This is a genomic window from Streptomyces sp. NBC_00210 (assembly GCF_045160975.1).
Lineage (GTDB): Bacteria > Actinomycetota > Actinomycetes > Streptomycetales > Streptomycetaceae > Streptomyces.
Genome location: NZ_CP108120.1, coordinates 5,629,985 through 5,687,655, shown reverse-complemented (window position 1 = coordinate 5,687,655; position 57,671 = coordinate 5,629,985). Strand labels below are relative to the sequence as shown.

The window sequence follows — 57,671 nt, the reverse complement described above, 5'->3', positions numbered from 1 at the left end:
GGAGTCGGTGCCGGAAGCGTCGATCCACTACACGGCCGCCCGCGTCGCCGCCGTACGGGCGCGGCTGCGGCGACGCGCCGCGCACGACCCTCTCATCGACGACCTGTCAGCTGCTGCGGCGCAGGTGGACGCCCTGAAAGACTTCGGTCTGGACGCGGTGCGCCGCGAGCAGTTGTCCACAGAGGTACTCGGCACGGCCCTGGACTGGGTACTCTCCGGTAGTCCCGGAGCCCCGCCGTCCGTGCCAAACGCACCGCACGCACCACACGCACCGCATCCGGGCAGCGCGCAGACCGTGCTGCTCGGCAGTGAACTGGACGAGCGCGGCCTGCGCTTCGGGCTGGAACGCTCCTACCGGGTGCTCGCCCGGCTCGCCCAGCGCGGCGAGGAGCGGATAGAGCTGGTGGAGCGGGCGAACCGCTTCCGCCCCCGGACGTGGGTGTGATTGATGGCGTCGCAGATGCATCGGCCGGCCGCCGGGTCGACATGCCCCAGCTGCACGGAACCGCTGGAGACGGGTGACCTCTTCTGCGGTGCGTGCGGGTACAACCTCGCCGCAGCGCCCGCGCCGCAGCCCGACCGTCCCACCATGGCCATCGCCACGCCGGTCGCCTGGCCGACGGCGAGTGGGACGGACAGCTCCGGCATTCCCGCGCCGGTACAACGGCCCGGCGATCTGCCCGGGACGGACTCGGGCGGCGGCCCGCTGCCCGCCTCGGCCGTACGGTACGACGACCCGCCCGGCGACTCACCACAAGCCTCGCCCGGAGTCTCGCCCGACGCCTCGCCGCAGGCCTCGCCCAGCGCCTCGAACTCCGGCGGGGACTTCGAGCTCGCCGCCCCCGACCCGGGCAGCGCCGTCGCCGCCGACCCGCGCGCCGTGGACCCCGTCACGCCCCTCTCCGGCGTGAAGGTGTGCGTGGCCTGCCGCGCCGGCCATGTCGACACAGACGGCTACTGCGAGAACTGCGGCCACGCCCAGCCCCGCGAGCGCGATCACATGGAGCAGGAGCTCGGCTCTGTCGCCGCGGTCAGCGACCGCGGCCTGCGCCACCACCGCAACGAAGACTCGTTCGCGGTCTCCTCCACGGCCCTGCCCGACGGCTCGCCCGCCGTGGTCGCGATCGTCTGCGACGGTGTGTCGTCGGCAACCCGCCCCGACGATGCCTCAGCGGCCGCCGCGAGCGCCGCCAACGAGCTGCTGCTCGAGACGCTGCCGCGTGGCACCCACCCCCAGCAGGCCATGCACGAGGCGATCGTCGCCGCTTCCGAGGCGGTCAACTCCCTTGCCGCGGATCCCGGCCAGGGCGAGGCGATGGAGCACGATCCGCACCGCCATCAGAACGCGCCCGCGTGCACGATCGTCGGCGCGGTGGCCGCAGGCGGTCTGCTGGTGATCGGCTGGGTCGGTGACAGCCGCGCCTACTGGGTGCCCGACGACCGCAGCGGCCGGCCCGTCCGGCTCACGGAGGACGACTCCTGGGCCGCCCAGATGGTGTCGGCAGGCCTGATGAGCGAGGCGGAGGCATACGCCGACGAGCGCGCCCATGCGATCACGGGCTGGCTCGGGGCCGATGCGTACGAACTGGAGCCGCACACGGCGTCGTTCAAGCCGGACCGCTCCGGTGTGGTCGTCGTCTGTACGGACGGCCTGTGGAACTACGCGGAGGGCGCCGAGGACATGGCCCGGACGATCCCGGACGACGCCGCGGACCGGCCACTGCACAGCGCACAGGTTCTGGTCGGCCACGCGCTCGACGGCGGGGGCCACGACAACGTAACAGTGGCTGTCCTGCCGTTCACCGTGCCGCTGCAAGGGGCAGGATCGGCCTACAACAAGGCTTGAGCCCCTATTTGTCCGCCTCTTCCGACCGCCTCTTCCGTCCGCCGAAACGGTCCGCCACGCTCGCGCCCGCGGACGCCCGTGTCATTTCAAGCTGACCAACTCTGCCCGAGTGGAGCCTCAAGGAGCCGATCCGATGGCCAATTTCTCCAAGTCCCAGGTGCCGCAGTTCTCCGTCGAGGTGTATCAGAACGAATATCTGCCCGAGGGCGGCCGCGAGGTGAACGCGATCGTCACCGTCACCTCCACCGGAGGCGGCACCAGCGGCCGGGTTCCGCGCACCGGGGCAGCTGCTTCCCCCTCCGCCATACCGGCCCAGTCGCCGGGCGCCGCCGTGGTGATCATGGTCGACTGTTCCGGCTCGATGGACTATCCCCCGACCAAGATGCGCAATGCGCGCGATGCCACGTCCGCGGCCATCGACACCCTGCGCGACGGCACTGCATTCGCCGTGGTCGCCGGTACGCATGTGGCGAGCGAGGTCTATCCGGGAGGCGGCCGGCTCGCGGTCGCCGATGCGGGGACCCGCGCCCAGGCCAAGGACGCCCTGCGGCGGCTCACCGCGGGCGGCGGCACCGCGATCGGCACCTGGCTGCGACTGTCCGACCGGCTGCTCGCCACCTCCGACGGGGCGATCCGGCACGGGATCCTGCTCACCGACGGCCGTAACGAGCACGAGTCGCCGGAGGATCTGCAGGCCTCCCTGGAGGCCAGCGCGGGCCGCTTCACCTGCGACGCCCGCGGGGTCGGCACCGACTGGGAGGTCAAGGAGGTCACCGGCATCGCCTCCGCGCTCCTCGGCACCGCCGACATCGTCGCGAACCCGGCCGAGCTGGCCGCGGACTTCACCGGCATGATGGAGAACGCGATGGGCAAGGAGGTCGCGGACGTTGCGCTGCGGCTGTGGACGCCGGTCGGCGTAGAGATCCAGTTCGTGAAGCAAGTGGCGCCGACGGTCGAGGACTTGACCGGACGGCGCACCGAGGCCGGGCCGCGGTCCGGGGACTATCCGACCGGTTCCTGGGGCGACGAGTCCCGCGACTACCACGTATGCGTCAAGGTGCCGGAGGCCGGGATCGGCCGGGAGATGCTGGCGGCCCGAGTGTCGCTGATCGTTCCGGCCGCGGACGGTGGTACTCCGCAAGTGCTGTCACAGGGGCTGGTACGCGCGGTGTGGACGGATGACATGGTGGCGTCCACCTCGATCAACCCCCAGGTCGCGCACTACACAGGCCAGGCCGAACTGGCACAAGTCATCCAACAGGGGCTGGATGCCCGCAAGTCGGGCGACATCGACGGCGCGACGGCGAAGCTGGGCCGCGCGGTGCAGCTCGCGGCGGACTCGGGGAACGAAGACACTGCGAAACTGCTTTCGAAGGTGGTGGACGTGGTCGATGCGGCGACGGGTACTGTGCGACTGAAGGCGAAGGTCGCGGAGGCTGACGAGATGACCCTCGAAACGCGTTCCACCAAGACGGTTCGCGTGAAGAAGTAGCCTGCCGAACGCCTGGCATTACCCAGAAACACCGATGTGAAACGGCCCTCGGGCCGGACGAGGAGAGGGGGAAGCGCCGACATGCCGACCTGCCCGAACGGACACCAGTCGGGTTCCGACGACTGGTGCGAGGTCTGTGGCCACCGCATGGCCGCTCCTGGCGCTCCCGCGGGTGCCGTTCCGCCGCCGCCTCCCCCGCCGCCGGCCTACGGCTACCCCGGCCCCGGCGACCCGAACGCCACCGCCCAGGCCGAGCTCTGTCCGCAGTGCCGCACCCCGCGCGAGGCCATGGCCCCGTTCTGCGAGGAGTGCCGGTACAACTTCCTCACGCACACGGCCACGTCGTACACCCCGCTGGCGCCGCCCCAGCAGCCGGTCGGTGGGCTGAACCTACCGCCGGGCTTCCAGTCCCAGCCGACACCCGGACCGCCGCCGCCTCCTGCTCCACGGCAGCACGATCCGTACGAGTATCAGAGCTCGCGGCCCTCACAGATGAACAGGCCCGCCGAGCCGCTGACGAACGAGCCGTCGGCGCCGCAGCAGCAGTCCTTCCAGCAGCCGGGTCCGCCGCCTCCGCCGTCCTTCCAGCAGCCGCCGGGGCAGCCCGGACCGCCTGCGCCGCCCGGGTATCAGCAGTCGGCCCCGCCCGCGCCGCCGCAGCCGCAGCAGACAGGCGGCGGGGACGACTGGATGCTGTCGCCGCCCTCGCACACGCAGGCGCCGCAGCAGCCCCAGGCACCGCAGGCTCCTCAGCCGCCGCAGCCGTTCCAGCAGCAGCCGTATCAACAGCAGCCGCCCCCGTACGCGCAACAGCCCGGCCCCCCGCAGAACCACCAGTCCCAGCAGGGCCAGCAGGGCCAGCAGCCGCCGTACCAGCAGGCCGGCCGGGGTGAGGCTCCCGCGGGCTGGACGGCCGTGATCGGGCCCGACCGCGAGTACTTCATGGCGATGATGCAGCGCAGCGGCCCGGACGCCAGCGGCCTCAACCTGCCTGCGTACTCTCCCGAGCAGCACCTCCCGCTCGTCGGCAACCAGATCTCCATCGGCCGCCGCAGGCACTCCACCGGCGAGTCCCCGGACATCGACCTGTCCGTCCCGCCGGAGGACCCGGGCGTCTCGCACCAGCACGCGGTGCTGGTGCAGCAGCCCGACGGCTCCTGGGCCGTCGTCGACCAGAACTCCACCAACGGCACCACGCTCAACGGCGCCGAGGATCCGATCCAGCCGTATGTCCCGATCCCGCTGAACGCCGGCGACCGGGTGCACGTCGGAGCCTGGACGACGATCACGATCCACCGCGGCTGACCGCGGCCGGTCAGGCGGCCTCCGACACGGGCCGTCGGCACGGGGCCTCCAACACGGGCATCTAACTGGACGGATGCCCGAGCGGCCAGGCGTAAGGCCCCTCGGGTTCGTCCAGCCAGGCCCATTGGTGGTGGCCCCTGACGGTGACCCCGAAGCGGTCCCGCTGCGGCCGCCGCTCACGCTCCCACAGCGAGAGCGCCTCGTGCGGATCGAGGCTGCCCGCGGTCAGCGTCAGCAGGAAGCGGAAGAGGTCGTTCTCGATTGCGCGCCTCGGCAGCCCGCCGATGTGCCCCTCCCGTACGGCCTCACCGCCGCGCAGCGGCACAAAGTACGCCGAGGTCCGCAGAAAGCATCCCTCCGCGGTCCGGCCGCGGCTGTCGTCGCGCACCCGCAGCGCGATCAGCCCGGTGGACAGCGGGGCCAGGATCCGGGCCCCCGGCCGGCACTGCGGCAGCCAGTCGAAGGGCACGGACGGCAGCGTGCAGGTCGCGATGATGCGGTCGAAGGGTGCGCGTGCCGGGCAGCCACGTGCGCCGTCCCCGGTGATCACGGAAGGGTGGTGGCCCGCGGCCGCCAGATGCGTGCGCGCCGACTCGGTGATCTCCGGGTCCACGTCGACGGTCGTCACCAGCTCATCGCCGAGCCGGTGCGCGAGCAGTGCGGCGTTGTAGCCGGTGCCCGCGCCGATCTCCAGGACCGCGTGCCCGTCCCGCACCTCCAGCTCTTCGAGCATCCGGGCCATCAGCGAGGGCTGGCTGCTGGACGAGATCAGCCGGCCGTCGCGCACCCGGGTGGCGAGCGGCCCGTCCATGTACGCCTCGCTCAGCCACCGGGCACGGCGCCGCGGATCGGGGTCCTCACACCACAGACGCTCGTACGCACCGGCTCGGCTCACGAAGTAGTACGGCACGAACAGATGCCGCGGCACCTCCTCGAACGCCTCCCGCCAGGCCGGATCGCTCAGCCCGCCCTCGGCCACAATCGTCTGCACAAGCGAGCGCCGCGCCTCGGCGGCGGGCTCGGCGAACCGCTCCAGCTCCGTACTCATGCATCCACTGTCCTGCGGGGCCGCCGTCGAGGCGAGCACCCGGGAGGGGGGTGGGTCCTAGGGCCTCGGTCCTCGGCCGGTCCGTCTGAGACGATGTACGTGTGCTGCATTCCCCGGGGGGACAACCCCCGGACCCCCGGCCGACACACCTCGGGGCTGACCAGAGACACATTGCGAGGCTTATTCACGTGAACGAGATTCCGCGCGGCACGCTTCAGCAGCAGACCTTCTTCGAGCAGGTCGGCGGCGAGGAGACCTTCCGGCGCCTCGTCCACCGCTTCTACCAGGGCGTCGCCGACGACCCGCTGCTGCGGCCGATGTACCCGGAGCAGGATCTGGGCCCGGCCGAGGAGCGGCTCGTGCTGTTCCTGATGCAGTACTGGGGCGGCCCGCGCCACTACAGCGACCATCGCGGCCACCCCCGGCTGCGGATGCGCCACGCGCCGTTCACCGTCGACCGGGCCGCGCACGACGCCTGGCTGAAGCACATGCGTACGGCCGTCGACGAGCTGGGACTCTCTGCGGAGCACGAGAAGCAGCTGTGGGACTACCTCACCTACGCCGCCGCCTCGATGGTGAACACCGCCGACTGAACACGGCCGACTGAACGCGGCTGGCTCAGCCCTGTGCCGGCGGAGGTCAACCGTGCCGGGTGGGGGTGACGCTCAGGCCGCCAAGACCATTGGTGCGTACGGCGATCGATCCGAAGGGCGTACGCAGTCTGAGCCATGCGCCCGTGGACAGCAGGGCGACCGGAACATCCGGGCGCAGAAAACCGAGCGACTGCGCGGCGTGCACCGCACGCAGCGGCAGCCCGGTGGTGCCGACTGTGCGCGACCAGATCTCGCGCCCGATCCGGTCCCGCTCGCCGCGGGTGCGGCGCTCTGCGGGCAACTGCTCGTCGCGGGTGCGGAATTCGGCGACAGCGGCGGCGACAGCGCCACGCATCGCGGTCACTTCAGGGAGCCCCGGAAGCTCCCGCCAGCCGCCGCGCGGCGGCAGCAGTCCGGCCCACGGCGGCCCGGTGACCGGAGCGGGCACGGTGAACTCCGCGCCTTCCAGGGACTCGAGCAGCTCACCCGCGGAGACGGTGACATCCAGCTCGACGGGGTCGCCGAGCCGTGCCGTACGGATCGCGAGCACCTCGAAGGAGGGCGGGCGCCCGAAAACGGCGAGCGCGCCACCGCCGGCCTGGAGCCGGACGGCGGCGGCGCGGTCGTAGTGGATCAACCGGGCGAGGAAGGCGGCGAGATCCTCCGCCTCCCTCGCATCGGCGAAGTGCAGACTCTGCACGGGCACGCTCATGCGGCGAGGGCACCCTCGTCGGCGTCGTCCAGGTACTTCTGGAGGAAGGACTTCTCCTCCGCGCTGATCCGGCGCGGACGTTCGGCGGAGAGGTCGTAGGGCACGACGACGGTCGAGGCCCGCACATAGACCTGCGAGGGGCCCTCGGCGTCCTTGACCTCGTACGCGATGGTCAGCGAAGCCGCGCCAATCTTCGTCACCCACGACTCGATGATCACCGGCTCGTGCCGGTGGACAAGCGGCCGCTTGTACTCGATCTCGTGCCGGGCCACAACGGACCCGCCCGAGAAGGACGGAGAGCCGTCCCCGGGCGCCAGCCGGAACATGAAGTCGATCCGCGCCTCTTCCAGGTAGCGCAGGAAGACGACGTTGTTGACATGCCCGAAGGCGTCCATGTCCGACCAGCGGAGCGGGCAGCGGTAGATATGACGGGCCATTGGTGAACCTCAGCCCCGGGTGAGCTTCTTGTAGGTGGCACGGTGCGGACGGGCCGCGTCCGGGCCGAGTCGCTCGACCTTGTTCTTCTCGTACGACTCGAAGTTGCCCTCGAACCAGAACCACTTGGAGTCGCCCTCGTACGCCAGGATGTGCGTGGCGACGCGGTCGAGGAACCAGCGGTCGTGGGAGACGACCACGGCCGCACCGGGGAACTCGAGCAGGGCGTTCTCCAGGGAGGAGAGCGTCTCGACGTCGAGGTCGTTGGTGGGCTCGTCGAGGAGCAGCAGGTTGCCGCCCTGCTTCAGGGTGAGCGCCAGGTTGAGGCGGTTGCGCTCACCGCCGGACAGGACGCCGGCCGGCTTCTGCTGGTCCGGGCCCTTGAAGCCGAACGCCGACACATAGGCGCGGGACGGCATCTCGACCTGGCCGACGTTGATGTAGTCGAGCTCGTCGGAGACGACGGCCCACAGGGTCTTCTTGGGGTCGATGTTGGCGCGGCTCTGGTCGACGTACGAGATCTTGACGGTCTCGCCGACCTTGATCGCACCGGAGTCGGGCTGCTCCAGGCCCTGGATCATCTTGAACAGCGTGGTCTTGCCGGCGCCGTTCGGACCGATCACACCGACGATTCCGTTCCGCGGCAGCGAGAAGGAGAGCTCGTCGATGAGGACCTTGTCGCCGAAGGCCTTGGAGAGGTTCTCGACCTCGACGACGACACTGCCCAGCCGGGGGCCCGGCGGGATCTGGATCTCCTCGAAGTCCAGCTTCCGCATCTTGTCGGCCTCGGCGGCCATCTCCTCGTAACGGGCGAGACGGGCCTTGGACTTGGCCTGCCGCCCCTTCGCGTTGGAGCGGACCCACTCGAGCTCTTCCTTCAGACGCTTCTGGCGCTTCGCGTCCTTGGCGCCCTCTACCTTGAGGCGGGAGGACTTGTTCTCCAGGTAGGTGGAGTAGTTGCCCTCGTAGGGGTGGGCGCGGCCGCGGTCGAGCTCGAGGATCCACTCGGCGACGTTGTCCAGGAAGTACCGGTCGTGGGTGATGGCGACGACGGTGCCGGGGTACTTGGCGAGGTGCGCCTCCAGCCACTGGACGGACTCGGCGTCCAGGTGGTTGGTGGGCTCGTCGAGGAGCAGCAGGTCGGGGGCCTCGAGCAGCAGCTTGCACAGGGCCACACGGCGCTTCTCACCACCGGAGAGGTTGGTGACGGGCCAGTCACCGGGCGGGCAGCCCAGCGCGTCCATGGCCTGCTCCAGCTGGGCGTCGAGGTCCCAGGCGTTGGAGTGGTCGAGGTCCTCCTGGAGCTTGCCCATCTCCTCCATCAGCGCGTCGGTGTACTCGGTCGCCATCTGCTCGGCGATCTCGTTGAACCGGTCCAGCTTGCCCTTGACCTCGCGGACGCCGTCCTCGACGTTCTCCAGGACGGTCTTGGACTCGTCGAGCGGCGGCTCCTGCAACAGGATGCCGACGGTGTACCCGGGCGAGAGGAACGCGTCGCCGTTGGAGGGCTGCTCCAGACCGGCCATGATCTTCAGCACGGTGGACTTACCGGCGCCGTTGGGGCCGACCACACCGATCTTCGCACCGGGCAGGAAGCTCAGCGTCACGTCATCGAGGATGACCTTGTCGCCGTGCGCCTTGCGCGTCTTGCGCATCGTGTAGATGTACTCAGCCAAGAGAAACCGTCCGGCATGAAGTGGGTGGGCAGATACACCCCATCTTGCCGTACGTCCATCCCCCGATGGAAACCGGCACTTTCGGCGACCCTGATCTGGCCTGGAACCGGCTGCCCCTTGGCACGCGCGAGCCCTCACCTCGGAAGAGGGCCGACGATCAGTCCTGATTCAGTAACACAGGGGAGTCAGTCGCATACATAGGGCACTCGCCCGCTCCCTCTTCCGCTAGAACCGAACCCATGACCACAGCAACAGACCGCGCGCTGATCATCTCCAGTGTCACGGCCAATGCCCTCTCGGCGGCGACCATCCTCGCCGGCGCCTTCACCGATCTGCCGGACGCTGCGCAGCCGTTGGCCATCACCGTCGCGGGCGCAGCGAGTTGTGGACTCGTTTGGAAGTTCCTCACGACCAGCCGAGCCGACTTGGCTCGTAAGTTGATGCTCGGCGCAACCGCTGTGATCACTGCACTCTGCGTCGCTCTCTTCTGGCCTGGACGCTCACTACTTGGTGGCACCGATGCAAAGCCGGCGGCGGCCAGTCAGGCACCGGCAATAGAGGTTGATCCAGACAAGGCTGTCGCTCAACTGAGGCAGGGCATTCAGCCCGCCCAGAACGCCGCCGTCGGCACCTGCACCTCGGTGTCGGGGAAGGGCACGATCCCCTTTGGCTACGAGATCTGGGTGGCGAACCTGTCCGACGCAAGGGGCGCCCCGAACACCGCTCGCCTCTACAACCTGCAGCGGGCGAGCCTGGCGAACGGCACTTGGCAAACGCCCGTGTACGGCGTAGGCCTGCCCGGAGACACTGGCAAACAGTTCTGAATCAACGTGTTCCTGCTGCCTGTAGCCGCTGGAAGCATCCTTGCTCTCACGCTGCGCGCCGACCGCAAGGGCTGGAACTCGAACCTGTTTGGCCCCATCGCGGGTGCCATCCAGATCGATGCGATCCATGTGGAGCGCACCTCCAACAAAACGTGCCCTTGGGATCCTCGGTGAGGATCAACTTCGACGGCCCCCGGGCGGCCCACGCAGCATGAGGCGGTCCTTGTCTTCTCACTCGCCGCACCGAGGCAACGACCCCGGCAGGCGCAGGCATACCGGGGCCGTCGTCAGCGCAGCGTCACATTGCGCTCAGGTGCGCTCACTCATCGGTGGCCGTCGGCTTCTTCTTGCGAAGGAAGAAGACCGCGCCGCCGCCGATCACGACGAGGGCGACCGCTATGCCCACGATCATCGGGGTGGCGCTGGAGCTGCCCGTCTCGGCGAGGTCGCCCTCGAGGCCGGCGGCCGTACCGCCGGCCGAGGCCGGGCTGGGCTGCGACGAGGGGGTGTCCGAGCCCGCGGTGCCCTTGGTCTTGCAGTCGAGGACGCCCTTGAAGGTCTTCTTGAAACCGTCGGGCCCGGTGATTGTGAAGTCGTACGCCTGGTCCTCGGCGACCGGGATGGTCACCGTCCTGGACGCACCGGCCGGGATCGTGTGCTTGAAGCCCATCAGCTCGAAGGTGAACGCAGCGTCGCCCTTGTTACTGGCGGTGATGTCCACGCCGCCCTTGGCGCAGTTCTTCTTCGCCGAGAGCGCCGGTATCGCGCCCGCCTTCGCCCAGGTGGCCGTCGCGCTCGCGGAGACCGTGGACTCGCTGGAGCCGGCCAGGATCTGAGTCTGGCTCTTGGTCACCCCGGCGAACGCCCGGCCCACCGGGACGGAGGTGGTGGCCTGCGCGGTCAGCGTGGCCGAGCCGTTCGCCGCGCCCGCCGGGACGTCGAAGTACAGCTGGGCGCCGTTGACGACGGCGGTGAGGGGCTTGCCCGCCACGTCGGTGATCCTGACCCCGCTGGCGGCCGCGTCCGCGGGCGGGGTCACGGTGACCTGCCCCCCGTCCGTGCGGACCGTCACGGGGCCGAGCCGGCCGCCCGCCTTGCCGGAGACCGCGTTCCCCTCCAGGCTGAGCGAGGCCTTCGGCTCGGCTACGTCCTTGGCCTCCTTCTCCAGCCAGTCCGCAAGCTTCTCCGCCGCCGGGTCGAGCGCATCGACGTCCGCGTCGTCCGAGTAGCGCCAGATGGCCACCTGCGTGCCCGCCGCGGCGGTCCGCTCGGAGAGCGGTCCGCTGCCCGCTTCCTTGGCCAGTGCCGCCAGGTCGTCGACCTGAGGGTAGGAGTGCTGCAGGATCCAGCGGATCTTGCCCGCGTCCTTGTTGCCGCCCAGCGACGTCTGGTTCCAGGGGGTCTCCAGGTACTTGGCCTGATCCTGGGTCGGGTTGTGGATGTCGATGCAGTACGTCTTCAGCCGGCCGCCGCCGTCGACGGTCATCTCGAACACCCCGGCGGGTATTTCGTGAGTCCTGCCCTTCGTGCGGAGCACGGCACGGTCGAAGGTCTTCAGCCCGTCGAGCGTGGCGACTGCGCCGCCCTGGTGCTGAACGCCGTCGTCGGCGGCGGCCGTTCCCGCGCCGGCCATGGAGCCGGTCGCAATGAGGCCCGACATCAACACGGCGGCAGTAAGCCGACGAGCAGCGCCCCGCCTGCGTACAGCTGACGCAGAGAACACAGCAAACACAGAATTCCCCTCCGGGCGAGGCCGTGGTCGCGTGCGCGTTTCGCGCGTGACGCGTGGGGGGAGTGCCTCGCCTGCAGACTCAAGTGCCCCGTGAGTACGCCGAAATCCTAGAGAGGCCGCGCACCCCAGTCCCCCGTCATACCGTCAGACAACCATTCCGACTCGGAATCGTTATCGCGAACTGTCCGACCATCGCCGTTCCCCCGTTCCTGAATCGACAAATCTCCACAACTCCAGGTCAGGCCACGGGTGTCGGTGCCGTATGCGCCTCCGCGGAATGTCCCACAGGGTGCTCTGAGGGGCGCTCAGCGTGACGATCCCAGGCGCTTTCCGCGGTCCGCTCCCCGCCCCGTTCGCCGGTCCGTTCCGCGGTCCGTTCCGCAGGGCGTTCCACCGGACGCGCGCTCAGATTCGGTTCCGCCTTCACCACGCGGCGAAATGCCGCGGTCCCGCGCGTCAGATCGTGCCCCACCGCCACCGCGTCGATCTCGGCCGACGTCCTGCGCTGCCCGTCCCGTTCCTCCTCGCGCACTTTCAACCGCCCATGAACAAGAAGAGGTTCACCGACCGAGACCGATCCGGCGAGATTCATGGCGAGAGATCGCCAGGCGAACACCGTGTAGAAGCTGGTATGTCCGTCCGTCCAGCTTCCGCTCTGCCGGTCGAACCGCCGTGGCGTCACCGCGAAACGGAATCGCGCCACCCCGCCTGTCGCCGTCTCCCGGTACTCCACATTCGTGGCGACATTGCCCACCACTGTCACCATCGTGTCGTTCACGACGGCCACCTCCCCGTCCTGTTGCCCCAGCCAGTCCGTACCGGCCGATCTCCATGCTGGACCGGATGGGAAGAACCCGCTGACGCCTGTGGACGACAGCGCGGCTGTGCACAACTCCGTCACCCCAGAAGCCGTACCGTCCCACCTCCGCCAACCACGGAACCGGGCCTCGGGCCGACGCCCGCCCCCGCCTTCCCCGACACCGTCGCGAACTGCTCCCGCACTTCCCGGTAGCGCATGAGCTCCCCCGCGACCGGATCGAGCACCTTCGCCCGCCCGCACCCGGCCGCCGCTTCCTGCAGCCGCCGCTGGGCATCCTGCCCGTACCGCCGCGCCGGCCCCCGAGCGGCCGCCGCGCACGCCCACTCCACCAGCGGCCCGCCCACGATCCCCGCGAGCATCAGCATCGCCGGAAGCAGCAGCCCCGGCTCCAGTACGCCGATGATCTGGCAGACCAGCCACAGCCCGCCGTAGATCTGAAGCAGTGTCATCGACGCCTGCGCCAGTACCGCGGCCGGCCACCATGCGGGCCGCAGCGGTCGCCCGCTCGTCACCGCCGCCTCGCGTGCCGCCAGCTCGTCCAGCGCCTCCGGCAGCCCCTCGGCCCCCCGCACCGCCGCCTCGCGCACCGCCTGCGCCCACGGCGCCGGCAGCCCCGCGGCCGCCTCGTCCGCGACCGTACGCACCGCCTGCTCGACCCGTTGCCGCGCGGTGAGCTCGTCCTCCACCGGCGCCGCGGACCCAGCCCCGGCATCCCCCGGCAGGCCCGTGCCCTCATACCAGCGCCACAGCCGCAGCCACGGCGTCCCGCACGCCCGGCCCGCGTGCCTGCGCCACTCGCGCTCCGCCGTCTCACCGGCCGCCTTCGCACCGATCGCCTCCGCCAGCCGCGCCGCGAAGTCCTCGCGCGAGCGCTCACCGAGACCGGTCCGCCCGTCGGCCACATAGACGGCGCGGAGCTTGGCCGCGGCCGCGTCCACATCGGCGGACAGCCGTCGCGCGGCGGCATCACGCTCGTTTACGAACTGCCCGATCAGGTGGCGCAGTTCGTCGACGCCCTCCCCCGTGAGCGCGGAGAGCGCGAGCACGGTGGCACCCGGATCACCGTGTTCGCCAAGCGCGATTCCGTCCTCGTCGAGAAGCCGGCGCAGATCGTCGAGCACCTGGTCGGCGGCCTCGCCGGGCAGCCGGTCCACCTGGTTGAGCACCACGAAGGTGATCTCCGCATGCCCGGCGAGCGGCCGCAGATACCGCTCGTGCAGTGCGGCGTCCGCGTACTTCTCCGGGTCGACCACCCAGATCACCGCGTCCACCAGTGCCACGACCCGGTCCACCTGCTCCCGGTGCTTGACCACCGCCGAGTCGTGATCGGGCAGATCGACCAGCACGAGACCGGACAGCTCCTCGTCGCCGCCCGCCAGGGGCCTGCGCCGCAGGCGTGGCGGGATGGCGAGCCGGTCGAGCAGTCCGGCCGCGCCCTCCGACCAGGCGCAGGCGATCGGTCCTGTGGTGGTGGGCCTGCGCAGCCCGGTTTCCGAGATGGGCACCTGGGCGAGTGCGTTGAAGAGCGTGGACTTCCCGCTTCCGGTTGCGCCCGCGATGGCGACGACGGTGTGCCTCGAGGAGAGCCGCTGGCGGGCGGCGGCCTCGTCGAGGACCCGGCCCGCCTCGGCGAGGGTCTGCCCGTCCAGCCGGGTGCGTGAGAGACCGACGAGTTCGCGCAGCGCGTCGAGACGTACTCGCAGCGGCCCGACGTACGCCCCGCCGATCGGCTCGTCCTCCTCCTCGGCCTGCGTCTCCTCTGCTTCCTCCTCCGCCACCGTGGCGTCCGCGCCGCCTGCCCGGCGGGCGATCAGCCCGTCGTCCCAGCGGTCGCCGGTCTCGTTCTCGTCGTCAGTGATGGCGGTCACCGCCGTCACCTCTCCTTCTGCAGTACGGACAGCGCGGCGATCAACTCGGCCTGTGGCTCGGGGGTCACTTCCAGTGCGTCGAGGGGTGCGAGGCGGCGGTCGCGCTCGCTGTGCAGTACGCCGTCGATGTACGTCGCCATGAGCTCGCCGCCCTTGTCGCGCAGCCGCAGCGCACCCTGCGCCCCGATCCGCTCGGCGAGCCGCTCCCCCGCGCCTCGCGCCCGCCGCCCGCCGAGCAACGCGGCCGCCACCAGCGCGGCCAGTGTCTCGGGGTCGGGCGCCACGGTCCGCTCCAGCCGCCGCGCCTCCTCGTCGGCGAGCTCCTCAAGCTCCCGCCGCCAGCGGCGTACAGCGATCCCGATCCGCTCCGCCGCCTCCAGGTCGAGCCGCCCCTGTGCGACGACTGCCCCGGCGGCCGGCTCCCGCCGCCAGGCCTCCTGCACCCGCTCGTCAGCGGCGGCGACGGCGCACTGCAACAGCGCGGACAGGCTGCCGACCAGGGAGTCCAGCACCTCGCCCGCGGAACTGTCACGCGGAAAGCCGCGCCAACGGGTCCGGGCGTCCCCGGCGAGCACCGCGCCGGACCGGAGCTGCCTGCGTACCCGCTCGCGCTCCTTCTCGTACGACTCCTCGACCGTGGCCGTGAGCCGCAGCGCCGCGGCGTACTGCCCGGCCACGGCCGCCGCGAGCTCGGGCATCCGCGCGTTGAGCGAGTCGATCACGCCTGCCGCCGTACGCCCCACGGCCTGCTGTCTGGCCGCCGGGTCCTGCGCCCGGTGGGCCAGCCAGGCGAACAGCGGGGCCACGGCCGTGGTGGGCAGCAGCCCGCTGCCGCCGCCCGCAGACTCGGGCAGCTCCGGGATCGTGAACCGCGGCACCTCGCCGAGCCCGGCCTTGGTCAGCAGCGCCGCGTACTGCCGCGAGACATCCTCGACGACCTGGTGCGGCACCCTGTCGAGCACCGCGACCAGGGTGGCGTCGTACTGCTTCGCAGTACGCAGCAGATGCCACGGCACGGCGTCCGCGTACCGCGAGGCCGTCGTCACCATCACCCAGACGTCGGCGGCACAGATCAACTCGGCGGCAAGCAGCCGGTTCTCGACGACGAGCGAGTCGATATCAGGCGCGTCGAGCAGCGCAAGGCCGCGGGGCAGCGTGACGGCGGTCTCGATCCGCAACGATCCCTCCTCCCCGGCCTCGCGCCCGCCGTCCTCCGCTGCCTGGGTCTCGTCCTGCTGCGGCAGCCATACGCGGGTGAGCTGGGGCAGCACCCGCATCCCCGCGAACCAGTGGTGATCGTCCGGATGGCACACGAGCACGGGAATCCGCGTGGTGGGCCGCAGCACCCCCGCCTCGCTGACCCGCCGGCCAACAAGGGAATTGACGAGCGTCGACTTCCCGGCCCCGGTGGACCCGCCGACAACCGCGAGCAGGGGCGCTTCGGGCTCCTTGAGCCGGGGCACGAGATAGTCGTCGAGCTGTGCAAGCAGCTCATCACGTGTCTGCCGGGCACGCGGAGCACCGGGAAGGGGGAGAGGGAGACGCACGGCGGCGACACGGTCGCGGAGGGCGGATAGTGCGTCAATCAGCTGAGGCCGTGCATCCAAGGTCACCACATGCGAAGAATGCCCAATTCTGGTGGGATTTTGAAGCGTATGGCACTCTCTGCGCGCCGGTCGAACGGTCGGGACAGACGGGACGAGTGGGGCGCAGGCATAACGAGTGCACAACACCCGAGACGTGAGGCGTCAAAAGCGGTGCAGGAAACGCACCTGCCTGCGATTATCGGTTCGCTTCACCGAACCTCCACATCGTGCCACGCAGGTGAAGCAACCGGGTCAAGGCGATCGGAGCCCTATCCTTGTCCCCGGCAAGGTCACGGACCACCCATCAGGGGCTCCAGGCCACCGAGGCCACAATCCGGCCCCCGTAGCTCAGTGGATAGAGCAGGCGCCTTCTAAGCGCTTGGCCGCAGGTTCGAGTCCTGCCGGGGGCGCACAGCCAGCACGACCGACAGACCCTCCACCCCGGAGGGTCTTTTTGCTGGTCAGAGGCACCCTAGCGGGGCGGGCGTAGCAGACGCGTAAGCGCCGGACCGCTCTCGGTGATCACCATCGCGGTCCGGCGCGGTCCGGCTGTCACCGGGTTTCTGCGGGTGGCTGCGGAGAATACGCGGTGAAGTTTCCGGCGGCTCGCGTCAGCCCTGCGTCAGATCGAGCAGGTCGCCGACGGCCTCGATGCTCGCCTGGTCCCGTAAAGGCACTGGTGGGCGCGAATGACCACACAGGGCGAACCGCTCGTATCGTCACCAGAGAACGCATCGGCCCGCACCGCTACGCGCCCGGCGCCCGGTACTGGACTCGTTCGGCTTTGCGCAGGGCGTCCATGGTTTCATCGACGGTCAGGAGAACTGTCGTCTCGAACGAGCTAAGCGCGCCGCCTCCACTAATCGCCAGCGCAACCGCGGCCATGGACACGTTGTCGGGGGCCTCCCACAGGTTGTAGCCGTCGTGCGTTCCGAAGGCGTACCAGAAGCCGTGGAGCTTCCCGCCGACGGACTCGATGTACGACTGAGCGGCCTTTGCACGGTCCTCGGGGTGGACAATCAGCCTCGCCCAAGTCTCCGGTGTGTAGCTGAACCTCGATAGATAGAGCGGCATCATGTCTCCCTTTCGTTCCACCAAGGGATGCCCCCGCGGGGCGGGAAACGCGCCGGATGCGGCCCGTGTATCCCCCGAACGGCTGGGGGACGATGACCGGCACGGCCACAGCCAACGGGTGAGCGACCTACCCGGGCGCTCTGGCCTGCCTCGTACACGGTGGCTGATACGTCCGCGTACGGTTCGGTCCGCATGACGACTACCGGTCACACCCAGCCCCCGCGTGCGAGCTACTTCATCTCATAACCTGAGAACGCATCAGCCCTGGGGCAGTGCCGAGCAAGACCAGGGGCAATACGGACGTATGGGAAGCCCGTCAAACCCGCCTCTTGCGCGGCACCCGTTTTTTAACCCCTGTTAGGCGAAAAGTAGTCTCCTGGGCTCACGGGTGGCCCTAGAGAACCGGCAATGCGCAACGCTTCGTTCATTATATCCACGAATTGAATACTGCCTGCCCCAACTGTTTCAGCCTCCGCTGCCCACACCGTCCCGTAAAGGTCCCAGAACTCGCGGAAGAGCTCTCCCCGCATTACCCGGGCGGCTGTGAACTTGATGTGCGCGGCACCGCTACGCCCGGTTACGTACTCCGCATGCCAAGAGCTGATGACCATATTGATGAACAAGTGCTGCCGATATTTTTCACGGCTGATCGGCGCACTCGGCGGCTCCCAGCAGACAGTCAGCTGGTCATCACTTAGTGACATCGTAAGCAGTTCGCGGTGCGCAGAGCGGTAGCGCTCTTGATTTTCGATGCGCAATTGCCGCGCCTGGAATGAGGTCGACACCGCCACTCCGAGGAGCGCCGCGCCGGACAGTGGGATGGAGATGGCGGCATAGGTCTGACTTATGTCGCTGAGCTTCGCCCAGTTCAAACCGCTGGGCGCCCACCAAGTCAAAATAAAAGGGGTTAAGGCAGCAATAATCATGATTGCAGCCCCGATCATTGTCCATCGGGTCCACCGAACAGTCCCGACTCCGTGGAGGCGAGCCACTACAGAACGCCAAAGCGGACGCCGACCAGGAACGCATTCCACGCACCCAATCCGAAGCAAAGATGTGGCCGACTTGGACATTTTGAATCACGCACGAATATTTGCTCGGCTCGGCAGCGAGCTTCAAGACAAGTTTGCCCGCTAACGCTGCCGCTGCGCCATGCCGCTTCGTTCAACACGTTCTCCCCCTCCGTCAGGCACCATCATGATGACGCAACTCGAATTGGGAAGGGGATCATCCGCTCCGTGCAGTTGAGGGCTGTGAAGCAAGGGCGATCAGTCGCAAGTAACGCCAGCAGTGCATGAGGTGCATGGCTGCTCGATCGGCCACCGCCCATGCGCAATGTTCACGGCGTAAGCGCCGGACCGCCCCGACACCGGTCGGAGGGATCCGGCGCTGTACAACTGTGACCGGGTTTCTGCGGATGGCTGCTGAGAATACGCGGTGAAGATTCCGGCGACGTCAGCCCGCTGTCAGATCGGGCAGGTCGCCAGCGGCCTCGATGCGCACCTGGTGGTCCCGGAGCTGCCCCGAGATGCAGCGGGCGTACGTGGCGAGCAGGACCGGCACGCTGTTGCCGGCCCACTCCGCGACCTGAGCGGGTGGAACCCCGTTGTTGAGCCACGTGGTCAGGCAGGTGTGCCGCAGGTCGTACACGCGCCTGGCGAGGGGCGACGCGTACTCCTCCGGAGTTAGGACCTTCTCTCTGGACGTTCGCCAAGCCCGGCGGATGACCGAGCCGGCCAGCAAGTCTCCCTTCTCTCCCGGGAAGAGCAGGTCACCGGGCTTCAGCTCTTCAGCCGCTATGTGCTCTCGCAGAATCCTCGTCAGCGCGGGACGGCATGGCACAACTCGGGTGTCATGCTTCGCACGCCCCTTGAGCCCGCGTTCCTCGTGGACTTCGCCGCTGTCAGTCCACCGCTTGCCCACCTCGGGTTGAGCCGTGTGGAAGAGCAGTTCTCCCCATTGGTCTTCGGCGTCTGTGTCCGGCAGCTGCGCGTCCAGCACGCGCATCGCCACGACTTCCTCGGGGCGCGGTCCCGTGTAGTACATCGTGGCGAAGAACGCGTGGAGGCGCTGTCCACCGCGCGGACGGTGCCATATCCAGCCCAGCAGTCCCGCAGCGTGTGCCGGATTGATGAGGGCCCGCTTGTCGACCGCTGACGACGTCTTCGGCGTTGTGCCCGGGCTCTTCGGCAGGGGGTTCGCACTCAGGACCTTGTGGGTCACTGCGTACTCAAGGGCGACGTTCAGGATCCGGCGGTTGCGTTTGACCGAGGATGCTGCGGCGGTCGTGCCGTCCAGCTTGGTGGCGAGCGCATGCAGCGCCTCGTCGACCTTTCGGGGGTCCTCCCATGCGGCCATGGACAGCGAATTGCGTTCGACCCACTGGAGGATCTGCGCCACGTCCGGCGGAGCCTCCGGCCTGCGCCGGGTGTTGTACGCGAACTCCCGCATCGCGGTGCGGACATCGACCGGCGCGAACCTGCTCGGGAGAGGTGCGCGAAGCAGGGCGATGGTGGTGGTCATCAAGGCCTTGGCGACGTTCTTCCGGTTGTTGCCAGAAGTCCGGCGCCATTGGGCGTCTGCGAAGCGGATCGAGAATTCGTACCAGCTCGCCGCGCTCGCTCCGGACTGGTGGGAGACGGGGCGGCCTGTCGTGAGGCTGAATGCCTCACCCCGGCGAGTAGCGCTGACCAGCTCGGAGCGGAAGGAGTCCGCGAGGGCCGATGTGGCGAACGGCTGACGCCATTCCCGGCCTTCCAGTTCCCAGCGCACGGTGTACGAGGACTTGCGCTTGCCCCTGTAGACCGAGGTCTTCCAGATCTTGACGTTGTACGTCGTGTCCATCAGGCGCTGTCCTCCCGACCGTCCAACCAGCGGTCATAGTCGCTGCGCCGGATCCGAAGGTCACCGTTCGGCAGCTTTATGCAGAGGGGGGCGCGCCCCTTCGCGCGCCAGTCGTAGAAAGTGGAGCGCGAGATCTTCAGGTCTTTGCAGATCTCCTTGATCGTGAGCTTGTCGTCTCGCGAGTGGTACGCGGCCGCCGTCACTGCTCGGTCCTCTCGGTCGGGTCGCAGCACGGATGAGTAGTCCCACCCGCGGCGGCGAACGCGGGATCGAGCGAGGTCCGGCAGACGCCACAGAGCGTGATCGTCGAGGGGACCTGAGCAGAGAGAGGCTGCATCCCAGCACCCGGAGCGCCCGCAGCACCCGGATGGGACAGTTCGCCCTGCTCAGGGTGGGTGCGGGTGCCGGGTGCTGGCAGCTTCACAGCACCCGGTGCAGCACCCGCAGCACCCGGAATCGGGTGCTCGCGGGTGCTGCCGGGTGCTGTTCGGGTGCTGAGGCCGGTCCCAGCACCCGGGCGTTCATGCTGGTCGGTGGCGGTGGCGGGTGCTGCGGGCGCTCCGGGTGCTGAAATGCAAGGACTCTCTACTGACGTGATGCGGTAGAGCCGTGACCGGTTACCCTCCGTTTCCCTCTGGGTGTCGTCGACGTCGTAACCGATCGCCCGTAAGGCGGGGGCGAGGCGCTTGAGTTGTCCGCCGGCGCGGGTGGCATCCTTGGGCCACTTCCGCGGCAGCTTTTCCGGGGTGGCGATCTTCCCGAGGATGTCCGCCGCCGTCATGCACACTCCGGCATGCCCGGCGGCCCGTACGAGGTCGACGACCGCGCGAGCAAAGGGCTCGCCTTCGAGGACGTCGGCGACAGCGTCCGCGGCAGTGGCGCGGTAACTGCCTTGGGTGTCCCAGCCGGTGACGTGGTCGACGGCCGCCAGGACGCGGGCGAAGTCGGCCATGCGCGGCCGGTGGGTGAGTTCGACGTCGGGAAGTACCCGCAGGACTTCCGCGAGCAGGTCGAAGAGCGAGGCGAGAATGCTGGGGTGCGCGTCGCGATACGCGCGGTCAAGTTCCGCTTCCTCCCGGCGGTTTCGATCCGGGATGGTGTGCAGCTCGATGGTCAGCAGCCGTTCGGCGAGGTCGCCCGCGAGAGCGCCGGCGTCGATGGTGGTCATGGCCAGCACCCGGCGGAATTCGAGGACGACGACGTCGTCGTCGGTGTCGAGCGTGCGGTCGACCATGCCGTCACCGGTGACGGCGCGGCAGAGCGCACGCACCTTGAAGAACGCGCCGCTTCGGGTGGTGCGTGAACTGGGGACACCATGCAGGAGTGAGCCACCCGGCGATAAGTGACAGAGCTGGGGGCACCGGCTGAGGCACGGGGACACCGCGATGTCCCCCCGCTGTCCTCTTGCCTGTCCCCCCAGCGGGCGCGGCAGACTCGCAGTACGGCATCCCGAGGAGGGCGAATGAGCGACGACAGGCCCGCGTGGGCACGGCGCATCGCAGCCGAGCAAGCGGTACGAGACTGGTCACAGCGTGACGCAGTGCGTGCCCTGCGAGCCCACGCCCCAACCGAGTTGCCGACGGACGACAGCATGATCCGCCAGTGGAAGCGGTGGGAGTCCGGCTCACTCCCCAGCGAGTTCTACCGGCCGATCATCGCGGCACTCTTCGGCACGGTCACGCACGCGCTCTTCCCCGCTCCGAGCCGACGCGACGGCAACAGCGAGATCCTTGCCGCAAGCGGCATGGAGACCCTGGAAATCGTCAGCCGCCTGAACCGCTCCGACGTCGACAACGCGACGCTCGATGCCCTCCGGATCACCACGGACCGACTCTGCTCGGAATACCCCTTCATGCCAAGCGAGCAGCTGCTTATCGAGGGCCGGCGGTGGCTGCGCCGCGTCGTCGAGCTCCACTCGAAGAGCCTCACCCTCGCCCAACACCGCGAGGTGCTCGCTCTCTCCGGCTGGCTCGCACTCCTGGTGGGCTGCGTCGAGTACGACTCCGGCGACCGCCACGCGGCGGAGTCCACGCTGAGGACTGCTCTCGCTTTAGCCACTGAGTCAGACCACGCAGAGATCGCAGGATGGGCGCACGAGATGCGCGCATGGTTTGCCCTCACGACGGGCGACTACCGCGGCGTCATCACGGCCGCCCAGGCCGGGACGGAGACTGCCACTCACCACAGCGTCGCCGTGCAACTGGCTGCGCAGGAGGCGAAGGCATGGGCACGCCTCGGCGACCGCCGCCAAGTCGAGGTCGCCCTCGACAGGGGCCGGCGCCTCCTAGAAGGCCTCCCCCACCCGGAGAACCTCGACAACCACTTCGTCGTCGACCCTGCCAAGTTCGACTTCTACGCGATGGACTGTTACCGGCTGGTCGGCGAGGACAGGCTCGCGCGAGCCTTGGCGGACGAAGTCCTGCGCACCGGCACCGACTTCGACGGTACGGAACGCTCCCCCATGCGCAACGCAGAGGCCCGGGTCACGTTGGGCGTCACTGCGGCCCGCGAGGGCGACAGGGGGCTCGCTCCGCTCACCGCGCGCTCCCCGGCGTCACCACCGGGGACGACGCTCCTGCCTCCGCCCCGCCCCCAGCTACGCCGGTCGCGCGGCTAGAGCGAGACGACTTGGCCGAGGCAAGAAACGGCCGACACGGGGCTGGGGCCGTCGGCTCCGCAGCTTTACGCAGCCACCATGGGGCGAGTCTCGAAGATCGGGGCCCACATCGGGCTATTGCGGGCAGGTGCAGAGACTGCCCGAGTCGCGGGGAGCTTACGGGCCCCGATCTCTCGCCCCATTGGAGCTCCAGCCCAAAGCCCCTCCCGCCGACCTGTGATCCCGGACATCGCCGTAGTAGAGGCGGTCAGTCTGTCGGGAATCCACATGAAACCGCCTACACCGAAGGTCAGTTTGTGCAGACTGAACCAATGAACGGTGTCTGGGGTTACCTACTGGGAGCTGCCGTCACAGCATCTAGCCTGCTATTTAACCAATGGCGCGCGGATCAGCGCGAAAAGGAAAGGATGCGACACGAAAAAGAACAAGCAGATACTCAACGCCTTCACGAAATAGCCGAGGAACGTGAGCGATGGGTTCGCGAAGATAATCGCCGCTGGGCAGAAGAAAGGCGTCAGGCTTCACTTAATCTGCTCGGCCAGCTCGACCCTTGGCTCGCTAATCTCCCCCAATGGGGTCACCCCTGGCCCCACTCAACACCAGAGGAACAAGAAAGAGAGCGACAGGCGCTTCGGCGATTCGACTGGAAGTCCACAACAGATCAAATAAGTGACGCATGGGCCGTCTTGGAGCTCGTTGGTTCAGATGACGTACGGGAGGCATAAAGATCGCTGATGGGGCAGATGTATGCGACTCAGGCGAACACGATCGGCACCATCAACCAGGAGGAAATAGATCGGATGGTGGGCATTATGAATGAGCGCCACAAGCAACTCTTGAGTCACATTAGAACTGACCTCGGAGTTACCCTTCCACTGTCAGGCGTCACGTAGCTCATTTGAATTGTTGGCACCCTGTGGATCAGTCCGATACAAAGGACGACATGGGCACTCAGGGCAGCGTCGGTGCCGCGGATGGAAGCCGTGGGAGTGAGACTTGAACCCACGGCGACTCACGCCACGACGGTTCAAAGCGTGTGGCGGACACACGACCACTGAGAGTCCTTCGGGATCGGTGGCAGATGAATTGCTGGCTACCGTTGACCGTGTACCGGCCCTCGATCGCGTCAGCGACCTCGAAGTCATCGGGCAGTGGGAATGAGTCCATGTCACGCAGCGTCGGGGGGACTCGCCCCGGTTTGAGCGCTCCCTCCGTCCGGGGCAGGTGGCGCGGCTACGCCAGGGAAGCCGGGATACCTGGGGCGCTGCTGACGCCCCCGAGAGGGGGTGGCAGCGACTTGGAGGAGGGTCTCCCTGGCCACCTTCTCTTCTGGCCCGCCGAGAGAGACGTCGGAGATCTCCTGGATCCTGTTGGGCAGGGGCCGCTGTAAGCGGGAGGCGAGAACGACAGGGAACAGGCGCTGCCAGTCTGAGGATTCGTCGGCGAGCGCCTCGTCCAGGGCGACGTCGGTCATGTCGCCTGTCGTGAGGTAGTGGTCGGAGAGGACCATGATCACCTTGTGTGCGCGGCGCAGGGAGTTCCGTATGACGTCGACCGTTTGCCTGCTGGTGTGGGAAAGAACGTGACCGTCGACACTGTATCCGGCGTCTCGGAGCTGGAAGATCATCCATTGCCCCCACGCGGCGTCGACATCTTCGCCAGCGTAGCTGACGACGATGTCGACGGTGCGCAGAACGCTCTGGCCGAACAGGGGGACGATCGCCTGAGCTTCCTCCGCGGCGATAGCGGGAATCTCTGGGCGTTCAACGGCATCGGCAACCTCCAAGGCCACCGCACGCACGATTTCCTTGTACTCTTCGCTCGCCGTATCTCCGTCGGGGACAACGTGGAACAGGCCATGCCGCTCGTACATGCTGCCAAACGCCTGACTCATGTACTGAAACTGCTCCACGCCCGCTGGCCACAACTTCGGACCGCGCCGCCAGACAATGCCGATTAGGTAGCGAGCCTGGCCGCCCTGGCTCTCGTGCCGGCGAATGCGTTCGACGAAGACCGCCCACTCCCGTCCGCACCACTCGCTCCCGAAGTAGCTGGCGGAGTAGAGCACAATCATGCACACGGCGCTGCGGGCAGCGTTCCATAGCCGGGGCCGCCACCGTTCGCTCGTCCTGATGTCCTCGACATCCATGAATCCGCCGCCCGGGGCATCGTTTCCAAGGAGGCCGCGGATTTCGGATTCGATGTCGTGGTGGAATCGCTCCACCCTGGAACGGTGTTCGAGCTGTTCCGAATAGCTGAGGAAGTACCAGCAAGAACCAACCCCGTCAGCGCTGTCGGTGGGATCAGTCGGACGACCGCCGCCCCCTCGCCCGGGCGGCACTGGCCCGTTCACCGCTCGTCCTGCAGGTGCTCAATCTCATCGACTAGACGGCGAACCTCCTCCAGCCCGGAGTGTTCAGGGTCCAGCATCTCTAATGCGTCGGCCAGGGCCGACAACCCTCCGGGAACATTTCGGCACTGCCGCACGACGCCGACGAGATGGGTTCTCAGCGTCGGGTACTCCGGGAACCGCACCGTTGCCAGAGTGAGGTCGTTGATCAACTCGGTCCACAGGCGGCGGGACAGCGGATCGGCAAGTAGTGGTGATTCCGCGAGCGTACTGACCAGTTGGCTCTGCAGCCTGCCACCCCTCCCAGTGGCTCCCACAGCAGCGCCGGGATAGGCGGGTTCGGGGTTCGGGTGCCGGGGGCGTCGCAGGACGTGCTGCAAAATCTCACGCGCCGCCTCCGCGTCAAGGCCGTACAGGGCGGGCGTCTCCACTCGGCGCAGCACGTCTGGCAACTCGCCTAGGTCAACCGGCTCGACCAGCACCGGCGCGAACCGTCCGTGCCTGACTGCGGTCGACACCTCGACGGCCGACCAGTCAGACTGTCCCCAGGACATTGAGGCCAGGTATTGCGGCGAGAGCAGCGCAATGACCACATCGACATGTCGCAAGGCGTCCTCGACCTGGAGCGCGTAATTGTCGTTCAGGGGGGCCATCTCCGTGCCCTGGCGGACGTCGTGTCCCCACCCGGACAGCTCCCAAGCCACCCACTCTGCCCAGGAGTGATCGGCCAGCGTGTAGCTGACGAAAACCCGCGACTTGTCGATAGCGGCCCCGGACCGGGAGGGATGCAGAGAAGGGGCGAAGGCGGTGCTGTCCCTTGATACGACCTCGTGGGGGCGTCCCCGCTGGCTCGGGGCAGTGCGCTCGCCCCGTCGAGTAGACGTGCGGTCCTGCCGGGTCCCGACGGTCGCAGCGCCAGCAGCGGGCACCCCCAGGGCCCGCGCCGCATCCCTCTCCCTCAAGGCAGCCAGCACCTCCGCCAGCCCCGAGGCCGAGACCAGCGTGTCCGGGTGGTCCTCACCCAGCACCCGCCGCCGACGCTCCAGCGTGTCCTCACCCAGCGATCGGGCAGCCTCCACCTCCCCCAACTCCGCCAGGTCGACAGCCAGGTTGTAGGCGGTGTTCAGGGTGTTCGGGTGGTCCTCACCCTGCACACGCCGCTGCCGCTCCAGCGCGTCCTCACCCAGAGCCCGGGCAGCCTCCACCTCCCCCAACGCCGCCAGCTGGCCCGCCAGGTTGGAGGCAGTGAGCAGAGTGTCCGGGTGGTCCTCGCCCAGCACCCGCCGCCGACGCTCCAGCGTGTCCTCACCCAGAGATCGGGCAGCCTCCACCTCCCCCAACGCCGCCAGCCAGATAGCCAGGTTGGAGGCAGTGAGCAGAGTGTCCGGGTGGTCCTCACCCTGCACCCGCCGCTGCCGCTCCAGCGCGTCCTCACCCAGAGCCCGGGCAGCCTCCACCTCCCCCAACGCCGCCAGCCGGATAGCCAGGTTGGAGGCGCTGGCCAGCGTGTTCGGGTGGTCCTCACCCAGCACCCGCCGCCGACGGACAAGCACCTCCTCAGTCAGGGCACGCGCCGCTTCCCACTCCTGCACGGCGGCCAGCAGCTCCGCCAGCCCGGAGGCCGAGACCAGCGTGTCCGGGTGGTCCTCACCCAGCACCCGCCGCCGACGGACAAGCACCTCCTCAGTCAGGGCACGCGCCGCTTCCCACTCCTCCAAGGCAGCCAGGTCCCATGCCAGACCAGTTGCCGCGCCGAGCGTCCTCGGATCGTCTTCACCCAGCACCCGGCGCAGGCGTGCGAGTGTTTCCTCAGCCAGGTCCCGGGCCGCCCTGACCTCGCCCAACTCCGCCAGTCGGACGGCCAAGTTGGAGGCGCTATCCAGGGCATCGGGGTGGTTCACACCCAGTACCCGCCGCCGGCGGGCCAGAGTGTCCTCATCCAGCTCCCGGGCCCGGGCATGATCCTGGGTCTCGCCGTAGGCGCGGGCGAGGTAGGTAGCGGCCCACAGAGTGTGCTGGTGGTCGGGGCCGAGTTGCCGGGTCCAGGTGTGGTGGAGGTGTTGCAGGCGGGGCAAGGCGGTTCCGGCGTTGCCGCGGTCCATGAGGTACCAGCAGGCCTCACACGCCGCAAACCGGCCGTCTTCGGTGGTCAGGTCGGAGGGGTCCGGGGTGAGGAGGTGGGGGATGAGGTCGGGCCAGGCCGGCCACGTGACCGGATCAGTCACGTCCCCGGGGTACGCGGCATTCAGGAGGGCTTCGGCGGCCCGGGCGGCGTCGGTGCGCTCGGCCTCGGTGAGCTGGTCGCGGACGATCGTCTGGGTGAGGCGGTGCAGCTGCACCATGCCGTCCTGGACCCGCGCCAGACCGTGCCGGGCCAGGGCACGCAGGGCGGTCCGGACTTCGAATGGCTTGTTCAGCAGTCCCACCACGTCCGGCGGTGCGTCGGCGACTGGCCGGGTGCAGGCGTGCAGGGGGAAGGGTTCGGGAGCGAGCAGAGCACACGCGCGCAGGAGGGCCAGGGCTGCGGGCTGGGTGTCGGCCAGGCGGCCAGTGATGAGGCGGATCGCGGCGGCCAGAGACACCGGATAGCCGGTGGGGCGGCCCTCGTCGAGGACCTTGCTGACGCTCTCACCGAGGAGGCGCAGGTACTGGGGGAGGGTGAGGCCATCGGTGAGGAGGGCGGCGGCCTGGACCAGGGCCAGCGGAAGGTCCTCCAGCTCCTGTGCCAGCCGGTCCGCATCGTGCTCCCCCAGCCCCGGGACACGGGCCCTGAGCAGTGCAATGGATTCGGTGCGGGCGAAGCCGTCCACCTCGAGCGCGATCGCCACATCCTGCCAGGCGGGGTTGCGGGAGGTGATCAGCACATGGCCACTGCCGCCCGGCAGATACGGGGCCAGGGCGGCGGGGTCGTCGGCGTTGTCGAAGACCAGCAGCCACCGCCCCCGCGTGCGCAGATCCTCCGCCAGCGCCTCCAGCGCCTCACCCGGCGCCGTATCGGCCCGTGCGGCTCCGGTCTTCACCGCCAGGGCGGCCAGCTGGTCGGGAATCAGCGCGGGTTCCTCGGAGCGGATCCACCAGGCCAGTTCGTACTCCCCGGCGAAGCGGTGCCCGTACTCGATCGCCAGCTGCGTCTTGCCCACCCCGCCCCGGCCCCGCAATGCCTGCACCGCCACCCGCGACCCCGACGTCAGCTCCTGACGCAGATGCACCAGCAGCCCGTCCCGGCCGGTGAACCCGTCATTACGGCCGGGCAGGTTCCACACCCGCGGCAGACTCCCCGGCAACCGCGGACCCGACCCACCCATCCCCCGCAACCGCCCCCCACCCCCCACACCGGGAAAGGCGGGCTCGCCATCAGGGCGCCGCGGACCCGCCACCGCCTCCAGCAATACCCGCCGCGCCTCCTCCACCGCCACACCCTGCAGGGAGGGAGCGAGCAACGCCCGGAGCATCGCAGGCGCGGACGCGCCGTCGATACGTAAGGGGATCAGCTTTTCCTTCGCCGCCAGCACGGCGGTCCACTCCTGGGTGGTGAACCGGTCGGGATCGAAGTAGGCCTCGGAGAACAGCGCCAGCATCCGACCCGACTCCAGCGCCGCGTTCATCTTCAGGACGAAGTTGTCGCCCGCACCCCAGTCCCAGTAGTCCAGCTCCACCGCATACCCGGCGTCCGCCAGCTGCCAGGCCACCCACTCCGCCCACGCCCGGTCCGCCCCCGCATGACTGACGAACACCCGCCCGCCGACCTCGACCATCCCGCCCCGCCCCTACCACGCCGCCCCTGCACGAGACCCCCGACATTAGGCCAAACCACCCCGCACCGCCCGCACTTCACCACAACAAGAGAGCCCACCAGCAGCTGCCCACCGGCGTGCCATGGCCGCACAGGGCCGACATGCGGTCCATGGCCCGGTAGCGCGCAGACAAAGTGAGCCGGGCGTACATTTCAGAGAGCGGTGCCAGGCTCGCAAAGCGGTAGTCAGCGGCTGTGATGAGAGGCGCGCCGATCGTCGTGCACCGGATCTCCGCAACCGGCGGCCGGCGGGTCACGGTGCGGGACCGATCATGGGCCTGGCCCACTCCGACCGGGACCTGCTGGAATTTCTCCGCCAAGCAGGTCTGCCCGACGCTGAGGATCTCCTCGACGACTCTAAGTGGGTCGAATGGGTCGGCGGCAGGGCACACGAATACGAGCCGGACGGTCCTCTGTGAGCGGTACGCGATGCAGTAGCCGCAGGCGTCAAGACGGAGGCATGCCCACAGGCCGAGGGCCTTCCGTGTCAACCCCACGGGCGAGACCATGACCGTCTCAATTTCCGTCTCATTCAGCCCCGTTCATCGTCGTTCAGACGCAACCCAGCCCAGGTCCCGCTGCACAAGCCGCACCGCCGCGGCCCCAGGAGAACGACCCTGGACATCCTCCTCAGCACCACCAGCCTGAGAGGGGTCGGAATCGTGCCGTCCGGTGGATGCGCGGTAGCGACGGCTGCTTCAAGTCTTGCTTGACTCCCTGAGCAGCAGGTCAGGGCCGTGTCAGCCCTGAAGAGGATCACTCTCTTCTAAGCGCTTGGCCGCAGGTTCGAGTCCTGCCGGGGCGCACAATCGGCGCGATGGTTCGGCCCTCCTCCTGGGAGGGCCTTTTTGCTGGTCAGGGGCACCCTAGCCGGGCGGGCGTAGCGGACGCGTAAGCGCCGGGCCACCCTAGACGATCTATTCCAAGAGGTCAGTGATCGTAGGCGATCAGTGAGCGTAGGACGGTTTGTCCGGTGGCGTCGTTGTGCCAGATCGCGGAGGTCAGCGCGAGGATGCGTTGCATGACACGGGCGATCACGCCGCCCGGTGTGCGACCTCGGTGCTGTTCGAGGTTGAGCTGGCCCTTGAAGGTCTCGTTGATCGATTCGATGACCTGTCGCAGCGGCTTGAACATGGCTGCGCCAGGCCGTTCCCGTGCACCTTTACGGGCAGGCCGCAGCAACTGGACTCCATGCTCGGACAGTTCGCGTTCGAAACCACGGCCGAAGTAGTTCTTGTCGCCGATGAGAGTCTGTCGGGGGCGCTCTCGCAGAAGCTCGCATTCGGCGGCCAGGAGGTCGAGGAGGGTCTCGCGTTCGTCGGCCTTGGTCCCGGTCAGGGCAAAGGCGATCGGCAGGCCCTGCAGGGTGCACACCAGGTGCAGGCGCAGGCCCCAAAAGAAGCGGCCGTGGCTGGCGCAGTACCCGTACTCGGCCCAACCTGCCAGGTCGGAGCGCTTGACGGTCTCGCGGGAGCGTCCGCACTCCACCGGGGTGGAGTCCACGACCCATACGTCGTCGCTCCACACCGAGGTGGTGGTGGCCAGGATCCGGTTGACGCTTCGCATCAGACCGGCGGCCTTGCGCAGCCGCTTGTTGTAGCCGGGCTGCCGGGGCAGGTAGGGGAAGAGGTGGCGCAGGTGGGCACGGGCACGGCGGAGCCATTTGGCCTCGGAGGTGTAGCCGAGTATGGCCTGCATCGTGGCCAGGGTGACCAGTTCGGCATCGCTCAGGCGGGGCTTAATGCCGACCGGCGGGCGCCACGGCGCCAGGTCGGGATGCTCCTTCAGCATGTCGTCGGTCGTCGCATAGAGTGCCGTCGCGAGGGTGTCCACGTCGTTCGTCACAAAACGATCTTGGACACCCTCGTTCTCGTCTCCGCAGGCACCCCTTGGACCACACCACCAGGAGGAACCAGTGTCATACCCGCAACTGCTCACCCCCGAGGAGAAGCTCGCCGACGCGAAGAAGCAGTTGAGCCTCCCGCGTATCGTCGTGATCTGCGGCTCCACCCGCTTCATGACCGAGATGACCGAGGCCGATCTGCGGGAGACCAAAGCCGGAAAGATTGTCGTCAAACCGGGCTGTGACATGAAGTCGCCGCACGAACTTTGGTCCGATCCTGTCGAGGCCGAGGCGCTGAAGGTTCGACTCGACGATCTGCACCGGGCGAAGATCCGGCTCGCTGATGAGGTGCTCGTAGTCGGCGACTACATCGGAGACAGCACCCGAGCCGAAATCGCCTACGCCCGGTCGCTGGGCAAGCCCGTGCGGTTCACGCACCCCGAAGTCGACCCTGACGCCTGACCGCCCCCTGCCACCTCGACAACCAGGGCTGGCAGCCCGTTTTTCGCCTGACCGTCTCGCGGTGGCTTCGGCCGCCGCCCGCCCCACACCCTCCGCAGGCATCCCTTGGAATTGATCATCTAGGTGATCGCGAGCCGGCCGGCCCTGTCGATCGGGCTGCGTCGAGTACGGCATGGGCGACCGAGCCGCCGCCGAGCACGCGCCTGGCCGTTCCCAGGCAGGCACCGGTGCGGCACCGAGCCACGACGTCGCCGTCCGGTTCGCAACGCAGGAAGCCAAGGGGTGGGCCCGGCTCGGTGAGCTTCGACAAACTGAGGTGGCACTCGATCGCGGCCGAAAGCTCAACGAAGCAGTAGGCCGCGAGTACTTGGACCACCTCAACACGCTCACCCGCGCTGGTGAATCGCGTGTCGAGTCTCAGGTGATGGTTTGACGATTCGGCCGACGGCGCAGCCCCCTCTGGCTCACGGTCTTGTTCGGACACGGGTCGTGGCAGCATGGCGCGGGTGCTGAACATAGAGATCAACGGCCAGTCCGCAAACGTCGAGGACGTGCACCGGGTGGCGACCTGGAACTACGGGCATTTCACTTCGATGCAGGTGCGCGACGGAATGGTTCGAGGTCTGGATCTGCACCTGAGGCGGCTGGAGGGAGCGTCGCACGCGCTCTTCGGCGAAAAGGCCGAACACGACGAGGGCAGGATCCGGGAACTCATCCGGCACGGGCTCGGCGAGGAACGTGCTGCGTCAGTCCGGGTAACCGTCGTCCCGCGGGTGGGCGCGCCGGCGTCGACGGACATCATGGTGTCGGTCTCCGACCCGGTCGCCGATGCGCCGCGGCAGGCCCTGCGCGTCCGCACGGCGACGTACGAGCGCGAGCTTCCACACCTGAAGCACGTCGCGACGATGGGGCTCACTTACCACTGGCTCCAGGCCAAGGAAGCGGGATTCGACGACGTCCTGTTCGTAGGCCGGGACGGGGACCTGCGCGAGGGCTCGGTGTGGAACGTCGCCTTCTGGGACGAGCAGCAGGTCGTGTGGCCCGAGGCTCACGTGCTGCCCGGCATCACCCAGCAACTCCTGCAGGCGGCCTTGACGCGCATTGGTGTGCCATGGTCGGTCCGCCGTCTGACATCGGACGACCTTCCGGTCCTGCGGGCCGCCGCAGCGACCAACTCTCATTGCCCCAGCCAGCCGCTGGCCAGTATCGACGAAGTGGTCTTCCCCAGCGAATGCCGTGCCCTGGTCGACGCCCTCAACACCGCCTGGGCCGAGGTCCCCTGGGACCTGATCTGACGACCGGCACCCAGGGCGCGGGCGCGCGGAATGCGAACCCAAGTGCTGATGTTGTCGTATGGGTGAGCGATTCGCCCTCTGATGCCGATGCCGGTTTCCCTCCGATCGAGCGCGCGTCCGTCCGCGAGCGGCTGGCGGCCGAGCGTGCCGGCACGAACACGCAGATCGCGGCATTGAGCCGTGACTTCGACGCGATCGTCGCAGCGAATGCCCTGGTGGCGGTCGACGACGAGCACGACCCGGAGGGGTCGAGCACTGCCTTCGAGCGGGCCCATGTCGCCGCGTTGCTGGCACAGGCGCGTGCCCACCTGGCCGAGCTGGATCAGGCGCTGGAACGGCTGGAGCGAGGCGACTACGGGCGGTGCGAGGGGTGCGGCGAGCCGATCCCGGCGGAACGTCTGGAAGCGCGCCCGGCGGCGAGCACCTGCGTGCGCTGTGCCGCGGCCAGCCCCCGCTGAGCAGGGCGGGCTTGGGGCGTACCCGGCGCCTTGCCAGGTCAGACCGCATCTGGAGTTGAGAACTGGGCTCGCTCGAGCAGGCCGTCCGGGTCCCGCTGCCTAGGTCCGTACAACCATGTGATCAACCAGCAGGTCTCCTCTGTGCAAGGGCCCGGCGGTCCGCCGCCGGGCAGGGGGAAGAGCAGAGGAGACGTATGCGTACGCAGCGACACTCCGGGCGCGTCCGGCGGCGGTTCGCCGTCGTGGTGGCGACGGCCGGGGCGCTCCTGGCGAGCGGCGGGGTCGCGCACGCCGCACCGACGCTCGCCCCGGGGCCGGCCACGATCACGCTCGACACTCCGGACATCGCCGCCGGCGGCTCGATCACACACACCGTGAGGCTGAACGTGCCGGTGAAGGGCCGGTTCACGCTGTTCATGGAGCCGGGCGAGGGCTACCGCTTCTGGGACATCGGCACGGAGGCCGCCGACCTGCGCAGAGGCCCGGTCGACGGCGGCCCGAACGCCTCGTGCCGCGAGGAGCCGTACCCGAACACGGAACGCCTCGTGGTCTGCGACGTCGGGGCGGGCGAGAGCACTCTCACGTACTCCCTGACCGCCACGCCGGACATCGAGGCGTGGAAGGTCGAGGCGCAGGCCTCGTTCCAGGCCACGGGCAGCACCGAGAAGACGCAGGCGATGAGCGTCTTCTCGGTGCTCAGCGACAATCCGGTGGAGATGTCGTACCGCGCCTTCGGCCGGGACACGGCCGGCCGGCTCTACTCGCACCAGACCTTCCCGGTGGAGTTCCCGCCGCTCCAGAAGTTCTGGCGCCAGGACCACGGCTCGGGCTGGAACGGCTTCGACGCGCTGACCAAACTGTCCCCGATCGGCATGGACAACCGGGGCGGGGGCGTCGCCGCCCGGGAGCCTTCCGGCCTCCTGTGGTACTACCCGACCTCGGGCAGGAAGTGGACCTCCGCCGTGTTCAAGCCCCGCGTGCGCGTGGGCACCGGCTGGAGCATCTACACCTCCGTGCGCGGCACCGGCGACGTCACCCGTGACGGGCACGCGGACCTCATCGCCCGTGACAAGGCCGGGGTGTTGTGGCTCTACCGGGGCACGGGCGTCGAGTCGAAGCCGTTCGCGGCGCGCACCAAGGTCGGCTCGGGCTGGAGCATCTACAACGCCCTGACCGGCGGTATCGACGTCAGCAAGGACGGCATCGCGGACCTGTTCGCCCGCGACAGGTCCGGCGTGCTGTGGCTCTACCGGGGCACCGGCGACGCGGCGAGGCCGTACGCCCCCCGCATCAAGGTGGCCACCGGCTGGAACGCGTACACCGCGATCATCGCGCCGGGCGACGGCTCGGACATCGGCAAGGGTGCGCTCCTCGTCCGCGACAAGGCCGGCGCGCTGTGGTGGTTCCGGGGCACGGGCAGCGCGACGAGCCCGTTGGCGCAGCGGTCTTACGCCGCGGCGGACTCGTACCCTTACACCGCCTGGAGGTAGTTCACCACTCCACGCCACGCAGGCCGTTGCCATGCACGGGGGCTCCGAGCATGGAAGGCTGGGCCTTGGCGGGGCGAGTCGAATGCCTCAGTATCCGGCCGGGCGCACCAGTCCCGTTTCGTACGCGTAGACCGCCGCCTGGGTGCGGTCGCGCAGTCCCAGCTTGACCAGGATTCGGCTCACATGGGACTTCACCGTCTGTTCCGCCACCACCAGCCGCCCGGCGATCTCCGCGTTCGACAGGCCCTGCGCGATCAGGGACAGAACCTCGGTCTCGCGTTCCGTCAGATCGCCGAGGCGCTCCTTGAGCGGGGCGCGGGGAGCGCCGGTCGTCCGGGAGAACTCGGTGATCAGGCGCTTGGTGATGTTCGGGGAGAGGAGGGCGTCACCGGCCGCCACCACCCGTACCGCCTGGGCGAGTTCATCGGCCGACGCGTCCTTCAGAAGGAACCCGGACGCGCCCGCGCGCAGCGCCTCGTACACATACTCGTCGAGGTCGAAGGTGGTCAGTACGAGCACCTTGGCGGCGGACCCGTCGGGTCCGGTGATGCGGCGGGTCGCCTCGATGCCGCCGAGTTCGGGCATCCGGATGTCCATGAGGACGACGTCGGGGGCGAGTTCGGCGACCTTGGCTACCGCGTCGAGGCCGTCCACTGCCTGGCCGACCACCTCGATGCCGGGTTCGGCGTTGAGCAGCACCGTGAAGCCCTGGCGGACCATGATCTGGTCGTCGGCGATCAGGACACGGATGGTCGTCATGGGGCTCCCCCGGCAGGTTGGGCGGATGGCTCGGGGGCGTCGGCAGGGAGGATCGCGGTCACTTCGTAACCGCCGTCCGGCGTGGGCCCGTTGGCCAGTTCGCCGCCCAGCATGGCAGCGCGTTCCCGCATGCCGAGGAGACCGTGTCCGGTGCCCTGCGAGGGCGGGGCGGGCCGGTCCGGCGCGGAGTTGGTGACCCGAACGGTGACCGCGGACGGCTGATGTCCCACTGCCACCCGCACCTGAGCGCCGGGCGAGTGCCGCATGGCGTTGCTGAGCGCCTCCTGCACGATGCGGAACGCCGACAGCTCCACACCGGGCGACAGCGGGCGCGGCTCACCCGTGATCTCGGTGGTGACCGTGAGACCCGCACCCCGTACGTTGTCGACCAGTTCGGCCAGCCGGTCGAGGGTGGGCTGCGGTGCGTGCCGTACACCCTCGGCCGAGGGATCTTCCGAGCGCAGCACGCCAAGGACCCGGCGCAGCTCGGTCAGCGCCTCGACGGCGTTCTGGCGGATGCCCGCGAGGTTCTCCTTCAGCTCCTCGGGAGGGTTCTCCACCAGGTGCGGGGCGACCTGCGCCTGGATGGAGATCACCGACATGTGGTGGGCGACCACATCGTGCAGCTCGCGGGCGATCCGGCCGCGCTCCTCGAGGAGGGTGCGCCGGGCCCGCTCCTCGGCAGTGAGCACTTCCTGCTCGACCAGTCGCGTCTTGGCCACTCGGCTGATGCGCAGTGAGGCGCCGACCATCACTGCGGTCGCGAAGGCCACGGTGCCCCGCGTGAGGACCTCGTTGTGGACGTGGGCTGCGAAAGCCATGTTGATCAGGCCCGAAAGGACGGTGATCGACAGTGCCTCGACGGCGATCCGGGGGTGGACCCGCAGCGCGAGGAGGAGCAGCACGAGGGTGTGCAGTGCGATCCCCCCGATGCTCCAGGGCCACACCATGTCGTGGCCGACTCTGCCCTCCGAGACCTGCGCGGTCAGGAAGAGCACGATCGTCGACAGCCACCAGGCGGGCACCGGGCGGGACAACGCGAGGGGGACGGTCGCCGCCTGGAGCACGACGAGCAGCCACATGGTCTTCGGGGCCGGCTCGTACACCTGCTCGTACTCGGACATCATGAGCATGCCCATGAGCACCGCGAACAGCACCGCATGGCCGTGCGGCAGCCGGCCCAGCCAGCGCAGGCGCGGCAGCGGATCGCGCGCCACCGTCCCCAGGTCCGCGCGCAGGACGCGCGGCGCCGAGCGCACCGCGGCGACCAACCGCTCTTTGTCCCCCGTCTTCACGTGGTCAACCCTAGGCATTCCGCACCTCCGCCGTCCGGGCGGGCCGCCGCTCGCGCACCACCGTGGTGCGACCCCGCTTCCCTTGTTCGTAGGTGTGGAACGCCGCCCAGCACACCAGCAGCGCCACGGCGAACACCGGCAGCCAGGCCAGCCGGGCGAACACCCAGCCGGAGCCGTCGGGCACGGTGTGCAGTCCGGGCAGGGCCGTGTCCGCGAGCAGGCCGACGGCGGTGACCGCGATCATCGCGGTCTGGTGCCAGAGGAAGACGGTCATCGCGGAGAGGTTCACCAGTGCCACCCCCGCCCATGCGACAGGGCGCCGGAGCACCCTCCGCAGCGGACCGAGCAGCAGCAGGGCCGCCCCGCACTGGGCGAGGCCGAAGGTGACGGCGGCCAGGGTGGGCGGGTTGAGGTTGGAGATCCCGGCGCCGGGCACCCCGACCATGGACGCGGGGTACCCGGCCCAGAGGACGAGTGCGCTGGTGGCCGCGGCGCCGACGAGCAGCAACACCCAGCCGGTCGTACGGATCCGCCGGCCGCCCCGGGCCCAGGCCGCGCCCAGGCAGTACGGGACGAGCCAGCCGGCCGCCACATTGATCCAGCCGAGCCATTCGTACCGAGAGGTGCCGTACAGGCCGAACCGGATCAGGTCGACGTGGAGCACCACGGCGAGCGGCCACAGCGGGTGCAGCCTTGCCACCAGCGGGGTTGCCGCCGTCAGCGCCGCGAAGACAAGAAGGAACCAGAGCGGGGACAGCACCAGCTTGCCCAAGGCGCATACGCTCTCGAACCGCGCCCCGGACGCGAGCATCAGGCCCGCCGCCACGGTCCACACGACCAGCACGGCGGCCACCGGCCGGAACAGCCGCCCCGTCCGGGCGCCGAGCCACCGGCCGTACGTCTGGCCACGGGCGCGGGCGGACGCGTAACTCTTCGCACCCACCTGCCCGCCCACCAGGAAGAAGACCGCCAAGGTCTGAAACACCCAGGTGATCGGGGCGAGTTGAGGTCGGTACTGGAGTGGGCTGGCAGGATGCACCGTGCCGCTGTCGGCGACCAGGGCGGTCACCAGCCAGTGGCCGAGCACTACACCGAGGATGGCGAGGGCGCGCAGGGCGTCGACGGCACGGTCGCGGTCGGGCGGGGTGGCGGAGTCGATCCAACGGGCGAGCTTACGCACGGGGAGCCTCCGGGGTCTGCCCGTTCACGATCCGGGCGATGTTCGCCAGCGATACGGAACCGCGCCTCAGGTAGTCGCTGTGGCCGCCGTCACCGGCGTCGAAAATGCGGGCGCCGAAGCCCTTCGACATCGGGTCGGCCCCCAGGCCGACTGTGGTGAACGGCAGTTGGAGCTTCATGTGTGGCACGTCGGCGATCCAGTCGTTGCCGCCCCGGCCCGCCCAGACGCTCGCACGGGTGTGCAGCGAGGCGACGTCGTCGGCGCCGGTGCCGGTGCCGGGGCTGCCGTACAGGACGATGTCCGCGACCCGCAGGCCCGAGGCGGCCCGGGCGCAGACGACCGAGCCGTAGGAGTGGCAGAGCAGCGAAGTCCGGGCGGCAGGCCGGGAAGCAGCACTCAACTCACTTACGAAACTTTCGAGTTGAGGAGCCGCGTCATCGGCCGTCCCCGGCGTCAGTGCCTCGAGGCTCACCGTGCCCGGCGTCTCGTAGCCGAGCCAGGCGACGACGGCGGCCCCGCCGGCCAGCTCCTGCTGAAGCGCCACCGCGCCGGCCCGGAAGCGTTCGTACCGGTCGAGGCTGGTGTCCGCCCCCGGCACCAGCACGGCGATCCGCTCGGCCCGGGAGAGGTCACCGAAGACCTCGGCGGTACGGCCGCCGTCGCGGCCGTCGAAGGAGAGGAAATGGCGCGCCGGGTCCGCCATCGCGCGCAGCACGGCGGCCCGCCTCCGGTCGCCGTGGCCCGCTGCCATCCGCTCGGCGGCTCGGATGTCGTCGCGGGTGGCGGCGTACCGCTCGTCGAGGGCGGCGGGGGTCGCGGCTCGCAGCGGGGCGAGGACAGCCGGGGCAGGCGCCGGGACAGCGGCGGGGCGGGCCGCGCCCGCAACCGGCACCGCCACCGAGGCGGTGACGAGCGCGGCGAGCAGGGCACGGCGCGCACGGCTGCCGCGCGGACGGCTGCTGCGCGGGTTGCTGCTGCGCGGGTTGCTGCTGGGCGGGCGGGACGCCATGGAGGTTGGTCCTTCCGTACCGGATGTCTTCCGTGCTTCCGGTACCGAAGTTATGGATCACGCCTGGTAGTCGGCGTCCCGCCGGGGAGCGCACCTTCCGCCTAGCTCTGAAGTACTACGGGTAGGGGCGCGTCAGCACGGCGAGTTGTGCGTTCACGAGCTCCGGTCGCCGCCGGGCCGGGGATCGTCGCAAGAGTGTGACTCTGCACCAATCTTGTGATGAAGAGGGCAACCGGCCGCCTCCTGAGGCGAGTTGCGCCGCACAATGGCCCCAAGGCACAGCCGGACTCGCTCAGGGGGAGAGCACCATGACCGGAGGCAGCCATGCGTTACCCGTGCCGCACGAAGGTCCGACGAGGGTGCTGATCGCCGACGACCACGATCTGATACGCGGAGGGCTGGCCGCGCTCATTCGCGCGGCCCCCGGTCTTGACGTCGTCGGGGAGGCGGTGAACGGGCTCGACGCCGTCGCCCAGGCGGCCCGCGCCGAGCCCGATGTTGTGCTGATGGACATGCGGATGCCCGAGCTCGACGGCGTCGCAGCCTGCACGCGCATCCTGTCCGCCGCCCCTGAGGGCGCCCGGCCCCGAGTGCTCGCGCTCACCAGTTTCGACATCGACGAGTACGTCTACGCCGCGCTGCGCGCCGGCGCCTCGGGCTTTCTCCTCAAGGACACCGCGCCCGAACGGCTGCTGCGTGCCCTGCATCTGGTCGCCGCCGGCGACTGCCTCTTCGCGCCCAGTGTGACCCGGCGGCTGGTGGAGACGTACACCCGCGCGAGCGTGCCGGGCGACGAGCCGCTGACGGACCTGGACCAGCTCACACCGCGCGAACTGGAGATCCTGCGGCTCGTCGCCACGGGCGCCTGCAACGAGGACATCGCCGCCCTGCTGACGGTGAGCGGAGCCACGGTCAAGTCACACCTGAGCCGGGCCATGACCAAACTCGGGCTGTGCAGCCGCGCTCAGGCCGTCGTCATGGCGTACGAGTCGGGGCTCGTCGTCCCGCGCCGTTGCAGGGCCGAGCACTGAAGCCCGGGGCGCCACGGGCACGTAGCGAGGACGCGTAGCACAAGGACACGTAGCACAAGGACACGTAGCGCCACACATAGAGCTAGGACACGTAGAGCTAGGACACGTAGAGCTTGGTCGGCTTCGGGTAGTTGGACCGGTAACCCTTGAGCTCGCGGATGTCGGACGGCTTGAGCTTGATGCAGCCCAGGGACTTGTAGTCGCTGTTTCCGTCCCAGCGGGTCGACTCGGTCGAGCCCGGCTTGCCGTTGGGCTTCATCTCGCTGTGGATGAACAGCTCGGTGCGCTTCGTGCCGCTCTTTCCGCCGTTCTTGCACCTCATGTCGTTGAGCAGCCACGAGATGCCGTTCACGGTGCCGACGTGGTTGTTGTAGAACTTCTCGACGCGGTACTCGCCGCTGGGCAGCCAGCCCACCCGCGGCACACAGGCATCCCGGCCGATCTTGTTCTTGGCGGTACCGAGACCGGAGCCGGCGCGCCAGCTGTCCACCGTGAAGCTGCGGATCTTGTCCGGGTTGATCTGCTGCACGAACACCAGGCTCAGCCGGGAGTTCGACGGGTCCTTCTTGTTCTTCTTGTACGACAGGTACGTGTAGGTCTTGGCGGCCGCGGCTGCCTTGGTGGCCTGCACCTCGCTCGTACCGTGCCCGTCCTGCGCGCCGGCAACCGACGGCAGCAGCCCGACCGCGACGACCGCGGTCCCCACCGCCGCGACGGCCTTGAGGCTCCGGGCGACGTTCCCCCGTTGTGCGTTCATGAGCGGTCCCTTCTCGTAGCGTTCCGGCTCGCTTCCCTGCGAGCCGATGTGCCGTAAACGTACGAGAGTTCGCTCGTGCGGTCCTCCCGCAGTGGTGTGAGGTTCTGCCTCAACTCCGGTATGCAGAGGGTGCTTTGTCTCAACCGGGGGTGGGAGCCGCTGTCACTTCGTGCCGACACCGCGCAGCACCGCCAGCACCAGCGTCCTGGCCACCTCCACGACCTCGGACAGCGAGACCTGTTCGCGCGGGCCGTGCGCCAAGCTCACGTCGCCCGGGCCGAATTGGAGCGTCGGTATGCCCGCCGCTGCGTACAGCCTCAGGTCGCTGCCGTACGGCGCACCCCGTTCCCGCAACCGCGGCCCCTCCGTCGCGTCGGCGTTCGCGTCCCGTACGAGGTCGCGCAGCAGGTCACCGGCCGGCAGGCGGCCGCTCGCGAACTCGCCGCCCGGCCAGGTCACCGAGGCCGGATGGGCGCTGAGCCAGGGGTCCGACGCGCAGGCAGCCGCCACGCAGCTCTCGAAGGCCGCGCGGGCGGCGGCCGGGGACTCGTCGAGGCGGACGCCCAGTCTGCCCTCGGCGACGAGCAGATCGGGGACGCTGCTTGCCCAGTCGCCCGCCTGGAGCTTGCCGACGGAGAGGGCGTACGGGATTGCGTACTCCGCGAGCAGCGGGTCGGGGTCCGCGTTGCGGTGGGCCTCGAAGCCGATCAGGGCCTCGCGTATCGGCAGGTAGGCGTCGATGGCGCTGACCCCGGCGTCGCGGGTGCTCGCGTGGGTGGCCTTGCCGGGGACTTCGATACGGAAGGTCAGAGCGCCGGCGTTCGCTGTCACGAGCGTGCCGCTGGTGGGCTCGGTGATGATGCACGCGTCGCCGGTGTGACCGCGCTGGAGGGTGCCGAAGGCGCCGAGGCCGCCGTCCTCCTCACCGGCCACGAAGTGGGCCGCCACCCGGCCGCGCAGGGTGATGCCGGCCGACCGGATCGCGGCCAGGGCGGCGAGGTTGGCGACGAGTCCGGCCTTCATGTCGCAGGCGCCGCGGCCGTGGACGACGCCTCCGGTCACCCTCGGCACGAACGGGTCGCCCTCCCACCGTGCCAGGTCGCCCGGCGGCACGACGTCGACATGGCCCTGGAGAATCATCGTGGGGCCGTCGGCGTCGCCCGCGGTGGTCGCCACCAGACCCCATGCCTCGTCGCGCGGCGCCTCGGTGCCGGGGAAGCCGGGAGTGGCCCGCAGCGCGGGCAGATCCATGGACCACAGGTCGACGTCGAGACCGAGTCCGTCCAGTCGCCGGGCGAGCCGGTGCTGCAGCTCCGACTCGGCGGCGCTCCCCGTCACACTCGGGACCGCGATCAGATCGAGCAACAGCGCGGCGACGGCCGCCTTGTCGATGGACTCGAGGGCCATCGACTCCTCAGCAGTGAACTCTGCCGTCATTTCTCTCCCCCTCTCCCCTCCGTCACTCCCCTCCGTGATGTCTTCGGATGGGTGTCTTCGGATGGTAGGGACAGGCCCTCCGCGCAATCAATCAGCTGCCGCTCACAGGACCCGCCATCTCACCAGCGCGGCCAGCACCGCCACTCCGGGCAGCAGCGGCAGCCACACCGTGAGGAACCGGAAGCCGAGGACCGTGGCAGTGGCGACGACGAGCGGCGCGCCCACCGTGACGAGCGCGACGGCGAGGGCGGGCTCGACCGAGCCGATGCCGCCCGGGGCCGGGATGAACCCGGCCGCGATGCTCGCCGCCAGGTAGGCGATCACGATGTACGGCCACCAGACCGGCAGCCCGAGGGCGAGTGCGACACAGACCAGCACACCGGCCTGGAGGAGCGGGAAGGCCAGCGCGCCGCCCCAGAGGGCCAGTGCCCGGGCGGGCCGCTTGTGCAGGGCGCGCGCGTCGGTCAGCGCGGTGCGAAGGAAGCCGAAGACGATGCGGCGCAGCCGCTGCACGGTGAGCACCACGGTCGCCACCGCCGCGATCACGGCGGCAGCGACAAGGAGAGCCGTGAGGACCGCCGGCACGGTGCGCCCGGGCGGCACGAGTTCGTCGAGCCGCAGCGCGTCGGGATACGCCACCAGCAGAGTCACCAGCAGGCCGGTCCTGGCGACCGCCTCGACCAGCGTGTAGAGGGCGAGCGAAGCCGTCGACCGGTCCAGCGGGATGCCGCAGCCGCGCATGAAGCGCAGCGTGACCACATGCGCTCCGAGGCCCGCGGGGAGCAGATGGTTGGCGGCTCCGGCGGCAAACTGCGAGGCGAGCAGCCGCCCGGCGGGCAGTCGTTCCACAACCGTGCCCTGGCGGACGCAGGACGCCGCCACCCAGCACAGCCCGGTGCAGGCGGCCCCCATGAGCAGCCAGCCGAGGTCGGCTCCGGCGAGTCGGCTGACGCCGGAGGCGACGAGCGGCCAGTTGCCGGCCGCCCAGAACGCAACGAGCACGAACGGTACGAAGCAGATGATCCTGCGGACGGGCAGCCGCCGCACACGATCCAGCGGCCGCTGGTGCCGGTCGTGATGCTGGTCCTGATGCTGTTGTTGGTCCTGTTGCTGGTCCTGTTGCTGTTGCACGGTGAGGGTCTCGGGCATGGCCACGCTCGCGATCGCGGTGGGGGCGGGGGCGGTGAGGGCGGGGGGCTGCCCCCGGAACCTGCCCCTCCTTCACGACATTCCGGTGTCGTGTGCCCAACATCCGGCGGATACGTCGATGGCCGGATCAAGTCGCCGCCGCGGTCGGCACGACCGCTAGAACGCCGCGGCGATCAGCAGCCCGAACGACGCGAGCATGAACACGGTCCGGATCAGGTGCAAGCCGTTCCACCGCGGCTCGAAGGCCGCGCGAACCGTACTGTCGGGGCCGGCCGAGGAGTCGTTCTCCGCCTTGGCGAGGGCGATGTTCAGCGGGATGTTGCCGACGATGGTGACGAGGTGGTTGAGCACCGCACACACCAGGCCCGCGACGATCAGCCACCGCTGGGTGTCCGTGCGCCCGTCGATCGGTACGGCGAGGGCCGCGGCCGGGAAGGCGACGATGGCGAAGAAGATCAACAGAAAGGTGGGCCGCGGCACAACCTCGTTGATGCGGCGCATGACCGGGAGGAACTGATCATCCGTCAGCTGGGCGAGCGAGGGCATGACCGCGATCCGGAAGGTGAGCAGGAAGCCTGCGTAGAGACCGGTGAATCCGATGGCGAGGGCGAGGAGGAGGGTGGCCATGCCGCACATCATGACGCGGAGGCGGGGCCACCGCAGCAACCTTGCCGAGGCACGAGAGCAGCGGGCCGCGCCACACAGGCCGGGCGAGGTGCGGACATGCTGAAGCCGCGCCACACAGGCCGGGCGAGGTGCGGCCCTGCCGAAGCCACGCGACACAGGCCGGGCATGGCGCGGCCCTGCCGAAGCCGCGCCACACTCGCAGGCATGGCGCAACCCGCTGAAGCCGCGCCGCGGCCGACCCCTCAGTCCCGCAGCCTCCGGGCCTGATCAATAGCATCCGCCAACTGCCGCACCGCGCTGTCCTCTGTCGCGGTCGCCAGCTTCCTTGCCCGCTGGGCGAGCGCCCCCAGCCCCGGCGCCCCCGGCATCGAACCACCCCTCAGCGACTCCGCGAAGTACGCCGCCACCGCGGTGACCTGGAGCCTCTTGGACGAGCCGTCCCACAGCGCGTCGTCCGCCGCGTCCGTCTCGATCGAGCCCGTCTGCTCGTGCGGCGCCCGTGTCCTCGGGTCCAGCCAGCGCACGGTCGCCGTCGCGAGATGCCCGCTCGTACCTTCCCGCAGCCGTACGGCATAGAGCGCCGTCACCGTGTGGCCCGGGCCCACTTCGCCGCCGTCCACCCGGTCGTTGCGGAAGTCGTCGTCCGCGACCGCGCGGTTCTCGTACCCGATGAGCCGGAACTGCTTGACCGTCTTCGGGTCGAACGCCACCTGCGCCTTGGCGTCCCGCGCCCGCAGTTCGACATGGGTGGGCAGCTGCTCGACGAAGACCTTCCTGGCCTGCTCGCTGCTGGACACATACGTGGTGTGCCCGTCGCCCTTGTCGGCGAGCCGCTCCATCAGCGCATCGCCGTACTCACTGCCGACCCCGACACCGAAGAGCGTGATGCCGTACTCCCGCCGCGCGTCGTCGATCCGGTCGAGGATCGCGTCCGCCTCGGTCTCACCGGTGTTGGCCAGCGCATCGGAGAGGAGCACCACACGGTTGGTGGCTCCGCGCCGCCGACCCTCGACGGCCTCGTCGTATCCCGTCTTCACGCCCGCCTCGACATTGGTGGAGTCGGTCGGCTCCAGACTGTCGACGACCGAGTGGATCCGGTCGCGGTTGCCGTCGATCCGGGTCATCCGCAGCCGCGTCTTGGCCTCGTCGCTGAAGGTGACCAGCGCGATCGAGTCGTCGTCACGCAACTGGTCGGTGAGGATCCCCAGCGACTCCTTGACCAGGTCGAGACGGCCCGGTTCGGCCATCGAGCCGGAGATGTCGATGACGAACGTCAAGGCAGCCGGCGGCCGTTCCCCCTTGCGGTCGGACGTGCGGGTGGAGAGCCCCACACGCACCAGCGACCAGTCCTCACCGTCTACCCCACTGCCTGCCTCACTGCCTGCCTCCCCTCCGTCCTGCGTGCTGATCTCGCCGTCCACACTCCCCGGCCGCGCACCGTCCACCGTCACCGAGAAGCCGTCGCCCGTGGGCCGCGGATAGTCCTGCCGGAAGCTGTTGATGAACTCCTCGGGCCGGATGTCACCGGCCTGGGGCAGCTGTCCGTCCTCCAGCGTGCGACGGGCGTAGCCGTACGAGGCGGTGTCCACATCGAGCGCAAAGGTCGACAGATAGTCGGGCGCCACCGGCCTGGACTCCCGTGCTTCGTCACCCTGCCGCTGCCCATCCGCTGCACCGTCCGCCCCCGTCGCGGGCGCGCCCCCTCCACCGTCCGGCGCTATCGGCACGGGAGCAGGCTTTGCATCGCTGTGGGAGCTCCGGTCGGTGCTTGCCCCGGCGCCGCAGCCGGTGGTCAGCAGCATGCCGGCGGCCAGCACCGCGGCGGCCACTCCCCGGTACGTCCGTGGGCCCCTGCACGTCCTTGAGCCGAGCTTCATCTTCACTCCCCTGGTCGTCAGCACTTGTGAATGTGACGTGCGAGACGGCCCCAAGGAGCAGACGAGGGTGTTGCGGATGAATCTCAATGCGGCAACGGCGGTCCAACGTTGCCCTTGCCGGTGAACAACTCCCTCAGTGGCACCCGTATTCGATCAGCCCTCTTCCCAGCTGACGCTGCCGACCCCCGTTCCGCCGCCGCAGGTCGCCGACGACCAGCCGGCGCCCCCGGGGTTCAGCGTCACCCAGGCGCCGTAGGCATCGGGCCAGAAGCCGCAGACCACCACGGCGCGGAAGGCCACGACCTGGCTGCTGTTGTTGGTGCAGTCCGCACGGCCGGTCCAGCCGTCGGTGCTGGTGCTGCAGCTGAGGAGCTGGGGTGGCGGCGCCTGCTCCGCCGCCCGGGCGGCCGGCCCCATGACGAACAGCGGCAGTGCCGCGGCAGCGGACAGCGCCATGGTGGCAATACGTCGGACCATCGTGACTTCCCTTCACTCGCCTCTCATGCCTCGTGATTCCAGCGTGATCGCCGCAGCGCCGGAAGCGAAGGGAGTGGCAATGACTCGCCAGTCCCGAAAGAGGATCTTGTCACCGCATGCAATCGTGTGCGTACATGAAGTGGTATGCGGATCCGGGGGGACGGACCGCGTGCCTGCATGAAAAGCGGGGGGATGATCTGTCATGGCAGTGGGGGTGCTTCCGGGCTCCGTGCTCGGTCGGGAGGTCACGCGGTCTGTCCTGCGCAACGCGCCGGGGCAGCCGGTTCAAGGAGTGCCACAGGTGCGCGCGGCCCTGACCGGCCTGGTCCGCTCCGCGCGCCATGAGCTCCTCAGTTTCGACAACCCGGCCGGCGCGCTGGGCCACGGCATCCCGGAGCCTTTCCTGGAATTCGCGGGCGCGTGCGTGCGCACGGCCGCCGAACAGACCGCGACGGTACGGCGGATCGCGCCCCGGCACGGGCTGACCCATCTCACGGAGCCGTGGCGCAGCCCCGGCGCGGCCCGGGTGACGGACAGCATCCCGTTCAAGATGCTCGTCGCGGACCGGTCGGTGGCCGCTGTGCCCCTCGATCTGGAGCTGCTGTACAACGGCGTGCTGCTGATCCGCGACCCCGTCGTCGTCCAGGCTCTGGTCCGCGCCCACCGCACCTGGTGGGACACCGGCCACGAGCTGACCCGACATACCGCGGCCGATGCCATGCCGCCCCATCTGCAGCCGGTGCTACAGGCGATACTGGCCGGGCTCACGGACGAGACGGCCGCGACCCGTCTCCGCATGTCCGGGCGTACATACAGCCGCCGCGTCGGTGAACTGCTCACCGCCCTCGGCACGACGAGCCGCTTCCGGGCGGGAGCGGAAGCAGCTCGTCGAGGCTGGATCTGACCGGGGCTGGGCGCAGTCGGAGCTGAGCACAGCTCGGGCTGAGCCCAGTCGGACCTGGGCACTGCGGCGGCTAGGAAGCTGGGGCGCGAGCTACGACACGATGTCCTTGCGGGAGAAATTCCGGAAGGCCAGTGCGAACAGCACCAGGGCGTATGTCACCGACACCGCAGCGCCCTTGACCATGCCGTTCCACTCCAGCTGTGGCTGCAGCGCGTCGATCCATGCGAACTGCCAGTGGGCGGGCAGCACATCACGCCACGAACCGAGCGCCGTGACGGCGTCCAGCACATTGCCGATGATCGTCAGTCCGACCGCTCCGCCGACTGCGCCCAGTGGGGCGTCGGTCTTGGTGGACAGCCAGAACGCCAGCCCCGCGGTGACCAGTTGGGAGACAAAAATGAACGCCACGACCAGCGCAAGACGCCCCACAGTCTCGCCGGCAGCCAGGGAGCCGCCTCCCGTGGGCAGCTTCAGCGGCCCCCAGCCATAGGCAAGGGTGCCGGCAGCGAGACCTACCAGCGGCAGCAGCATCATCGCCGCCGCGCTGAAGCCCAGCGCGACCGCCAGCTTGGACCACAACAGCCGGGTGCGCGGCACGGGAGCGGCCAGCAGATAGCGCAGCGAAGACCAGTTCGCCTCCGAGGCGATGGTGTCCCCGCAGAACAGTGCCACCGGCACGACCAGCAGGAAGCCCGCCGAGACGAACAGGCAGGTCGCGGCGAAGTTCGCGCCGGACGCGGTGGCCGTGTCCATCAGGGTCACCCGGCCGCTGTCCCTTCCGTCCGGCGTGCCACCGATGGCGAAGGCGGCGATCAGAATGAGCGGCAGGGCGGCAAGGATCCCGGCCATCACCAGGGTCCGCCTGCGCTTCAGCTGCCGTACGGCCTCCACCCGCAGCGGCAGCGTGTGGCGTGCCCGGTAGCCCGGGGCCGACTCGACCAGCGTGCTCATGCGGATCCTCCGATCAGGGTGAGGAACGCATCCTCCAGGCGACGGTGCGGACCGACACCGGTCAACGGCACGTCCAGACGGACGAGTTCGGCGATCATGCCGGTGGCGGTGGCTCCGTCGAGGCGTACGAGCAGTCCTTCGTCCGTACGGGACGCCGAAGCGATCCCCGGCAGCGCGGCGATCTTCTCGATCACCGGCTCCGGCACCGCATCGGCGGTGGTGACGAGCAGCGTGTCGCTCCCGCCGGTGATCTCCTCGACGGGTCCTGCCTGCACCAGCCGGCCGCGGTCCATGACCACCAGATGAGTGCAGGACTGCTCCACCTCGGAAAGGAGGTGACTGGAGACGATGACCGTCCGGCCCCCGGCCGCGTACCGGATCATCACGTCCCGCATCTCGCGGATCTGCGGCGGGTCGAGTCCGTTCGTCGGCTCGTCGAGGATCAGCAGATCCGGCATGCCGAGCATGGCTTGGGCGATGGCGAGGCGCTGCCGCATGCCCTGCGAGTAGGTGCGTACGGCGCGGGCGAGGGCGTCGCCGAGCCCGGCGATCTCCAGAGCCTCCTCGATGTGCGCGTCCTCGGCAGGCCTGCCGGTGGCCCGCCAGTAGAGCTCCAGGTTGTCGCGGCCCGACAGATGCGGCAGGAAGCCCGCGCCCTCGACGAACGCGCCGACCCGCGAGAGTACGGGCGCGCCGGGGCGGATGGCGTGGCCGAAGACGCGGATCTCGCCTTCGTCGGGCCGGATGAGTCCCATCAGCATGCGCAAAGTGGTGGTCTTGCCCGCGCCGTTGGGTCCGAGGAGGCCGAGGACCTGGCCCTTCTCGACCCGGAAGGACAGCTCCCGTACGGCATATCGGTCGGCGGACTTCGCGTACCGCTTGGTCAAGCCGGTGATCTCCAGGGGCACTTCCGCAAGCTCGGGGTCGGGTGCCGGGGCGAGGGCCCTGCGCCGGGCTGTGAGCAGCAGCGCCCCCGCGATCAGGGCGCCCGCGGCCGGGAGCGCCCAGGTCCACCAGGGCAGTCCCGCGGCCTGGGTCTTGACGGCGGGCGCGGTGGGCACCGTCAGCGCGCCCGCGGCAGCCCCGCCACCGAGGAGGGAGACGGTGTACGTGGCGGGGGCAGCCGGGGAGGCGTAGCCGAGGTCGGTCGCGGACAGGACCAGGCGCAGCCGGTGTCCGGCGTCGACCTGGTGGTCCACGGCGGGCAGCGTCAGTGGGACGTCCTTGCCCTGCTGGGCGCCCTCGATCCGGACCGGGGCGACAAGCTGGGAGGGCAGCACCTGTTGGCGGCCGTCGGGCCCGACGTCGTACACCTTCCCGAACAGGACCGCGGCACCGCTGCTGGAAGCGACCTTGACGCGGACGGTCGGCGAGCCCGTGACCCGCAGCGACTGCGAGAGCGGCGCGGAGTCGTAGCGGGCGAACTGGCCGGGGAAGTCGAGGGAGAGGCCGAGACCCAGGGAGGAGAACTGGGTGAGCCCGCCGCTGAGACCGGGGACGGCGGAGATGGCGGGCGGGTTGGCGCCTGCCGGGTTGGCGAAGCTCTGTTCGCCGCCGGTGAGCGGGATCGTTTGGGCACCACTGGCCAGACCGGGGTAACGGTCGCCGGTCGCGCCGCGCAGCAGGGCTTGGCCGTCGGTGGAGTCGACGCCTCCGGTCCGGCTGACGCGGAAGGCGGGTCCGGTGTCCGTGCCCTTGTCCTGCTTGAGGTAACGGTCGAACCAGTTGCTGATACGACTCTCGACGCGGCCGTCCTCCCGGTCACCGCCGTCGTGGCCGCCTGCGATCCAGTCGACGGCGACGGGCGCGCCGTTGGCAGTGATCCGCTTGGCCATGGCGTCGGCGTGCGCGAGCGGGAAGAGCGAGTCGGTCTGGCCCTGCACGATGAGCGCGGGCACCTTGATGCGGTCGCCGACCGCGGAGGGGCTGCGGCGTTCGAGGAGCTGCCGGGCCGCGGCGTCGGGCTTTCCGGCGACGGCGACGCGCTCGTACATGGCGCAGAGTGCCGGCTCGAAGCGCCCGCAGCCGCTCGGGTTGGCGGGGCGCGAGGCCGCACCGGCTCCGGGTGCACTGTTGTCGGCCGAACCACCGGCCGACCCGCCCGTTGTCCCATCCGCCGACCCGCCGGGCGGGCTGTCGCCGGCGGGTGCCTCGGTGGGGGCGGCGGCGTCCGGCGCGCCCACCGAACCCCCGGAGCCCGTCGAGAAGAAGATCCCGGCCCAGAGCTTCTTGAAGACGCCGTCGGGGAAGAGCGCGTCGGCCAGGTTCCAGTAGGTGATCTGGGGTGCGATCGCGTCGACGCGCTTGTCGTGTCCGGCCGCGAGCAGCGAGATCGCCCCGCCGTAGGAGGCGCCGGTGACGCCGACACGCGGGTCGCCCTCGGCGTCCAGCTGTACCTCGGGGCGCTTCGCCAGCCAGTCGATGAGCCGTGAGACGTCCTTGACCTCGAAGTCGGGGTCGTTGAGCCCGATCTGCCCGGTGGACCTGCCAAAGCCGCGGGCGGACCAGGTGAGCACGGCGTATCCGTCGCGAGCCAGCTTCTCGGCCTGCTCGCGTACGTCGTCCTTGCTGCCGCCGAAGCCGTGTCCGAGGAGCACGGCGGGCCGGCGCTCCGTGCCGCCGGTCGTGAAGTAGGAGGTGTCGATCTTCGCCCCGGGCATCTCCTGCACCCGGTCCTCACGGTGCACAGTCGGCGCGCCGCCGTCGGCGACCGCGGTCCAGGTGCCCGCGCCGGCGAGGACGGCAAAGGCGGCGACGCCGGCGAGCCATCGGCCGCGCGGCCGGGGAAGTCGGATCTGCATGCCTGAAACCCTAAGCGGATCCCCTGCGCACTCTCGGCTGCCGCCAGGCGGAACTCAGGAGCCTCCTCGAGTAGTACGGCGTGCGGCCGCCGTACACCAGACGCGGTATGCGCCCCGAGGCGGATGAAGCGGAACCAAAGGTGACAAAGACGGCTTTTCTCGACCTGACGGATGTTCACAATGTGTGGATCCGTCACCCTTCAAATGACGATGCTGTCTTGTGTCGCACGTCACGTCACGAGACCCTGGTCAGCGCATATGCAGCTCCTGGCACCATGCACGCCCGTACTTGTCCGTTAACGGTCAACGAAAGGTAGGTGCACGAGATGAGAGCCACTGCCCGACGCTTCGGGGCGCTGATACCCGTAATCGCCCTTGCCGCCGGTCTCCAGTTCGCCGCCTCCCCCACCGCGCAGAGCGCGCCCATCGGCGATCTTCGTCTCGCTCCCACTGCAACTGCCGTACAGAACAGCTGGATCGTCGTCCTGAAGGACGGCTCCACGCGCGCCGCCGATCTGGGGGTCACGCCGAAACTCACCTACCGCAGCGTCTTCCAGGGCTTCTCCACGACGATGTCGGGCGCGAAGGCCGCGAAGCTCTCGGCCGATCCGCGCGTGGCGTACGTCGAGCAGAACGCAACGGTCCGCCTCAACGACACCCAGTCCAACGCGACCTGGGGCATCGACCGCGTCGACCAGCGGAATCTGCCGCTGTCCAAGACGTACACCTACAAGACGACCGCATCCAATGTGAACGCGTACATCATCGACACCGGGATCCGTACCTCCCACAGCGAGTTCGGCGGCCGTGCGAGCGTCGGCACGGACACGGTGGGCGGCGGGCAGAACGGCCAGGACTGCCACGGCCACGGCACGCATGTCGCCGGCACGGTCGGCGGCAAGACGTACGGCGTCGCCAAGGGCGTCAAGCTGATCGCCGTCCGCGTCCTGGACTGCCAGGGCTCCGGCACGACGGCCGGGGTCATCGCGGGCGTCGACTGGGTGACGGCCCACGCGAAGAAGCCGGCGGTCGCGAACATGAGCCTGGGCGGCGGGGCCAACACCTCGCTCGACAATGCGGTGAAGAAGTCCATCGCCTCGGGCGTCAGCTATGCGATCGCGGCGGGCAACGGCAACATCCTGGGCCTGCCGCAGAACGCCTGCAACTACTCGCCGGCCCGCGTCCCCGAGGCGATCACGGTCGGCGCGACGGACAGCGCGGATCGTCGGGCGTCGTTCTCCAACTACGGAACGTGTCTTGACCTCTTCGCGCCGGGCGTGAACATCACGTCGTCGTGGAAGGACAGCAACACCGCGACGAACACGATCTCCGGCACCTCGATGGCCACCCCGCACACGGTGGGCGTCGCGGCGCTCTATCTGTCGACCCACGCCACGGCGACCCCGGCACAGGTCCGGGACGCGCTGGTGAACGGTGCAACGAACGGCAAGGTCCAGGACCCGCGGACGGGTTCGCCGAACAAGCTGCTGTACTCGCTGTTCTAGCCCTTGCCGACCAACTGCCCGAGGAGCTCCTGCCCAGCCGGACGGACGCTCCTCGGGCAGAAGCCTGCCCGGGCGTCCAGTTCGCCGTCCCGCACGAGGGCGCGGTCCGGTGGGCGAGCGGGGTCACATCGGTGATCGAGACGGTCCAGACGCAGGTCCCGCTCGGCGGTGCCGACTCATGAAGCAGCGGCTCAAGACGTGGCGGCACTGGTGCGGGCGTTTGCCCGGCTGGGCAAGGCCGGCTGAGCCAGGGCGGATCTTGAATGACCGCGAGGGTGTCATCCTCTCGTGGTCGATTCGGGCACGCCGAGATCTCGGCGCATGACACGGCGGAGTTCAGCCACTGCCGCATCAAACCTGTTCTCCAGCTCGCTGTACTCCCGGCTCTCGATCGCAGCGCCCTCCACGAGCAGGTCTCTCGTGTCCCTCAAGACCACGAACGCGGCGCGGGCGGCCTCAACGACGTCTTCCGGGGCGATGATGGCCAGCTGGTGGCGAATCTCGTACGCCCCGGGCGCCAGAAACAGCTCGCGCACCCTCTGAGGGCGCTCGCTTGCAGGTATGTCTGCCTGCGCGCACTCGTGGAGCGCCGTTCGCATACGCGAGAGTGCCGCGGTGTAGTCCGCGTAGAGCTGCCTCCGCACGTCGAGACTCTGGCCGGCGCGCTCCCTGCGCCACCTGAGCCGATCGGCAATCAACGTCGAACCGACCCCGATCACCGCGCCAAGTGCCGTACTGACTGGCGATATCCACTCCATGGCAGGGGAGGGTAGGACGTCCGTTTGCCCGCCGCTCTGCGGGCGTACCTTGGACGTGCGCTCTGAGCTTGGGAATCACGGGCCGCTTCCACCAGGCATGCCGGCTGACCTGTGGACGATACGAATCGGGGTGTGCTCCAGCCTTCCCGAGTGACCGTGGTTTACCGGTGATCGCTGCCCTATCTGGTACGTATCTGGTGCGCTCGCAGGGCAGGCGCATCCTGCGTCATTGCTGAGCCAGTGGGGCTTCCCCCGGGCCCGTCGTCTTCGCTTTCCCCTTGGACGGCGGAAGTTGGCACCCGGCTCTGGCATCTGACGCCAGCCGAGACGCACGGCCAGGGACCGCCCTGCCCGCCATGGGCGACAACCCTGATGGGCAGCCACATACCTGCGCACGGCCGCCGCCTTCCCCGCACGCCCCTGCCTCTACCCTTGAGGACTTCGGATTGATGGTGCACGAACAACGACGGAACGGAGCGTGCGGTGACCGCGGGGGAAGCGCATGGCGGAGAGCTGACGGGCAAGGTACTCGGCGGGCGTTACCGGGTGACCTCCATGATCGGGCGCGGCGGCATGGGAGTGGTCGCCCGGGCGGTGGACGAACTCCTGAACCGAGAGGTCGCCGTCAAGGTCCTGCGGGCTTTCACCGACACCTCCGCAGCCGAACTGGCCGACGTGCGGACCCGGATGCAGCGGGAGGCGCAGGCCGCCGCCCGTATCCGGCACGGCGGCGTGGTCACCGTGCACGACGTGACCGAGGAGCAGGGACTCCCGGTCATCGTCATGGAACTCGTCGACGGGCCCTCGCTCGACGACGTGCTGATGGAGCGCGGCACACTCGAGCCGCGCGAAGCCGCCGCGATCGGCGCCAAGCTGATGGACGCGCTCGACGCCGCGCACCGGGCCGGCGTACTCCACCGGGACGTCAAGCCGGGAAACGTGCTGATCGAGCACGGCGGCAGGGTCGTGCTCACCGATTTCGGCATCGCCAGCATGGAAGCCTCCGGCGACGACGCCATGGCCAAGCTGACCCAGAGCGGTCAACTCGTTGGTTCCCTCGACTATTTGCCGCCGGAGCGCGCGAAGGGCAGGGAGCCCGGCCCCGCATCGGACATCTGGTCGCTCGGCATGACGCTCTACGCGGCCGTGGAGGGCACTTCGCCGTTCCGCCGCACCTCCGCGTGGTCCACCCTGTCGGCGATCGTCACCGAGCCCCTGCCGGAGCCCCGCCGGGCGGGACCGCTCACGCCGGTGCTCCAGGCGCTGATGGCGAAGGAGCCGGAGAACCGGCCCAGCGCGGAACAGGCGCGCGGCATGCTGGAGCGCATCGCCTCGGGCGGGACGGTGCACCTCGCATCCGCCGCTCCGACGCCGACACCCGCTCCCGCTCCCGCTCCCGCTCCCACGGTGGGTCCCGGGGCTGCGGCCGCCGCCGCACCGGCCCCCGGGTTCGGTCCCCCGCTGTTCCCCCAGCCCGCCCCGCAGTCTGAGCCTCCGCACGCCGGCTACGCGCAGCCCGACCTGCCGCAGCACGGCGCGCCGGTCGCGGGCCACGCCGGAGTCCCCGCTCCCGAGACGAGCCGGACGGCAGCCCGTCGCGCACGGCGCCGCAGCAACAGCACCGTCGTCGCGGCAGCGGCCGCCGTCGTGCTCCTCGCCGCAGGCGCCGGCATCACCTACGCCCTGACGTCCCAACAGGGCGGCACGACCACGGACGGCGCACAGGCGACGCCGCCCGGCATCGGCTCCCCCACTGACAGCTCCTGGTCGACCGGGGGCAGCACCGCGTCGTCCGCCGGTTCTGCCGGCACGTCCTCGAAGCCGTCGACCTCACAGGAGCCGGACGGTCACGAGGACGAGGAGCTGGGCCCCACGAAGAAGCCCGGCGTCGAAGGCGACAAGCCGACCGAGAGCCCGTCGGCCTCCCCAGAGACCAAGCCCAGCCCGACGGTGAAGGAGCCCACTCCGGTGTCGACGGCCTGCACCGGCTGGGGCCACGAGAACCGCAGCGACGGCTACGGCTACCTGGCCGAGACGTCCCACCTCTACACCGGGCCGTACGCGGAATGCCAGTACGTGACCGTGGTCAAGACCGGTGTGAAGATCTACTACCACTGCTACATCACCAACGCCTACGGCAACAAGTGGATCTACGCCCGTATCGATGGGACGAACACCGAAGGCTGGGCCCACAGCGCCAAACTCACCAAGGAGAGCGGCACCCTGCCCCGCTGCTAGGCGTTCCCAAGGCGCAAGCCGCCATCGTGGTAGCCCCGCGACGGCCCGGGACCGCTTCAGAGGCGGTCTTTGGCGGCCCGCACCAGCTGGCTGGACGGGGACGGTTGCTGCAGTTGCGGTACTGCGCTGCTGCAGCCGCGTGCTCAGTCGCTACGCCGTCTTCAAGATCGCGAGGTTGCCGCATCAGCCGGTCAGGGTGGTACGTCAGGACGTGGCGTATGCGGCCCTGGTTGGCTTCGGCGAGCAGAGCTTCCCATCCCGGGCGCTTACGCTTCCGCTGCCAAGCCGATCGGTTGTTGTCCACGAAGACTTGATCTTCATCGACGATGAGTCCAAGACGCTCGGCGACATCGCGGCAGATGCGCTCTTGGCGCTCTACCCCGGTCTGGTCGTCGTCGTTCACATGGGAGATCCGGCAGTAGATCGCTGCGGACTCCCCTGTCCAGTCGGAACGATGCTTCTTTGGTCCGCTGGGTACCGGCTGCCTGCCTCGCGCGAAGGGCTCGCCGCGAACTGGCCCTTAACTGCTGGTCCTTGTCGTCTGTCGTCATGGAAAAAGACTACGAACGCGGCTTGATCCAGGTCATCCGGTCCCGCTTCCAGGCCGCGGGAAAACGGCCGTCGCGGGCGGCCGGGAGGCCGATCCCGGGGGCGTAGGCCTGGTGGACGGTGATGGTCGACTCGGTGTGGAGCGCGCGGATGCGCTGCTTCGGTTCCGGCATGGGACCAGGGTGCGGGCCAACGCAGTGGCCTGGCCATTCAATTACCCGTGGTCGAGGCCCCCGAAGGAATCACGAGCCGCGATGGCGGTCTGCTCCCACGGCCAGTTGGCGTCCTGGCCGGACTCCAGGAGCGGGATCAGTCGGAAGGCGGCGTCGCTGAGGCCGCCGAAGGTGTGGCGGTGTGGCCCGGCGGCGGTGTGGCCGCTGGCATAGCCGGCCAGGTTCCAGGTGTAGACCGGAATGCGCTCGGGCACGGCGCTGAGCGGGTCGTGGCCGGGTGTCCACCCAGCCTGCTCGTCGGTGACGACGACCACCCGGTCGTGCTCGCGGTAGTGCCGGGTGACCGCTGCGGCGGTGTTCGTGCCGCCGAGGCTGTGGAACCGGTCCAGCACCCGGAGGACGGATTCGCCCGGGCCGAACTCGATCCGTCCGCTGTCGGTGCCGAACTCGATCAGGTCGGCCTGCTCGGCTCGCACGGCCAGGGCGGTGCCGAAGATGGCGGCGGAGTCGGCCCGGTTGAGCTCGGTATTGGCGCTGGGGAGGTCGAACATCGAGCCCGAGCGGTCCAAGGGGACCAGGGTCCGGCCGGGCAGTGCGGGCACGTTGGCGAGCGAGTGGTCGAGGGCCGAGGCCAGGGACTTGCCCCAGCGCGGCGAGGGCGCGTTGCGGTGGGCGGCCAGGTAGCGGAAAGGGAACTGCCGGGAGCGGGCCACCTCGTCCGGGTCGGAGATCCGGCGGGCCACCTCGGCGGCCGCCCGGTCGCTGACCCCGGCAAGGTCGAAGTTGCGCAGGTTGCGGACCAGAGCCATGGGCCCCATCGAAGGGATCACGGCCTCCCAGACCGCGGCGTCCAGCGGTCCGTGCAGCCAGCCCGCCAGCGCCTCCCACGTCATCCCGGCCGCCGCCAGCCGGTCGGCCCCGTCCGATCCGGTGACCAGTGCATACCGCTCGGCTGCGGGGACGGACATCAGCGTGTGGTGTGCGGTGAGGAGCTGTTCACCGGCGGGTGGTACGGCGCGGTCAGGGCGGTGGCGCCGGTCCAGTGCGTACCGGAACAGCTCCCCCTGCCACGGCCGTTCCGGGGCCGGGGCGGGGTGGGTCAACTCCAGGACGTCGCCGAAGCGGTAGCCCCGGGAGCCGGTGTCGTACTTGAGCAGTGCGCGGCCGGTGTAGAGCCGGCGGACGGCGTCCGCGACCCCGCGCTTGACCGGCTGGGGAAGCCGCCGGCCGTACCGGGAGGTCCAGTACGCCAGCAGCTCACCCGGCTCGTCCGGACGTTGGAGGACGGCGTCGATGGCCTGCCGGGAGAATCCCGGCGCTCCGGCATCCAGCCGGGCACGGGCGAATTCGGCCGCGCCCACCAGTGACGCCGTCCGCATCTGGGCCTCGGTGCGCAGCCAGCCGAGCAGGCCGAGGGTCCACACAGGTGCGCTGACCGCGAGTTGCCGGACCAGCCGGGTGTAGCGCTCGTCGCGGGAGTCGGCGCTCTCGTAGAAGCTGCGCTGTCCGACCAGGTTGGCGACGGCGAGCAGGAAGAGTTCGGACTTCGGCTCCCGGATGTAGCCGGTGCCGCCCTGGTGGTTGGTGATCCACGGCAGTGCGGTGACCGCCCACGGGGAGGTCCGTGACGGCGGGGTGGCCCACCGGCCGTCGGTGGAGAGCGGGGAGGTCGCTCCGCCTGCGGTCAGGCCCGGTAGTTCGGCCTGGATTTCTGCCCTGGCTTCGGCCTTGGTCCGCTGGCGGTTGAACCGGGTCATGCAGAAGTCCCCCTGGTGGGTGGGCGGCGGGTCGAAGGGGCGCGCGGGTGCCGGACGGCAGTCAGCGCGCCGCCGGAGCACAGGTGCGGGTGCGCGGCAGTGAGCGCCTCCCGAGATCAAGGGTGGGCACCGGTGGTTTTTTGTCAGGAAGTAACCGGGGCGCGGCGCATCGGAAGGCGTGGCACGGGACGCTACCCGCTGCGGCTCGGAAGAGCATGCGAATTACTGGTTACCTGGAATGCCCAGCGTCTCCCACCCCGTCAGAACCGAGGAG

The 57,671-nt window shown here is 69.5% G+C and carries 47 protein-coding genes, 1 tRNA gene and 2 pseudogenes (1 of these 50 cut by a window edge); 17 read left to right on the top strand and 33 right to left on the bottom strand.

Annotation, left to right across the window (positions count from 1 at the left end):
• The 4 genes from OG729_RS25775 to OG729_RS25760 form a co-directional block, all read left to right on the top strand.
• A protein-coding gene (locus OG729_RS25775) for a tetratricopeptide repeat protein (RefSeq protein ID WP_405811287.1) crosses the window boundary here: on the top strand, positions 1–445 show its final stretch. It extends 2,225 nt beyond the left edge of the window; the window shows 445 of its 2,670 coding nt (coding positions 2,226–2,670); the start codon falls outside the window, past its left edge; the stop codon is at positions 443–445.
• Positions 446–448: 3 nt separating this feature from the next.
• Positions 449–1,846 carry a protein phosphatase 2C domain-containing protein gene (locus OG729_RS25770; RefSeq protein WP_405808251.1) on the top strand — a complete coding sequence of 466 codons (1,398 nt, stop codon included), beginning with the start codon at positions 449–451 and terminating at the stop codon, positions 1,844–1,846.
• 133 nt (positions 1,847–1,979) lie between these two features.
• On the top strand, positions 1,980–3,338 hold the full coding sequence (locus OG729_RS25765; RefSeq protein ID WP_360876011.1) for a VWA domain-containing protein: 1,359 nt from the start codon (positions 1,980–1,982) through the stop codon (positions 3,336–3,338).
• Between the two features lie 81 nt (positions 3,339–3,419).
• Entirely contained in the window at positions 3,420–4,643 is a 1,224-nt protein-coding gene (locus tag OG729_RS25760) for an FHA domain-containing protein (protein ID WP_405808250.1), read from the top strand.
• Between the two features lie 61 nt (positions 4,644–4,704).
• Here OG729_RS25760 and OG729_RS25755 read toward each other — a convergent pair whose 3' ends face one another.
• Positions 4,705–5,691 (bottom strand): methyltransferase domain-containing protein, encoded by a 987-nt coding sequence (locus OG729_RS25755; RefSeq protein ID WP_405808249.1) that lies wholly within the window; start codon positions 5,689–5,691, stop codon positions 4,705–4,707.
• 188 nt (positions 5,692–5,879) lie between these two features.
• Between OG729_RS25755 and OG729_RS25750 the strand changes: the two genes are divergently transcribed.
• Positions 5,880–6,284: a globin gene (locus tag OG729_RS25750; RefSeq protein WP_360876004.1), complete on the top strand. Its 405-nt coding sequence runs from the start codon at positions 5,880–5,882 to the stop codon at positions 6,282–6,284.
• A 46-nt stretch (positions 6,285–6,330) separates the two neighbouring features.
• Here OG729_RS25750 and OG729_RS25745 read toward each other — a convergent pair whose 3' ends face one another.
• Genes OG729_RS25745 through ettA form a run of 3 tightly spaced genes read right to left on the bottom strand, consistent with a single transcriptional unit; the run spans position 6,331 to position 9,107 of the window.
• Positions 6,331–6,996, bottom strand: coding sequence for a hypothetical protein (locus tag OG729_RS25745; protein ID WP_360876002.1), 666 nt, complete (start codon positions 6,994–6,996; stop codon positions 6,331–6,333).
• Positions 6,993–7,433, bottom strand: a complete 441-nt coding sequence (locus OG729_RS25740) for a thioesterase family protein (protein ID WP_360876000.1) — start codon at positions 7,431–7,433, stop codon at positions 6,993–6,995. Before OG729_RS25740 ends, OG729_RS25745 begins: the two co-directional genes overlap by 4 nt.
• Before the next feature lie 9 nt (positions 7,434–7,442).
• Positions 7,443–9,107, bottom strand: a complete 1,665-nt coding sequence (gene ettA / locus OG729_RS25735; RefSeq protein WP_360875998.1) for an energy-dependent translational throttle protein EttA — start codon at positions 9,105–9,107, stop codon at positions 7,443–7,445.
• A gap of 239 nt (positions 9,108–9,346) precedes the next feature.
• Between ettA and OG729_RS25730 the strand changes: the two genes are divergently transcribed.
• Positions 9,347–9,931, top strand: a complete 585-nt coding sequence (locus OG729_RS25730) for a hypothetical protein (protein ID WP_405808248.1) — start codon at positions 9,347–9,349, stop codon at positions 9,929–9,931.
• A gap of 319 nt (positions 9,932–10,250) precedes the next feature.
• Here the strand turns inward: OG729_RS25730 and OG729_RS25725 are convergent, their stop codons facing one another.
• From OG729_RS25725 to OG729_RS25710, 4 genes are all read right to left on the bottom strand, one after another.
• Positions 10,251–11,591 carry an LAETG motif-containing sortase-dependent surface protein gene (locus OG729_RS25725; RefSeq protein WP_405808247.1) on the bottom strand — a complete coding sequence of 447 codons (1,341 nt, stop codon included), beginning with the start codon at positions 11,589–11,591 and terminating at the stop codon, positions 10,251–10,253.
• 310 nt (positions 11,592–11,901) lie between these two features.
• Positions 11,902–12,441, bottom strand: a complete 540-nt coding sequence (locus OG729_RS25720) for a single-stranded DNA-binding protein (RefSeq protein ID WP_405808246.1) — start codon at positions 12,439–12,441, stop codon at positions 11,902–11,904.
• Between the two features lie 119 nt (positions 12,442–12,560).
• The gene (locus tag OG729_RS25715; protein ID WP_405808245.1) at positions 12,561–14,351 is read right to left on the bottom strand and encodes a GTPase; all 1,791 of its coding nucleotides are present in this window, start codon (positions 14,349–14,351) and stop codon (positions 12,561–12,563) included.
• Between the two features lie 5 nt (positions 14,352–14,356).
• Positions 14,357–15,958, bottom strand: coding sequence for a dynamin family protein (locus OG729_RS25710; protein WP_360876103.1), 1,602 nt, complete (start codon positions 15,956–15,958; stop codon positions 14,357–14,359).
• Positions 15,959–16,274: 316 nt separating this feature from the next.
• Between OG729_RS25710 and OG729_RS25705 the strand changes: the two genes are divergently transcribed.
• A tRNA-Arg gene (locus OG729_RS25705) sits at positions 16,275–16,347 on the top strand.
• Between the two features lie 337 nt (positions 16,348–16,684).
• On the opposite strand, the gene OG729_RS25700 is transcribed toward OG729_RS25705, so the two are convergent.
• From OG729_RS25700 to OG729_RS25675, 6 genes are all read right to left on the bottom strand, one after another.
• Positions 16,685–17,011: a GYD domain-containing protein gene (locus OG729_RS25700; RefSeq protein WP_366732793.1), complete on the bottom strand. Its 327-nt coding sequence runs from the start codon at positions 17,009–17,011 to the stop codon at positions 16,685–16,687.
• A 347-nt stretch (positions 17,012–17,358) separates the two neighbouring features.
• Complete coding sequence (locus OG729_RS25695; protein ID WP_405808244.1) at positions 17,359–17,955, bottom strand: DUF6082 family protein; 597 nt, start codon at positions 17,953–17,955, stop codon at positions 17,359–17,361.
• Positions 17,956–18,002: 47 nt separating this feature from the next.
• A complete protein-coding gene (locus OG729_RS25690; RefSeq protein WP_405808243.1) occupies positions 18,003–18,182 on the bottom strand; it encodes a DUF397 domain-containing protein in 180 nt (59 codons plus the stop codon).
• A 284-nt stretch (positions 18,183–18,466) separates the two neighbouring features.
• Positions 18,467–19,855 carry a tyrosine-type recombinase/integrase gene (locus tag OG729_RS25685; RefSeq protein ID WP_405808242.1) on the bottom strand — a complete coding sequence of 463 codons (1,389 nt, stop codon included), beginning with the start codon at positions 19,853–19,855 and terminating at the stop codon, positions 18,467–18,469.
• A complete protein-coding gene (locus OG729_RS25680; RefSeq protein ID WP_405808241.1) occupies positions 19,855–20,058 on the bottom strand; it encodes a helix-turn-helix transcriptional regulator in 204 nt (67 codons plus the stop codon). The genes OG729_RS25685 and OG729_RS25680 overlap by 1 nt, the downstream gene beginning before the upstream one ends.
• Positions 20,055–21,125, bottom strand: a complete 1,071-nt coding sequence (locus tag OG729_RS25675; RefSeq protein ID WP_405808240.1) for a hypothetical protein — start codon at positions 21,123–21,125, stop codon at positions 20,055–20,057. Before OG729_RS25675 ends, OG729_RS25680 begins: the two co-directional genes overlap by 4 nt.
• A 192-nt stretch (positions 21,126–21,317) precedes the next feature.
• On the opposite strand from OG729_RS25675, the gene OG729_RS25670 reads away from it, so the two are divergent.
• Complete coding sequence (locus OG729_RS25670) at positions 21,318–22,472, top strand: XRE family transcriptional regulator (protein WP_405808239.1); 1,155 nt, start codon at positions 21,318–21,320, stop codon at positions 22,470–22,472.
• A gap of 1,168 nt (positions 22,473–23,640) precedes the next feature.
• Here the strand turns inward: OG729_RS25670 and OG729_RS25665 are convergent.
• Both OG729_RS25665 and fxsT read right to left on the bottom strand, forming a co-directional pair.
• On the bottom strand, positions 23,641–24,813 hold the full coding sequence (locus OG729_RS25665) for a TIR domain-containing protein (protein ID WP_405811285.1): 1,173 nt from the start codon (positions 24,811–24,813) through the stop codon (positions 23,641–23,643).
• A gap of 8 nt (positions 24,814–24,821) precedes the next feature.
• Entirely contained in the window at positions 24,822–28,577 is a 3,756-nt protein-coding gene (gene fxsT / locus OG729_RS25660; RefSeq protein ID WP_405808238.1) for an FxSxx-COOH system tetratricopeptide repeat protein, read from the bottom strand.
• A gap of 236 nt (positions 28,578–28,813) precedes the next feature.
• Here fxsT and OG729_RS25655 point away from each other — a divergent pair.
• Positions 28,814–29,034, top strand: a pseudogene (locus OG729_RS25655) (hypothetical protein).
• Between the two features lie 511 nt (positions 29,035–29,545).
• On the opposite strand, the gene OG729_RS25650 reads toward OG729_RS25655, so the two are convergent.
• The gene (locus OG729_RS25650; RefSeq protein WP_405808237.1) at positions 29,546–30,460 is read right to left on the bottom strand and encodes an IS982 family transposase; all 915 of its coding nucleotides are present in this window, start codon (positions 30,458–30,460) and stop codon (positions 29,546–29,548) included.
• A 70-nt stretch (positions 30,461–30,530) separates the two neighbouring features.
• Here OG729_RS25650 and OG729_RS25645 point away from each other — a divergent pair, with 70 nt between their 5' ends.
• The 4 genes from OG729_RS25645 (at position 30,531) to OG729_RS25630 (ending at position 34,163) form a co-directional block, all read left to right on the top strand.
• On the top strand, positions 30,531–30,920 hold the full coding sequence (locus tag OG729_RS25645) for a hypothetical protein (protein WP_356179758.1): 390 nt from the start codon (positions 30,531–30,533) through the stop codon (positions 30,918–30,920).
• 506 nt (positions 30,921–31,426) lie between these two features.
• Positions 31,427–32,215 (top strand): aminotransferase class IV, encoded by a 789-nt coding sequence (locus OG729_RS25640; protein WP_405808236.1) that lies wholly within the window; start codon positions 31,427–31,429, stop codon positions 32,213–32,215.
• A gap of 62 nt (positions 32,216–32,277) precedes the next feature.
• Entirely contained in the window at positions 32,278–32,673 is a 396-nt protein-coding gene (locus tag OG729_RS25635; protein WP_360875966.1) for a TraR/DksA C4-type zinc finger protein, read from the top strand.
• Positions 32,674–32,867: 194 nt separating this feature from the next.
• A complete protein-coding gene (locus tag OG729_RS25630) occupies positions 32,868–34,163 on the top strand; it encodes an FG-GAP repeat domain-containing protein (protein WP_405808235.1) in 1,296 nt (431 codons plus the stop codon).
• An 87-nt stretch (positions 34,164–34,250) separates the two neighbouring features.
• Here the strand turns inward: OG729_RS25630 and OG729_RS25625 are convergent, their stop codons facing one another.
• The 4 genes from OG729_RS25625 to OG729_RS25610 are packed head-to-tail and all read right to left on the bottom strand — an operon-like array spanning position 34,251 to position 38,406.
• Complete coding sequence (locus OG729_RS25625; RefSeq protein ID WP_360875962.1) at positions 34,251–34,922, bottom strand: response regulator transcription factor; 672 nt, start codon at positions 34,920–34,922, stop codon at positions 34,251–34,253.
• The gene (locus OG729_RS25620; RefSeq protein ID WP_405808234.1) at positions 34,919–36,235 is read right to left on the bottom strand and encodes a sensor histidine kinase; all 1,317 of its coding nucleotides are present in this window, start codon (positions 36,233–36,235) and stop codon (positions 34,919–34,921) included. Before OG729_RS25620 ends, OG729_RS25625 begins: the two co-directional genes overlap by 4 nt.
• Positions 36,228–37,397 (bottom strand): acyltransferase, encoded by a 1,170-nt coding sequence (locus OG729_RS25615; RefSeq protein ID WP_405808233.1) that lies wholly within the window; start codon positions 37,395–37,397, stop codon positions 36,228–36,230. Before OG729_RS25615 ends, OG729_RS25620 begins: the two co-directional genes overlap by 8 nt.
• A complete protein-coding gene (locus OG729_RS25610; protein WP_405808232.1) occupies positions 37,390–38,406 on the bottom strand; it encodes an alpha/beta hydrolase in 1,017 nt (338 codons plus the stop codon). The genes OG729_RS25615 and OG729_RS25610 overlap by 8 nt, the downstream gene beginning before the upstream one ends.
• Before the next feature lie 308 nt (positions 38,407–38,714).
• Between OG729_RS25610 and OG729_RS25605 the strand changes: the two genes are divergently transcribed.
• Positions 38,715–39,437, top strand: a complete 723-nt coding sequence (locus tag OG729_RS25605; protein WP_405808231.1) for a response regulator — start codon at positions 38,715–38,717, stop codon at positions 39,435–39,437.
• Positions 39,438–39,534: 97 nt separating this feature from the next.
• On the opposite strand, the gene OG729_RS25600 is transcribed toward OG729_RS25605, so the two are convergent.
• The 6 genes from OG729_RS25600 to OG729_RS25575 form a co-directional block, all read right to left on the bottom strand.
• Positions 39,535–40,194 (bottom strand): hypothetical protein, encoded by a 660-nt coding sequence (locus OG729_RS25600; RefSeq protein WP_360875952.1) that lies wholly within the window; start codon positions 40,192–40,194, stop codon positions 39,535–39,537.
• A gap of 162 nt (positions 40,195–40,356) precedes the next feature.
• Positions 40,357–41,631 (bottom strand): ArgE/DapE family deacylase, encoded by a 1,275-nt coding sequence (locus tag OG729_RS25595; protein WP_405808230.1) that lies wholly within the window; start codon positions 41,629–41,631, stop codon positions 40,357–40,359.
• Positions 41,632–41,733: 102 nt separating this feature from the next.
• Positions 41,734–42,780, bottom strand: a complete 1,047-nt coding sequence (locus tag OG729_RS25590; protein ID WP_405811284.1) for a YbhN family protein — start codon at positions 42,778–42,780, stop codon at positions 41,734–41,736.
• A 156-nt stretch (positions 42,781–42,936) separates the two neighbouring features.
• On the bottom strand, positions 42,937–43,407 hold the full coding sequence (locus OG729_RS25585; protein WP_360875948.1) for a DUF1772 domain-containing protein: 471 nt from the start codon (positions 43,405–43,407) through the stop codon (positions 42,937–42,939).
• Positions 43,408–43,649: 242 nt separating this feature from the next.
• On the bottom strand, positions 43,650–45,284 hold the full coding sequence (locus OG729_RS25580) for a von Willebrand factor type A domain-containing protein (RefSeq protein WP_405808229.1): 1,635 nt from the start codon (positions 45,282–45,284) through the stop codon (positions 43,650–43,652).
• A 153-nt stretch (positions 45,285–45,437) separates the two neighbouring features.
• Positions 45,438–45,761 carry a hypothetical protein gene (locus OG729_RS25575; RefSeq protein WP_405808228.1) on the bottom strand — a complete coding sequence of 108 codons (324 nt, stop codon included), beginning with the start codon at positions 45,759–45,761 and terminating at the stop codon, positions 45,438–45,440.
• 301 nt (positions 45,762–46,062) lie between these two features.
• On the opposite strand from OG729_RS25575, the gene OG729_RS25570 reads away from it, so the two are divergent.
• On the top strand, positions 46,063–46,665 hold the full coding sequence (locus tag OG729_RS25570; RefSeq protein WP_405808227.1) for a DNA-binding response regulator: 603 nt from the start codon (positions 46,063–46,065) through the stop codon (positions 46,663–46,665).
• Positions 46,666–46,755: 90 nt separating this feature from the next.
• Here OG729_RS25570 and OG729_RS25565 read toward each other — a convergent pair whose 3' ends face one another.
• Together OG729_RS25565 and OG729_RS25560 are read right to left on the bottom strand one after the other, a co-directional pair.
• Positions 46,756–47,616, bottom strand: coding sequence for an ABC transporter permease (locus OG729_RS25565; protein WP_405808226.1), 861 nt, complete (start codon positions 47,614–47,616; stop codon positions 46,756–46,758).
• The gene (locus OG729_RS25560; protein WP_405808225.1) at positions 47,613–50,417 is read right to left on the bottom strand and encodes an alpha/beta fold hydrolase; all 2,805 of its coding nucleotides are present in this window, start codon (positions 50,415–50,417) and stop codon (positions 47,613–47,615) included. The genes OG729_RS25565 and OG729_RS25560 overlap by 4 nt, the downstream gene beginning before the upstream one ends.
• A 317-nt stretch (positions 50,418–50,734) precedes the next feature.
• Here OG729_RS25560 and OG729_RS25555 point away from each other — a divergent pair, with 317 nt between their 5' ends.
• Complete coding sequence (locus tag OG729_RS25555; protein ID WP_360875936.1) at positions 50,735–51,922, top strand: S8 family peptidase; 1,188 nt, start codon at positions 50,735–50,737, stop codon at positions 51,920–51,922.
• A 278-nt stretch (positions 51,923–52,200) separates the two neighbouring features.
• On the opposite strand, the gene OG729_RS25550 is transcribed toward OG729_RS25555, so the two are convergent.
• Positions 52,201–52,680 (bottom strand): hypothetical protein, encoded by a 480-nt coding sequence (locus tag OG729_RS25550; RefSeq protein WP_405808224.1) that lies wholly within the window; start codon positions 52,678–52,680, stop codon positions 52,201–52,203.
• Positions 52,681–53,163: 483 nt separating this feature from the next.
• On the opposite strand from OG729_RS25550, the gene OG729_RS25545 reads away from it, so the two are divergent.
• Positions 53,164–54,918, top strand: a complete 1,755-nt coding sequence (locus OG729_RS25545) for a serine/threonine-protein kinase (protein WP_405808223.1) — start codon at positions 53,164–53,166, stop codon at positions 54,916–54,918.
• On the opposite strand, the gene OG729_RS25540 is transcribed toward OG729_RS25545, so the two are convergent.
• From OG729_RS25540 to OG729_RS25530, 3 genes and pseudogenes are all read right to left on the bottom strand, one after another.
• Entirely contained in the window at positions 54,884–55,321 is a 438-nt protein-coding gene (locus tag OG729_RS25540; RefSeq protein WP_405808222.1) for a recombinase family protein, read from the bottom strand. The genes OG729_RS25545 and OG729_RS25540 overlap by 35 nt on opposite strands.
• A gap of 166 nt (positions 55,322–55,487) precedes the next feature.
• Positions 55,488–55,640, bottom strand: a pseudogene (locus OG729_RS25535) (DUF4291 family protein); the annotation flags it as partial.
• A gap of 41 nt (positions 55,641–55,681) precedes the next feature.
• Positions 55,682–57,397 carry a TROVE domain-containing protein gene (locus OG729_RS25530; RefSeq protein ID WP_405808221.1) on the bottom strand — a complete coding sequence of 572 codons (1,716 nt, stop codon included), beginning with the start codon at positions 57,395–57,397 and terminating at the stop codon, positions 55,682–55,684.
• Positions 57,398–57,671: the final 274 nt, after the last annotated feature.

Excerpts from the sequence above, each read along its gene's own strand:
- OG729_RS25575 (WP_405808228.1), bottom strand. The coding sequence starts at position 45,761 with ATGGTCCGACGTATTGCCACCATGGCGCTGTCCGCTGCCGCGGCACTG.
- OG729_RS25670 (WP_405808239.1), top strand. The coding sequence starts at position 21,318 with ATGAGCGACGACAGGCCCGCGTGGGCACGGCGCATCGCAGCCGAGCAA.
- OG729_RS25565 (WP_405808226.1), bottom strand. The coding sequence starts at position 47,616 with ATGAGCACGCTGGTCGAGTCGGCCCCGGGCTACCGGGCACGCCACACG.
- OG729_RS25610 (WP_405808232.1), bottom strand. The coding sequence starts at position 38,406 with ATGGCGTCCCGCCCGCCCAGCAGCAACCCGCGCAGCAGCAACCCGCGC.
- OG729_RS25630 (WP_405808235.1), top strand. The coding sequence starts at position 32,868 with ATGCGTACGCAGCGACACTCCGGGCGCGTCCGGCGGCGGTTCGCCGTC.
- OG729_RS25755 (WP_405808249.1), bottom strand. The coding sequence starts at position 5,691 with ATGAGTACGGAGCTGGAGCGGTTCGCCGAGCCCGCCGCCGAGGCGCGG.
- OG729_RS25695 (WP_405808244.1), bottom strand. The coding sequence starts at position 17,955 with ATGATCGGGGCTGCAATCATGATTATTGCTGCCTTAACCCCTTTTATT.
- OG729_RS25725 (WP_405808247.1), bottom strand. The coding sequence starts at position 11,591 with ATGTCGGGCCTCATTGCGACCGGCTCCATGGCCGGCGCGGGAACGGCC.
- OG729_RS25530 (WP_405808221.1), bottom strand. The coding sequence starts at position 57,397 with ATGACCCGGTTCAACCGCCAGCGGACCAAGGCCGAAGCCAGGGCAGAA.
- OG729_RS25765 (WP_360876011.1), top strand. The coding sequence starts at position 1,980 with ATGGCCAATTTCTCCAAGTCCCAGGTGCCGCAGTTCTCCGTCGAGGTG.
- OG729_RS25595 (WP_405808230.1), bottom strand. The coding sequence starts at position 41,631 with ATGACGGCAGAGTTCACTGCTGAGGAGTCGATGGCCCTCGAGTCCATC.
- OG729_RS25550 (WP_405808224.1), bottom strand. The coding sequence starts at position 52,680 with ATGGAGTGGATATCGCCAGTCAGTACGGCACTTGGCGCGGTGATCGGG.
- OG729_RS25700 (WP_366732793.1), bottom strand. The coding sequence starts at position 17,011 with ATGCCGCTCTATCTATCGAGGTTCAGCTACACACCGGAGACTTGGGCG.
- OG729_RS25560 (WP_405808225.1), bottom strand. The coding sequence starts at position 50,417 with ATGCAGATCCGACTTCCCCGGCCGCGCGGCCGATGGCTCGCCGGCGTC.
- OG729_RS25585 (WP_360875948.1), bottom strand. The coding sequence starts at position 43,407 with ATGGCCACCCTCCTCCTCGCCCTCGCCATCGGATTCACCGGTCTCTAC.
- OG729_RS25685 (WP_405808242.1), bottom strand. The coding sequence starts at position 19,855 with ATGGACACGACGTACAACGTCAAGATCTGGAAGACCTCGGTCTACAGG.
- OG729_RS25745 (WP_360876002.1), bottom strand. The coding sequence starts at position 6,996 with ATGAGCGTGCCCGTGCAGAGTCTGCACTTCGCCGATGCGAGGGAGGCG.
- OG729_RS25625 (WP_360875962.1), bottom strand. The coding sequence starts at position 34,922 with ATGACGACCATCCGTGTCCTGATCGCCGACGACCAGATCATGGTCCGC.
- OG729_RS25760 (WP_405808250.1), top strand. The coding sequence starts at position 3,420 with ATGCCGACCTGCCCGAACGGACACCAGTCGGGTTCCGACGACTGGTGC.
- OG729_RS25590 (WP_405811284.1), bottom strand. The coding sequence starts at position 42,780 with ATGCCCGAGACCCTCACCGTGCAACAGCAACAGGACCAGCAACAGGAC.
- OG729_RS25730 (WP_405808248.1), top strand. The coding sequence starts at position 9,347 with ATGACCACAGCAACAGACCGCGCGCTGATCATCTCCAGTGTCACGGCC.
- OG729_RS25600 (WP_360875952.1), bottom strand. The coding sequence starts at position 40,194 with ATGAACGCACAACGGGGGAACGTCGCCCGGAGCCTCAAGGCCGTCGCG.
- OG729_RS25620 (WP_405808234.1), bottom strand. The coding sequence starts at position 36,235 with ATGCCTAGGGTTGACCACGTGAAGACGGGGGACAAAGAGCGGTTGGTC.
- OG729_RS25605 (WP_405808231.1), top strand. The coding sequence starts at position 38,715 with ATGACCGGAGGCAGCCATGCGTTACCCGTGCCGCACGAAGGTCCGACG.
- OG729_RS25740 (WP_360876000.1), bottom strand. The coding sequence starts at position 7,433 with ATGGCCCGTCATATCTACCGCTGCCCGCTCCGCTGGTCGGACATGGAC.
- OG729_RS25580 (WP_405808229.1), bottom strand. The coding sequence starts at position 45,284 with ATGAAGCTCGGCTCAAGGACGTGCAGGGGCCCACGGACGTACCGGGGA.
- fxsT (WP_405808238.1), bottom strand. The coding sequence starts at position 28,577 with ATGGTCGAGGTCGGCGGGCGGGTGTTCGTCAGTCATGCGGGGGCGGAC.
- OG729_RS25770 (WP_405808251.1), top strand. The coding sequence starts at position 449 with ATGGCGTCGCAGATGCATCGGCCGGCCGCCGGGTCGACATGCCCCAGC.